Source organism: Flavobacterium anhuiense (genome assembly GCF_004151235.1).
Taxonomy (GTDB): Bacteria; Bacteroidota; Bacteroidia; order Flavobacteriales; family Flavobacteriaceae; genus Flavobacterium; species Flavobacterium anhuiense_A.
In genome coordinates this window covers 57,672-115,342 of the sequence record NZ_JUIV01000012.1, presented here as the reverse complement: position 1 = coordinate 115,342, position 57,671 = coordinate 57,672, and the positions used below count along the sequence as shown (strand labels likewise).

Below are 57,671 nucleotides of genomic sequence, written 5' to 3'. Positions count from 1 at the left end.
GTAGAATTCCATTTTCAACAAATCAGCAGGTACGTTATAACCAGTTGCGTTGTCACAGCTGTATTTTCTGTCTCCAAGTTTAGTTACAACATTCGGATTGCCATTTCTAAAGAAAGTACCAGTCAAATCAATTGTACTTGGTTTGTTACTCAAAACTACTATTGTACGAGTTAAGTAAGCAGGGAAACCATCACTATTTGTAGCAGAGTATTTAATTTTGTAAACAGTTGGTTTGCTAGTGTCTACTGTACCATCGATTTTCACTGGAAGAGCTTTTCCGTCAGCTTCAGCATCTACTCCTGCTTCTGTGTATGTATCTCCTTGAGTTAGAACAACAAGAGCATCTCCATGCATAGTCATGTTCGCATAAGCTGTTACTTTTGAAACATTGTCAGTATCTGCTTCACATGAAGTAAACAATAGTCCTGAGACTATCATTAGGGATATATATATTTTTTTCATTGTTTATTTTTTTTAGTTAACGTCCCACCAAACTGGAGCAGTTATTTTTGCTAAAGCTGGAGCATTTGGATTACGTGTTTTTACAGTATTTGGTAAAACAAGTCTTCTAGGGAAAACATCACTTGTAACATTCTCAACAGAGATTGCAAATTGTCCTGGGATGTAATCTTCATCTGTCTGAGGAACAGCTGATTCTTTTGGGAAACCAGTTCTATTTTGTTCGAAGAAAGATTCGTAACCATTTCCAGGGAAGCTAGCAATCCATTTTTGAGTGATAATTGCTTCAATTTGAGCAGTAGCTCCTGTTGCAGGGAATTCATATTTTCCTCCTGGAGCTAAGAAAGCAGCAGGGCTTCCAACTGGACCAGTAATTGGAGCAATAGAAGTAGTGTTGTCGTATTTCTTGAAGTTTGCAGCAACACCTAAATCGTATTTTTCTTTAGCTCCTGCACCTCCATAATATCTAACAAGAGCTTCTGCTTGCAAGAAGTAACTTTCTTCTGCACTCATGAAATATAAAGGAGTTTTTGCGTATAACGTTACTAATGAAAGTCCAGTAGCTCCATTTTCGAAATCTCCTTGGTTATTAGGTACTCCTGCTCCGTAATACTTATTCAAACGAGGGTCAGCATTTGCTTGTAAGTAAAGGTATAAAGTTTTACTAGCTCTAAGGTTTAATGTTGTATTTAACTGTCTTCTGTCAGTTTCATACAATGGATTACTTCTGTCAGCAGCATCTTCAAATTGAGTCATTGCAGCATCAACATCTAAGAATTCTGCACCAGAATCAATTAAACTTTTAATACCTGATTGCGCCAATGTAGGATTTACTTGTGTTAATCTAAGGTGTAATTTTAACAATAAAGAGTTACCAAATTTTGTCCAATTAGACATTGTACCATTAAAGATAAAATCATCTTTTCCTGGCGCAGCTCCAACAGAAGAACTTAGATCTTTAGATAAAGCTAATTTTAAATCAGCAATCATTAAATCGTAAGTTTCTTTACCTGTATTGAATTTAGGTTGCAAGAAATTTGGGTTATTTGCTTCAGTATAAGGAATTGCATCATACCAGTCTGTTAAAATTTGCGAAGCTTCAACTTCAAGAACAGTAGCAATTAAGTAATAGTTCCAGTTTCCTTCAGCTTCAGCTTGTTTTTTTACAACTCGAATGTCGTTTAAAGCATCATACATTGCAGTCCATGCAGTTTGGAAATCATTTGTTCCAAGGCTGTACTGGTCAATGTTTTTATACTGATTTGAAGTAGTGTTTTGTGTCCAGAATTGAGACCAAAACCCTCCAATTAGAGCATAGTATGATCCTTGGGCACCAGCAAGACCAGCAATACCTGCAGGCAAAATAGTGCTATTAGCTTGTCCAGGAGGCAAAGCATCCGGGTCTCTATTAATGTCAAATGTTTCATCACATGACACTAATAAGAAAAGTGCTGTTATTATTGTTGCTATTTTTTTCATTTTCTATGAATTATATTTTTAGAATGATAATTTTAAAACTCCACCTACTGATCTTTGTGATGGGTTAGCTCCAAATTCTCCAAACTCAGAGAGTACTCCAGTTCCGTAAGTTCCTATTTCAGGGTCAACATATGGGTTTTCTCCAGGAGTCCACATGAAAAGGTTTCTTCCGTAAATACCAACTGTGATTTTGTTTAATCCCATGTTTTTAGTAAGTGTAGAAGGGAAGTCATAATTTAAAGCGATTTCTCTTAATCTTACAAAAGTTTTGTCAATTACATGCGTTTTTTCAATACCAGGGTTATTTCCTGTGTTGTAGAAGTTTGTATAAGTGCTATATGTAAGAGGTGTTGTGTTCTCTGTATATGTTACAGCTCCAGTTGTTGCATCTACGTGCTCATTAACTGAGTTAGGAACTATAAATGCATTTCTGTCATTATATGTAGTTTCTATACCATTACCAACGAAGTGAGAAAGTCTCTTAGTGTAAGAGTAGAAATCTCCTCCTTGTTTCCAGTCTAATGAGAATGATAAATTAAAGTTTTTGTATTTGAAAGAGTTTTGTAATCCCATAACAAAATCACGTTGTGCGTTTCCAACTTTTTGGATATCATCACTTACTTCATACATTCCAGTAGATGCATTTACAATGTATTGACCTTCAGCATTTGTTTTAGGAACTTGTGAGTAGAAACTACCAATAGGATCACCTTTAGTTGCTCTCATAGTTACACCATAAGCAGGAAGTAAATCAATATAATTACCACCTGTGTTTAATGACGTTACTTCGTTTAAGTTTTTAGTAAATGTGTAAGTTACGTTCCATGTAAAGTCCTGATTTTTAATTGGACTACCTGAAACAGAAAGCTCAATACCTTTGTTTACAACATCTCCAGCGTTAATAGCTTTGATAGTGTAACCTGTTGATGGATCTAAAGGTAAGTCTACGATAAGGTCAGAAGTTGTTTTGTGATACAATGCAACATCATAGCTAATTCTGTTTTTGAAGAAAGATCCTTCAGCTCCAACTTCATATTCTACTGTACTTTCAGGTTTTAACTCTGGATTACCAAGTCTTCCTGATGCTTCGAAGAAACTTACTCCTCCAATTGGAGATGCAATTATACCAAAGTTTGCGTTAGCAGTACCAGAGATATATGAATCTGCTGTTGTGTATGGCCTTGTGTCATTTGCAATTTTTGAAGCTGCTGCTCTTAATTTAAGGAAAGTATTTCCGTTATCAATTGCAATTGCGCCTAATGATAAAGATGGGTAGAAATACGAGTTATTACCTATTGGTAATGTTGATGTAAAATCTTGTCTAGCTGTAGCCGTTGCAAAATATCTGTTTTTAAATGCAAACTCAGCAGATGCGTAAACAGCTCCTGTTTTTCTAAGAGAGTTTGATTGATCAATTACTGGTCTTAAAGCTGAGTTCGAAAGCTCATAAAATCCTGGAAGACCTAAATTTGTTACAGAATTTTTCAGTATATCAGATTCTCTTCTATTGTAGTTAAAACCTCCTAAAAGATTTAATGTCCAATCTTCACTTAAGTTTGTGTTGTAATTAAGGTTGAAGAAAGTATCAAACTCACTGAATTCTGATCTTGATTCTGTTACACCTCCTACTACTGGATTAGCACCAGCAATTGCTTGAGGAGTACCTGGCTCATAATTTACAATTGCACCGTAGCTCTTAAGTCTTTCTGTTCTAATGTTACCACCAATTTGCCATGAAGCAGTAATCTTGTCAGTTATTTTGTAACTTAAATTAACGTTTCCGAAAAGGTTATGTCCGTATACTTTTGTGCTATTCTCGTTAATTGAAAAATATGGATTAGCAGCATAAGGAGTAAAATAGTAATCTGGTGTATTAAAGATATTGTTTTTGTAATCTTTTAAATCTACAATACTAATGTCTCTAGGAATTTGTAATAAATCCTGTTGCAAAGTTGAACCTTGTCCAGCATCATCACCCTGACCTGTATTAACTACGCTTTGGTCTTTGTAAACATAATTAATAGAAGATCTTAATGTTAGTTTTTTACCTTTTAATCCACCATTAAATCCTAATGATTGTTTTTTGTATAAATCTGCATCAGTTGGTACAACACCATCACTGTTTACATTTGAAAAAACTAAAGAGAAATCAGAATTGTCTCCACCACCGCTTAGGGTTGCAGATTGTGTAGCTAGTGTACCTGTGTTGTAAAAATCTCTTACGTTATTTTTTAAACCAACATAAGGTTTGATTTGTTGAGTATTGTTGTAAACTGTACCCCATGGTCTAACCTCTCCATTGAAAGCAGGTCCCCATGAACCATTTTCGTTACTGTAAGAATTAGATCCTGAGAATCCTAGTCCATTCCAACCTTGACCAAATTGATTTTGTAAATGTGGAACTCTTGCTACTTCGCTGAATTCTGTTGAAGCTAATAAATCAACTTTAATTCCAGAGTTAGCTTTACCTTTTTTAGTAGTAATGATGATTACACCACCACCAGCTCTTGAACCATATAATGCTGATGCAGCCGCTCCTTTAAGAACAGTCATGCTTTCGATGTTATTTGGGTCAATGTCACTGATTCCGTTACCAGTATCATACGATCTTGTTGATGTAGCAGTTCCGTTATTACTAGTACCAGTTGCGGTATTGTTAATCGGTGTTCCATCAACAACATAAAGTGGACCATTGGCGTTTGTAATACTGTTTAAACCACGAATAACTACTTTAGTTGCAGCCCCTGGCTGAGAAGGTGCAGTAATGTCAACCCCTGCGATTTTACCAGAAAGAGTTTCAAATGGGTTAGTGTTAACTACTTGTGTTAGTGCATCCGCTTTTAAAGTTGTTGTTGCGTATCCAAGAGATTTTTTCTCTCTTTTGATACCAAAAGCAGTTACAACTACGCCTTCAAGTTCCTGCGCTCCTGCATCCGCCATTTTAACATTTACAGAAGAAGAACTCGCAGCCACTTCTTGGGTTTTCATCCCGATGTAGCTAAATACCAAAACTTGGCTTGAAGAAGCTTTGATAGAATATTTACCATCAAAGTCTGTTTGCGTTCCCGTTTTAGTTCCCTTAACTAATACACTAACACCTGGTAAAGGCATTCCTGCATTGTCAGAAACTGTTCCCGAAACAGCTCTTTCTTGCGCAAAAGAAAGTTGCGCAACTAGTACTAATAAAAGCACTAAGAATCCATTGAACTTTAGTTTCATTTTTAAATATTTTGAATTAGTCCGACAAAAATCTTAATAATTTGTTAATCTACCTAATTTAAAAAGCTTTTTTTTTAGTTAAATAATGATTTTAAGGTTAGATTTTGATGTTTTATAGATAAAATCTGGTTCAAAATTACAAATCCGCAATTTTTAGTGTTAAATTTGAGGATAATTAAAAATTTTATCAAATGACTAAATGTTAAATTTATAGATGAAGCCTGTTTAAATGTTTTTTTTATAACTTTTGTCTTAAAAAAACAGTCTGCTTTAACGCTGAAATTTGTTAAAAAAATCGTGAATCTTTAATAGTCAGTATAGAGGGATATATAAAGTGCTTTATGTTGTGATATTGTTTTGAAAATTAAGCAAAGTTTTTTGGCTCCTAAACAATAGGGAAAATGAGGTTTTCTTTTTAATGGTTTTTAATATTCTTTTGCTCTGAAATCTTGATCAAGGCAATTTAAATGTAAAGTTTAAGTTAATAGTTTTTTTAAGAAAAAGCGATTGCATTATCTGCAGCCGCTTTTTCGTTGCATTATAATTTAAAATTTATCCCAGAACAACTTAGTTTCTACAGCGTCACCGCCAATTGCGGCACTTGCTTCTGTGTAACTTGTTTTATTTAGTGACTGTTCGATGATTGGATATGTATAGCGCATTGGAAAGCCTGACACGGCATCTGGCGGTGCAACCAAAACGGGGAAGTCTAGCCTTCTGTAAAATGACCAGCCTTCGAATGAATTATTGTAAAAAGCGATCCAGCTTTGTGTTCCTATTTTTTGTTTCCATGTTCCTTGAGCAGTTGTGTATGCAACATCAGGATTTGCTAAATAAGTTGTAGCATCAGCTTCTGTACCTCCCCAGTCTAAAATGGAAGCGGTTATTGCTGCATTATAATGTGCTTCTGCATCTGAAGGAGTTCCGTATAAAGATCTTTCAGCAGCTTCCGCCAATAGAAATTCAGCTTCAGCATAGTCTAAGATTGTTCCTGGAAAGTCTGGAGCCTGAATCGTTGGCGTAATATGTGTTTTTTGTGCGAATGAATTGCTCGCGCCATTTTCTCCTCCAATATATTCGATTTCTGGTGTCGATGGATCATCCATATTGTCGTCAAAGTATTTTGAACGTCTTGGGTCACTCAAATTGTTCATCATATCTATTATAGTGCTAGTTGGAACAAAATCAGAACGGCCGCTCGCAACAAGATCTACATATAAAGGATTGGTATTTGGTGTGGCTGTAAGATACTTTAAATCTGCATTGTCAAGATTTGATGAGAATACAAATGGAGCTGCACTTGATACGGTCGCTTGTGCCAATGCACTTTCGGTAGGGATATCAGAAATGGTAATACCCATTCTTAATTTTAGTGTGTTTGCAAACTTAATCCATTTTGTTATATCTCCTCCGTATATTCTGTCATTGTCTCCAAAGCTTTTACCGCCAGTATCTAATTTGGCTATTGCATTGTTTAATCGCGTGATTAAATCTTTGTAAATTGTTAAGCCGTCATCGTACTTTGGTGTTTTGTAGTTAAGGTTTATAGCTTGAGAATATGGAACATTCCCGAATGTCTCAACTAATATAGCATAGGTGTAAACGTTTAAAACTTCTATGATTGCAAGTTTGTTTTGTTTATCTAAAGGGTTTTCTGTTAGGCCAAGCGGTGTGTTAGTAATGTTTTTGGCGCTTTGGTCTAAGTCCTTTAGTACGTCTTTATATAAGAATTGCCAGTGTTGTTCTGGGATTGTTCTTGTGACTAAGTCGTAATTACTTTCGTCTGTGTAAACCGTCTCTGTAAAATACTGATTAATTAATCTAATAATGTTGTTGTTGACATTTGTGTTTGTCATTTGATCAACCAAACTTTTTTGGGCACTTGTAAACAAAGCTTCTCCCGGTACATTTGATGGATCTTTTACGTTCACATTTAATTTTTCTATATCATCAGAGCAGGACGAAAATGTTACTGCGGTTAGTATGATTATAAATATTTTTTTCATGATTTCTTGATTTTAAAATTGGATTTTAATGTTGAAGCTAATGTCTCTTGTAGATGGTAAAGATCCTGTTGAGTAGCCTTGTAAGTTACCAGCTCCTAATCCTGATTCAGGATCTGCATCTGGTAAGTTTTTGTGTATAATCCAAAGATTTGTTCCAACAACGCTAAAAGTCATTCCGTTCATGAATGTGTTTTTTAATACCTTTTCTGGTAAAGAATATGTAATTGCTGTTTGTCTTAGTTTGATATAGCTCGCATCATATACAAATGCTTCATCTGGCAAACCTCTTCTGTACCCTTGAGCTCCAAAACGGCTTGCTTCAATTCTGGTAGTATTTACTGAGCCATCAGGGTTTACTCCTGGATTTATAAATCCTCCACTATCAGATCCAGAAGTCAAAGGGTTTCTGATAGGGTTTCCTAATTCATTTAAATAAGCTGTGTCATCTGGCAGACCTGTTGCTAAACCATAATAACGGTCTAGTGAGAATATCTGTCCGCCTTTTTGCATATCTATTAAGAATTCAAAAGAGAAGTTTTTATAAGTGAATTTGTTGTTTAAACCTCCTGTGTAATCTGGATTTGCATTCCCAATTGCATTATCTGATGTTGAAGTTTTTATATATTGACCATTACTTGGGTCAACAACTCGCTGTCCGTTTAAGTAAGTGTATTTTGTACCATATATTACACCATATGGCTGTCCGATGGCGGCATTTATTGTTACACCTCCTTGAAAAGATCCTAATTGTAGATTATCGATACCATCTAATAGGTCTAATACTTTGTTGCGATTTCTGGCAAAGTTTAAATTTACTTCCCACGAAAAACTATCTGTTTTTATCGGAGTACCATTTAAACTTATTTCAATTCCTTTGTTTTCAATTTCTCCAGCATTAATCAATTCGTATAAATATCCAGTAGAAGCAGTAAGCCTTAATGGGATTATCTGGTCAATCGAATTAGATTTGTAATATGAGAAATCAAAGCCTAATCTTTTTTTGAAGAAAGAAAGCTCTAAACCTGCCTCATAACTTTTTGTTCGTTCTGGTTTTAGATTAGGATTGTTCTTGGTGTCTTTTACTGATGCTGATGCTGCGCCAAAAGGAGTGTTAACAGCGTAAGTGTCTAAAATTCTGTCAAATCCTGGGCTGTTTCCAACTTCGGCATAATTAAGTCTTACTTTTCCGAAAGACAACCAGTCTGCTTCTATGAATTTAGAAAACACAAAACTTGATGAAACTGATGGGTAGTAATAAGAACTGTTTGCTTTTGGGAGTGTAGATGAGTGGTCTCTTCTTATTGTGCCTTCCAGGTATAAATAGTCTTCATAGCCAAAAGAAGCGCTTCCGTATATACCGTCAACACCAACTGCTTCATCTCGTTCAATAGGAGATAGCATTGGACTGAATGAATTTTGTAATGAATATAATTTTGGTATAGCAAGGCCTCCATTTGTTGCTGCAAATATAGAATTGTAATAACTTCTCCTGATGTTTACACCAACAACACCTTTTAGGTTTAATTTTTGGGTGATGTCTGTGTTGTAATTTAACATCAAATCATAGTTATATTCGCTAAAGCCTATATTTTTTCTAGAGTACCCTGCAGGTGCTGGATTTCTGTTGGTAGAACCATCACCTCCTCCAGTTCCAATACCAAAATCGACAGGTACACTTCCGATGGCTCTTCTTTCTTCTTGTAGTTCGTCATATGTGTCAACAGAAATACGGCCAAATGCATCTAACCAACTTGCAATTTTGTAGTTTAATGAAACGTTTCCAATGAATCTGCTTCTGCTATCTGATTCGTAATTTTCATAGCGTTGAAAATAAGGGTTATCCCAAAATATTGGAGTCGGATTAGTGTATGAGTTAGGGTTCCATGTTACATTTCGTCCAGTAAGTTGATAAGCTTGTTTTAGGCCTTGTATGTCAACGTTAGTTTGCCACCATTGTCTGAAATTTCCAGCGATGTTGTCATTGTATCCTGTGCTGTTTCTACCAATTGTACTCGTTTTTGTAAAATTTCCATATCCCGCTACGGTTAGTTTGTCGTTGATCAGGGTAGATGCGTTCAATGTGAAAGTGTTTCTCTTTAAACTACTGTTTGGCATTAAACCAGTTTGGTCAAGATTATTGGCTCCTAATCTTAGGTAGCCATTTTCTAAGCCTTTGTCTATTGAGAATGAATTGGTAAGAGCTACTGGTTTTTCAAAGAAAGTAATTGGACCATTTTTTGCAGCTACCCAAGGTGTAGCTTTCATGTAATTTGGTGATTCAGGGTAAAATGCATCCCATTGATAAACCATTAAGTTTGGGTCAAAAGCTTGTCCATATGAAGCGTCTTCAGTTAATGGAGTTACATTATCTAAAATTCCGTCTCCATTTATATCAATATGATCTAAATACGAATCTTCGTCTGGACCATAATAAGGTCCATACCCGCCTCCATACTGTTTTTGATATTTTATGAAAGTGCTTTTGTCGATAGAACCAATTGTTACACCCGAATTAACAGTAACGGAGAAGCCTTTTGCTTTTTTGTTTCCTTTTTTTGTTGTTATGACAACAACTCCATTAGCGGCTCTTGATCCATAAAGGGCACTTGCGGCAGAACCTTTAAGTACATTGATAGATTCGATGTCTTCGGGGTTAATATCTGATGCGGCACTTCCGTAATCATAACCTGCTCCTGATTGTTCCTGATCTCTTGTGTTTGAATTGTTATTGCTTACAGGAACTCCATCAATAACGAATAAAGCTTGATTGTTTCCTGTTAGAGAAGAATTTCCTCTAATTACAATATTTGTAGAGCCTCCAAAGTTTGTGGTTCTTTTTACTTGTACTCCAGATACTTTTCCTGATATTGCATTTACAAAGTTGTCGCTTTTAACTGCGGCAAGGTTTTCTCCTTTAACTTCTTGAGTTGCGTAACCAAGAGATTTTTTTTCTCTTGATAATCCTAAAGCTGTAACTACAACTCCCTCTAGTTGTTGTGCGTCACTTGATAGTTTAGCATTAATTTTTGTTGCGCTAGCTGGGAATTCTTGTGATTTCATTCCAATATAGCTAAAAACTAAAATTTGATTTGGCGATGCTTTGATGGAATATTTTCCATCAAAATCGGTTTGTGTTCCAGTTTTTGCTCCTTTTATTAATACGCTTACGCCTGGTAAAGGCATATTTGCATCATCGGTAACAATACCTGAAACAGTTCTTTCTTGCGCAAAGGTTAACTGCGCCATTAGTGCTAGTAAAAGCACTAAGAATCTGTTTGGTTTTGATTTCATATTGTCAAATATTTTGGATTAGTCATGTAATATTCGTAAATACTTGTTAAAAATCCTAATATTTTGTTAATGATTTTTTGTAAAAACTTAAAATTTAACATTATAACAGATTGTTATTATGCTGTTATAAAATTTTATTTCGGTTTGATTTGTGCTACCATTGGCTATAATGGTCTTTAATAAACCATTTTTAGTTAGTAGTCCTAAACCTATACCAGCACTAAATAAACTGTTGAATTTTTTGCTGTTTTTTATTGAGGTTTGGTCTTGATAGATTCCGTAATCAAGAATGGTGTGCATGTATAAATTTGAGCTAAGTAAATATCTGTATTCTGTAATGAGTAAACTAGTAAAATTTCCTTGCAGACTATTTTCTGAAAAGCCCCGAATCGAATTTAGTCCTCCAAATCTAAAAAGTTCATTTGCAATATAATTGTTGCTTTCTAAGTATAAGATTTGTGGATTGATGTATATAAAGTTTCTTTTATTTAATTCGAAATTATAAGATAGATTTAGATTGGCGTAAAACTGATTGCTTGTTCCTGCTGTTTCAGGATTGCTATTTGTTTCTCTTTTTCCAAAACCAAGAATTGAACTTAAAAATGCTTTTCCTGGCATTAGGATATTGTTAGAGTCTATTTTTTTGTATTCGTATATAGATGTAAAGTAAGAATTGTTAAAATCGCTGATAAGAGAATTATTGATATTTTGGATATCGCTCGATTCTGTAGATTGATATCCTAGGTAGATTTTAGAGTTGTAGTTTAGATAGTATCCCAGATTGATATCTGTTTTAGTGTTCTGAAATGTGCTGTCTTGCTTGAAAATATTTAATTGTGCTTTTATTCCGATAGGAGATTGAAATAAATAGGGGATTTCGAGTTTAGTATTAAAGGTTTTTTGTTGATTGCCGTCGCTCTTCCAGTAAAGTGAAAATTTTTCGGCAGCGCGAAGTATGTTCGTGAGCGAAATGTCCAGATAGCCATTTAGAATTAATTTTTTGTTCTCGTCGTTTGAGAATCCAATATATCCATCAAAATTACTTGCTTTTCTTCTTTCAATGTAAGTATAGACTTTTGTGGAGTCTTGGGTGAATAAAATTTCGGGGTATTTGGTTTGAGAAACAAATTCAAAACTGTTTATATCTTCATAAAGTCTTTTTACAGTTTCTTGGTTGAATATTCTGTTGGTGTATTTTTTATTTAATTGTTTTAATGCTCCTTTTGGGAAGTACTCTTTTAAAGAGAGATCTGTGTAATTTACAATAATGGAATTTAGTGTTCTTTTTTTTTCGGTATTAAGATTTAAGTCAGCATAAATTATGGAATTCTTTTTTTTAATATTTGCAAGATTGATTTTGGAAAATGCAAAACCTGCTTTTTCATTGTTTGAAATTTCTTGATTAAGGAAGTTTTCAAGCTCCGTAAAAGGGATAATTATGCTGTCTTTTGTGTTTTTCTTATATTCATTAAAAAAACTATTTGTACCTATATATATATGTACTTCTTTGATTTTGGTATTTAAGTCTATAAATGCTGTATAAGTGCTGTCGTTTATCTTTTTGGTTTCTAATATTTTAGAATCTATATAGCCTTGTTTTGAGAGTTTGTTTGTTACTGAAAAAAGTTCGTTGTTTAATGATTTTATGTTTACGTGTTTTTTTGCATATGGAAGAGAGTCGATTGTTTGGCTTTGTTTTTTGTTAATTCCATTTATATTCAAATAAAATGACTGTGCGAAACAATTTGTGCATAGGAGTAAAATAAGTATGTGTTGTAATTGTTTCAAATGCAATTGTTTTGTTAGTTAAATGTAAAGCAAATATCTAATGTTTCTTTGTTAAATCATAGATATAAATAATGTTGTTGAAAATTAATGATTTAACGTTTGTATAGTGAAAATTATTTTATACATTTGCAACCCCGTAAAAAGCGGGAATTTAATAAACATAATAATTTTTAGTATTAATTATGCCAACAATTCAACAATTAGTAAGAACAGGAAGAACTCAGATCACTAAGAAGAGTAAATCGGTTGCTTTAGATTCTTGTCCTCAAAGAAGAGGGGTTTGTACGCGTGTTTACACTACTACACCAAAAAAACCAAACTCTGCAATGCGTAAAGTTGCGCGTGTGCGTTTGACAAATGGTAATGAGGTGAATGCTTACATCCCAGGAGAAGGACATAATCTACAAGAGCACTCGATAGTATTAGTGCGAGGTGGAAGGGTAAAAGATTTACCAGGTGTTAGATATCACATCGTTCGTGGAGCGCTTGATACGTCAGGTGTTGCAGGAAGAACGCAAAGAAGATCTAAGTACGGTGCTAAACGCCCAAAAGAAGCAAAAAAGTAATTTAAAAACTTTTAAGAAAAAGACATGAGAAAAAGAGCGGCAAAGAAAAGACCACTTTTACCGGATCCAAGGTTTAATGACCAATTAGTAACACGTTTTGTGAATAACTTAATGTGGGATGGTAAGAAATCTACAGCTTTTAAAGTATTTTATGATGCTATTGATATCATTGAAACTAAAAAGCAAAATGATGAGAAAACTTCATTAGAGATCTGGAAAGATGCTTTAACTAACGTTATGCCTCACGTAGAAGTACGTAGCCGTAGAGTTGGTGGAGCTACATTCCAAATTCCAATGCAGATTCGTCCAGATAGAAAAATTTCTATGGCAATGAAGTGGTTGATACTTTATTCAAGAAGAAGAAATGAAAAATCTATGGCACAACGTTTAGCTGCTGAGTGTTTAGCTGCTGCTAAAGAAGAAGGTGCTGCGGTTAAGAAAAGAATGGATACTCACAAAATGGCAGAAGCTAATAAAGCATTCTCTCACTTTAGATTTTAATTCGTAAAGAAATGGCTAGAGATTTAAAATATACAAGAAATATCGGGATCGCTGCTCACATTGATGCTGGTAAAACTACAACAACTGAGCGTATTCTTTTTTATACTGGAAAATCACACAAAATTGGTGAGGTTCACGATGGTGCTGCAACAATGGACTGGATGGCGCAAGAGCAAGAAAGAGGTATTACAATTACTTCTGCTGCTACAACTTGTACTTGGAACTTTCCAACTGAGCAAGGTAAAGTTTTGCCAGAATCAAAAGCGTACCACTTTAATATTATTGATACTCCTGGACACGTTGACTTTACTGTAGAGGTTAACCGTTCTTTACGTGTATTAGACGGTTTAGTGTTCTTATTTAGTGCTGTTGATGGTGTTGAACCTCAATCAGAAACTAACTGGAGACTTGCTGATCAGTATAGAGTTCCTCGTATGGGATTCGTGAACAAAATGGACCGTCAAGGTGCGAACTTTTTAAATGTATGCGGACAGGTTAAGGACATGTTGAAATCGAATGCGGTTGCAATTACTTTGCCTATTGGAGATGAAGCTGATTTTAAAGGTATTGTTGACTTGGTTAAAAATCAAGCTATCGTATGGCATGATGAAACTCAAGGAGCTACTTTTGATATTGTTGACATTCCTGCTGATATGGTTGATGATGTAAAGCACTATCGTTCTATCCTTATCGAAGAGATTGCTACTTATGATGAAAATCTTTTAGATAAGTACATGGAGGATGAAAACTCTATTACAGAGGAGGAAATCAACAATGCATTAAGAGCGGCTACTATTGATATGGCGATCATTCCTATGCTTGCTGGTTCTTCTTTCAAAAACAAAGGGGTTCAATTCATGTTAGATGCAGTTTGTAAATATTTACCATCTCCTTTAGATAAAGAAGGTATTGAGGGAATTCATCCTGATGATGCTGATTTATTGGAAGAAGATCAAACTAAAATCTTGCGTAAGCCAGATGTAAAAGAGCCGTTTGCTGCTTTAGCATTTAAAATTGCTACTGATCCATTCGTAGGTCGTTTAGCTTTCTTCCGTGCGTATTCTGGACGTTTAGATGCAGGTTCTTATGTTTTAAATACTCGTTCTGGTAATAAAGAAAGGATTTCTCGTATTTACCAAATGCATGCTAACAAACAAAATCCAATCGAATTTATTGAGGCTGGAGATATTGGAGCTGCTGTAGGATTTAAAGATATTAAAACTGGAGATACTTTATCTGATGAAAAGCATCCAATTATCTTGGAATCTATGAAATTCCCAGATCCTGTAATTGGTATCGCTATCGAACCAAAAACTAAAGCTGACGTTGATAAAATGGGTATGGCTTTAGCTAAATTGGCAGAAGAAGATCCAACGTTTACGGTTAGAACTGACGAGGCTTCTGGTCAAACTATTATTTCAGGTATGGGTGAGCTTCACTTAGATATCTTAGTTGACCGTATGAAACGTGAGTTTAAAGTAGAGGTTAATCAAGGTGAGCCACAAGTAGAGTACAAAGAGGCGTTTACAAGATCTGCTCAACACAGAGAAACTTATAAAAAACAATCTGGAGGTCGTGGTAAATTCGGTGATATCGTATTTAGAATCGAGCCTGCTGATGAAGTTGATGGAAAAGTACCTGTTGGATTACAGTTTGTGAATGAAGTAAAAGGAGGTAACGTTCCTAAAGAGTATATTCCTGCAGTTGAAAAAGGTTTCCGTGAAGCTATGAAAACTGGACCTTTGGCTGGATATGCTGTTGATAGTTTAAAAGTGACTTTATTAGATGGATCTTTCCACCCTGTGGATTCTGATGCTCTTTCTTTTGAATTAGCTGCAAGAATGGGTTATAAAGAGTCTGGTAAAGCTGCTGGAGCTGTTATCTTAGAGCCTATCATGAAAATCGAAGTTATCACTCCAGAAGAAAACATGGGTGATATCGTAGGTGACTTGAACCGTCGTAGAGGTCAAGTTAATGATATGGGTGATAGAAACGGAGCGAAAACTATTAAGGCAGATGTGCCGTTAGCTGAGATGTTTGGTTATGTTACTACATTAAGAACATTATCATCTGGTAGAGCGACATCTACAATGGAGTTTTCTCATTATGCAGAAACACCTTCTAATATTTCAGAAGAGGTAATCAAAAAAGCAAAAGGTAACGCTTAATTTTAAGAAAATGAGTCAAAAAATCAGAATAAAACTAAAATCTTACGATCATATGTTAGTGGATAAATCTGCTGAAAAGATCGTGAAAACAGTAAAAACTACTGGGGCAGTTGTAACAGGTCCAATTCCGTTGCCAACTCACAAAAAACTTTTCACTGTATTGCGTTCTCCGCACGTTAACAAAAAAGCGAGAGAGCAATTTGAAGTAATGTCATACAAGAGATTGATTGATATTTATTCATCTTCATCTAAAACTATTGATGCTTTAATGAAACTTGAATTGCCAAGTGGAGTTGAAGTTGAGATTAAAGTATAATTTTTTTATATTTTTTTATATAAAAAGCGAGACATTTTTTGTCTCGCTTTTTTTTTGTTTTTAAAAGTTGTTTTTAATTTGAAAAAGAATAAAATTAAATATTTTTTTAATGTTCTAAATATTCTAAATCCCTTTGTTTTAGGGTAGTGCGAGTTTTTTTAGTTGTGATTTTATTGCTTGATTTTTAAATGGAAAATGTTATTGCTATAAAAAGAAGTGCTTGAATTTTGGTGTTGATGAAGTTTGTTTTCTTGTTGTTTTAGTGCTTGGATTTTGATAATGAGCGATTTAATTTTTGTAACTGTTTGGTTTATTCAATTTTAATATCTACTTTTGCACTCCCTGTTTGGAAATTTCTGTTATTTTCAAATTGAAGGGAATTTTAGTAATTAATAATTAATATTTATGTCTGGGTTAATTGGTAAGAAAATCGGCATGACTAGTATCTTCGACGAAAACGGGAAAAATATTCCTTGTACAGTAATCGAAGCTGGACCATGCGTTGTTACCCAAGTCAGAACCAACGAGGTTGACGGGTATGAAGCGTTACAACTTGGTTTCGATGACAAAAACGAGAAACATTCTACTAAAGCTGCTTTAGGGCACTTTAAAAAAGCTGGAACTGTTGCTAAGAAAAAAGTCGTTGAATTCCAAGATTTTGCAACTGAACAAAAATTAGGAGATCTTATTGATGTTACTATTTTTGAAGAAGGAGAATTTGTAGATGTACAAGGTGTGTCTAAAGGTAAAGGTTTCCAAGGTGTTGTTAAACGTCACGGTTTTGGTGGTGTTGGGCAGGCTACTCATGGTCAGCACAACCGTTTAAGAGCGCCAGGTTCTGTAGGAGCTTCTTCTTATCCATCTAGAGTATTCAAAGGAATGCGTATGGCTGGAAGAATGGGAGGAGAAAATGTAAAAGTTCAAAACCTTAGAGTTTTAAAAGTAGTTGCTGATAAGAATCTACTTGTTGTTAAAGGATGTGTTCCTGGACACAAAAACTCTTATGTAATCATTCAGAAGTAATGGAAGTAAAAGTATTAGATTTCAACGGAAAAGATACTGGAAGAAAAGTTCAACTTTCTGATTCAGTATTCGCAATTGAACCAAACAATCACGCTGTATATCTTGATGTTAAGCAATATCTTGCTAATCAAAGACAAGGTACTCATAAAGCTAAAGAAAGAGCTGAAGTTGCTGGAAGTACACGTAAGATTAAAAAACAAAAAGGAACTGGTACTGCTCGTGCAGGAAGTGTTAAGAGTCCATTGTTTAAAGGTGGTGGAACAGTTTTCGGACCAAGACCAAGAAGTTATTCATTCAAATTGAATAAAGGTTTAAAAAGATTGGCTAGAAAATCTGCTTTCTCAATCAAAGCAAAAGAGTCAAATATCGTAGTTGTAGAAGACTTTAATTTTGAAGCGCCAAACACTAAAAATTTCATTAACGTTTTGAAAGCTTTAGGGTTAGAGAATAAAAAATCTTTATTTGTGTTGGGTGAGTCAAATAAAAACGTATATTTGTCGTCACGTAATTTAAAGGCTTCAAATGTCGTAACTAGCTCAGAATTAAGCACTTACGCAATATTAAACGCTAACAATTTAGTGCTTTTGGAAGGTTCTTTAGAGTTAATTGAAGAAAATTTAAGTAAATAATAGGAATATGAGCATCATAATTAGACCTATAGTAACGGAAAAAGTAACCAAAGAAAGTGAAGTTCTAAACCGCTTCGGATTCGTTGTTAACAAAAAAGCAAACAAAGTTGAGATTAAGAAAGCTGTAGAGGCTGCTTATGGAGTGACTATCGTTTCTGTTAACACAATGAATGTGAGACCAGATAGATCTACTAAATACACTAAAAGTGGTTTAATCAGTGGAAAGACAAATGCATACAAAAAAGCAATTGTTCAAGTACAAGAAGGAGAAACAATTGATTTTTACAACAATATCTAAGATAGAAAAATGTCAGTAAGAAAATTAAAACCTATTACCCCGGGTCAGCGATTTAGAGTTGTGAATGGTTATGACGCTATTACAACTGATAAGCCGGAACGCTCTTTGATAGCACCGATAAAAAACTCAGGAGGTAGAAATAGTCAAGGAAAGATGACCATGCGTTATACGGGTGGTGGTCACAAGCAGAGATATCGTATCATCGATTTCAAAAGAACTAAAGATGGAATTCCAGCTACAGTGAAATCAATCGAATACGATCCAAATCGTACTGCATTTATTGCTTTATTAGCTTATGCTGATGGAGAGAAAACTTATATTATCGCTCAAAACGGATTGAAAGTGGGTCAGAAATTAGTTTCTGGACCAGAGTCTCAACCAGAGATCGGTAATACTTTGCCTTTAAGCAGAATTCCTCTTGGAACTGTTATATCTTGTATTGAGTTACGTCCAGGACAAGGAGCTGTTATCGCTCGTTCAGCTGGAACTTTTGCTCAGTTAATGGCAAGAGACGGGAAATACGCAACAATTAAAATGCCATCAGGTGAGACAAGATTAATCTTGTTGACTTGTTCAGCTACAATTGGAGCTGTTTCTAACTCTGACCACCAATTAGTTGTATCTGGTAAAGCGGGTAGAACAAGATGGTTAGGAAGAAGACCTAGAACTAGACCAGTAGCGATGAACCCTGTTGATCACCCTATGGGAGGTGGTGAAGGACGTTCTTCTGGAGGGCACCCACGTTCAAGAAACGGATTGCCAGCTAAAGGTTACAGAACTCGTTCTAAGAAAAACCCGAGTAACAAGTATATCGTAGAACGTAGAAAGAAATAATAAGATATGGCACGTTCATTAAAAAAAGGACCTTTCGTTCATTATAAATTAGACAAGAAAGTTCAAGAAAACGTAGAAAGTGGTAAAAATGCAGTTGTTAAGACTTGGTCTAGAGCTTCAATGATTACACCAGATTTCGTTGGACAAACTATCGCAGTTCATAACGGTCGTCAATTTGTACCAGTTTACGTAACAGAAAACATGGTAGGTCACAAATTAGGAGAGTTTTCACCAACTAGATCTTTTAGAGGTCATGCTGGAGCAAAAAATAAAGGTAAAAAATAAAAGAAGCAATGGGAGTTCGTAAAAGAGAAACAGCAGATGCGAGAAAAGAGGCTAATAAGTCTATCGCTTTCGCAAAATTGAATAACTGCCCTACTTCACCTAGAAAAATGCGCTTAGTAGCGGACTTGGTAAGAGGTCAGAAGGTAGAAAGAGCACTTAACATTTTAAGATTCAGTTCTAAAGAAGCTTCAAGAAAATTAGAAAAACTATTATTATCTGCAATCAATAACTGGGAGCAAAAAAATAGTGAAGGTAATTTAGAAGAAGCTGGATTATTTGTTAAAGAGATCAGAGTAGATGGTGGAATGATGTTAAAAAGACTTCGTCCAGCTCCACAAGGTCGTGCACACAGAATAAGAAAACGTTCTAATCACGTAACAATCGTGCTTGGAGCTATCAATAACACACAAAGCAATTCTTAAGCAGCATGGGACAAAAGACAAATCCAATTGGAAATAGACTTGGTATCATCAGAGGATGGGACTCAAACTGGTATGGTGGAAATGATTACGGCGATAAATTAGCTGAAGATCACAAAATCAGAAAGTATATCCACGCTCGTTTATCAAAAGCTAGTGTATCTAAAGTAATCATCGAGAGAACTTTGAAACTTGTAACCGTTACTATCACTACTGCTAGACCTGGTATTATTATCGGAAAAGGTGGGCAAGAGGTAGACAAGTTAAAAGAAGAACTTAAGAAAGTTACTGACAAAGAGGTTCAAATCAACATCTTTGAAATTAAAAGACCTGAGCTAGATGCTTATCTTGTGGCTACAAGCATCGCTCGTCAAATCGAAAGCCGTATTTCTTACAGACGTGCAATCAAAATGGCTATTGCTGCTTCTATGCGTATGAATGCTGAAGGTATAAAAGTTTTGATTTCTGGTCGTTTAAATGGTGCTGAGATGGCGCGTTCAGAAGGTTTTAAAGAAGGTAGAATTCCTCTATCAACTTTCAGAGCTGACATTGATTATGCTTTGGCTGAAGCTCATACTACTTACGGTAGAATGGGTATCAAAGTATGGATCATGAAAGGTGAAGTTTACGGTAAGAGAGAACTTTCTCCACTTGCTGGAATGGACAAAAAACAATCTGGTACAGGTGGTGGAAAAGGTGGAGATGCTCCTAGAGGCAAATCTAACTTTAACAAAGGTGGAAAACCAGACGCTCGTAAAAGAAAGTAAATTTTTAAACTAAAGAAAAATGTTACAGCCTAAAAGAACAAAATACCGTAAGGTACAAAAAGGTAGAATGAAGGGTAACTCTCAAAGAGGGCATGAACTTTCAAATGGAATGTTTGGTATTAAATCTGTACATGAAGATGGAATGTTCTTAACATCTCGTCAAATCGAAGCTGCACGTATCGCTGCAACTCGTTACATGAAGAGAGAAGGACAATTATGGATTAAAATTTTCCCAGACAAACCTATCACTAAGAAACCTCTTGAAGTACGTATGGGTAAAGGTAAAGGAGCAGTTGAGTATTGGGCTGCTGTTGTTAAACCAGGAAGAATTATGTTTGAAGTTGGAGGGGTTCCATTGTCAGTTGCAAAAGAGGCTTTACGTCTTGCAGCTCAAAAACTTCCAGTAAAAACTAAGTTCGTCGTTGCTAGAGATTTCGAAGCATAATTTATATTTATTATGAAACAATCAGAAATAAAAGATCTTTCTGCAGCGGAGTTGCAAGAAAAGCTTAGTCAAACTAAGAAAGTATATGCTGACCTAAAAATGGCTCACGCTATTTCTCCAATTGCTAACCCACTTCAAATCAGAAGCGTTAGAAGAACAGTTGCAAGACTAGCTACAGAGTTAACTAAAAGAGAGTTACAATAATTGTATTCTGCTGAAAGATGGAAGAAAAAAGAAATTTAAGAAAAGAAAGAATAGGTGTTGTTACTTCAAATAAGATGGATAAATCTATCGTTATTTCTGAAGTAAGAAAAGTAAAACACCCATTATACGGTAAGTTCGTGTTGAAAACTAAAAAATACGTTGCACACGACGAAAAAAACGACTGTAACATTGGTGATACTGTAAGAATTAGCGAAACGCGTCCTTTAAGTAAAACAAAATGTTGGAGATTAGTTGAAATCTTAGAAAGAGCTAAATAATTATGGTACAACAAGAATCAAGACTAAAAGTAGCAGATAACACGGGAGCTAAAGAAGTTTTAACTATTCGTGTTTTAGGAGGTACTAAAAGAAGATATGCCTCTGTTGGTGACAAAATTGTAGTTTCTATCAAAGATGCAACTCCAAACGGAAACGTGAAAAAAGGAGCTGTTTCAACTGCAGTTGTTGTGCGTACTAAAAAAGAAGTGAGAAGAGCTGATGGTTCTTATATCCGTTTCGATGACAATGCATGTGTTCTTTTGAATGCTGCAGGGGAAATGAGAGGAACTCGTGTTTTTGGTCCGGTAGCAAGAGAACTTCGTGAAAAACAATTCATGAAAATTGTATCATTAGCACCAGAAGTGCTTTAATTCGTTTTAAGATGATAAAGCTAAAAATAAAATCAGGAGATATCGTAAGAGTTATTGCTGGAGACCATAAAGGTGCTGAAGGTAAAGTTTTACGTGTTTACCGTGAAAAAAACAAAGCGATAGTTGAAGGTGTTAACTTGGTTTCAAAACACACTAAACCAAGTGCTAAAAACCCTCAAGGTGGTATCGTTAAGAAAGAAGCTTCTATTCAAATTTCTAACATTGCTTTAATTGATCCTAAAACTAAGGAGACAACTAGAGTAGGTATCAGAGTAGAAGGAGATAAGAAAGTAAGATTTTCAAAAAAATCTAATCAAGTACTATAGTAATGGCATATACACCTAGACTAAAAGAAGAATATAAGAGTAGAGTAATCTCTGCTCTTAAAGAAGAGTTCGGATATACAAACGTAATGCAAGTTCCTAAACTTGAAAAAATCGTTTTGAGCCGTGGAGTTGGTGCAGCTGTATCTGATAAAAAACTTATTGACTATGCAGTTGATGAGTTAACAAAGATCACTGGACAAAAAGCAGTATCTACAATTTCTAAGAAAGACGTTGCGTCTTTCAAATTAAGAAAAGGGATGCCTATTGGAGCAAAAGTAACTTTACGTGGAGAAAGAATGTATGAGTTTTTAGATAGACTGATTACTTCTGCTTTGCCACGTGTTAGAGATTTCAATGGTATTAAAGCTACTGGTTTTGACGGAAGAGGTAACTACAATCTTGGAGTTTTAGAGCAAATCATTTTCCCAGAAATTGATATTGACAAAGTAAACAAAATTTCAGGAATGGATATTACATTTGTTACTACTGCAAAAACAGACAAGGAAGCGAAGTCATTATTGGCTGAATTAGGATTACCTTTTAAAAAGAATTAAGACATGGCTAAAGAATCAATGAAAGCCCGCGAGGTGAAAAGAGAGAAAACGGTAGCTAAGTATGCTGAAAAGAGAAAAGCTTTATTAGAAGCTGGAGACTATGAAGGTTTACAAAGATTGCCAAAAAACGCTTCACCTGTTCGTTTGCATAACCGTTGTAAATTGACTGGAAGACCAAGAGGTTATATCCGTCAATTCGGTATTTCACGTGTAACTTTCCGTGAAATGGCTAACAATGGATTAATTCCAGGTGTGAAAAAAGCAAGCTGGTAATTTAAAAAAGTTTATAAATTGATTAAAGGTTCAGGAAGCGGGGTGCTTCCTGAAAACCATAATCGCAATCAAATACATATGTATACAGATCCTATTGCAGATTATTTGACTAGAGTTCGTAACGCTGTGGCTGCAAACCACAAAGTTGTTGAAATTCCAGCTTCTAATCTTAAAAAAGAGATAACTAAGATCTTATTTGATCAAGGTTACATCTTAAGTTACAAATTTGAGCAGAACACAGTTCAGGGTTCTATCAAAATTGCTTTAAAGTATGATAAAGATACTAAAGAGCCTGTAATTAAAGATATCCAAAGAATTAGTAAACCTGGTTTACGTAAATATGCAGGTGCTGCCAAATTACCAAGAATCCTTAATGGATTAGGAATTGCTATCGTTTCTACATCAAAAGGTTTGATGACTGGAAAACAAGCGAAGCAATTAAATGTAGGTGGTGAAGTAATTTGTTACGTATACTAATTTTTAAAGACTAAATAAGATGTCAAGAATAGGTAAAAGTCCAATTGTAATCCCTGCTGGTGTAACTGTTGAAGTTAACGAAGGTGTTGTTACAGTAAAAGGAAAGAAAGGTCAACTAACTCAGGAGTTCTCGGACGTAACTGTAAAAGTTGAAGGCGATCAGATTTCAGTTGAAAGATCGTCTGATTATAAAGACCAAAGAGCAAAACACGGATTATACAGAGCTTTAATCAACAACATGATTTTAGGTGTATCTGAAGGTTTTACAAAAGAACTTGAATTAGTTGGAGTTGGTTATAGAGCTTCAAACCAAGGTCAAAAATTAGATTTAGCTCTTGGATATTCTCACAATATTGTTTTAGAAATTGCTCCAGAAGTGTCTTTAGAAACAATATCTGAAAAAGGTAAGAACCCTATCGTAAAATTAACATCATTTGATAAACAACTTTTAGGTCAAGTTGCTGCGAAAATCAGAAGTTTCCGTAAGCCTGAGCCATACAAAGGAAAAGGTGTTAAATTTGTGGGTGAAGTATTAAGAAGAAAAGCAGGTAAATCAGCTTAAAATATAAGATTATGTCATTAACAAAATCTGAAAGAAGACAGAGAATTAAATTCAGAATTAGAAAATCGGTTAGTGGTACTGCTGCAAGACCTAGACTTTCTGTTTTTAGAAGTAATAAAGAAATTTACGCTCAAATCATTGATGATGTAAATGGAGTTACTATCTTAGCTGCATCTTCTAGAGAAAAAGAAATAGGAAAAGGTACTAACGTTGAAGTAGCTGCTGCTGTTGGAAAACTAGTTGCAGAGAAAGCGTTAAAAGCTGGGATTGATACCATCACTTTTGACAGAGGTGGATATTTATATCACGGTCGTATTAAATCATTAGCAGAAGGCGCAAGAGCCGCTGGACTTAAATTCTAATATATTATGTCTAAATACAAAAATGTAGAATTGGTAAAACCTAGTGGTCTTGAATTAAAAGATCGTCTAGTTAGTGTGAATCGTGTTACTAAAGTTACAAAAGGAGGTAGAGCTTTTGGTTTTTCTGCTATTGTAGTTGTAGGTGATGAAAATGGAGTAGTTGGTCACGGATTAGGAAAATCTAAAGACGTTTCTGAAGCAATTGCGAAAGCAGTAGAAGATGCTAAGAAAAACTTAGTGAGAATTCCTTTGAATGGTCAATCTGTTCCTCACGAACAAAAGGGTAAATTTGGTGGTGCACGTGTATTCTTAATTCCTGCATCTCATGGTACAGGAGTTATCGCTGGTGGAGCTGTTCGTTCAGTTCTTGAGTCAGTAGGTATTCACGATGTATTGTCTAAATCTCAAGGATCATCAAATCCACATAACGTAGTTAAAGCAACTTTTGATGCTTTATTACAAATGAGAAGTGCTCATACTGTTGCAAAACAGAGAGGTGTTTCTTTAGAGAAAGTTTTTAAAGGTTAATTCAGGAAATTATGGCTAAATTATTAGTAAAACAAGTAAGAAGCAAAATCAACTGTCCTCTTTCTCAAAAGAGAGGGTTGGAAGCTTTAGGTCTACGTAAAATTGGACAAGTTGTGGAGCATGAGTCAAATCCTGCTATCCTTGGGATGATAAACAAAGTTAAACACTTAGTTTCTGTTGAAGAAGCTAAATAACAAATACTGTTATGAATTTAAGTAACTTACAACCTGCTGAGGGATCTACACACAATCAAAATAAAAGATTAGGTAGAGGAGAAGGTTCTGGAAAAGGTGGTACTGCTGCACGTGGACACAAAGGAGCAAAATCTCGTTCTGGTTATTCTAAAAAGATTGGTTTTGAAGGAGGTCAAATGCCACTTCAAAGACGTGTACCTAAGTTTGGTTTCAAAAACATCAATCGTAAAGAATACGAAGGTGTTAATTTAGATACTCTTCAATTATTAGTTGATAACGGTGTAATTACTGATTCTGTATCAATGGCAGATTTCGTAGCAAATCGTCTAGCTTCTAAAAATGAAATCGTTAAGATTTTAGGTAGAGGAGAATTGAAAGCAAAATTAAAAGTAACTGCCCACAAATTTACTGCTACTGCAAAAGCTGCTATTGAGGCTGCTGGTGGAGAAGCTGTAACTATATAACTTATCTATTAAGATGAAGAAATTTATTGAATCAATAAGTAATGTTTGGAAAATCGAAGAACTAAAGAATAGAATCTTAATTACTTTAGGATTGCTTTTAGTATATCGTTTTGGAGCACACGTTACGCTTCCTGGAATTGACGCAACGCAATTGACTGGTTTAGCGGGACAAACTAAAAATGGTCTAGGATCTATTCTAGACATGTTCACCGGGGGTGCTTTCTCTAAGGCTTCAGTTTTTGCCTTAGGTATCATGCCTTATATTTCTGCGTCTATTGTTGTTCAGTTGATGGGAATTGCGATTCCATATTTACAAAAACTTCAAAATGATGGGGAAAGTGGTAGAAAAAAGATTAATCAAATCACTCGTTGGTTGACAATCGCTATCACATTGGTTCAAGGTCCAACTTATATCTATAATTTATACAGAACATTGCCTAGTAATGCATTTTTGCTAGGCTTTAATTCACCTGAATTTTTGTTCTCGTCTGTTATCATTTTAGTTACTGGTACAATTTTTGCTATGTGGCTTGGTGAGAAAATTACAGATAAAGGTATTGGAAATGGTATTTCATTGTTAATTATGGTTGGTATTTTAGCTCGTTTACCGCAAGCTTTTATCCAAGAGTTTACAACTCGTGTTACCAATAACAATGGAGGTCCAATGTTATTAGTTATTGAAATTATTGTGTGGCTGTTAGTTATCATTTCTTGTGTATTGCTTACAATGGCAGTACGTAAAATCCCAGTACAGTATGCTCGTCGTACTACAACTGGAGATTACGAACAAGATTTGGCAGGAGGTAATAGACAATGGATTCCTCTAAAGCTTAATGCTTCTGGAGTTATGCCAATCATTTTTGCTCAGGCAATTATGTTTATCCCTGCAGCTGTGGCTGGATTGTCTAAATCAGATACATCACAATCTATTGTTGGTGCATTTAGTAATATGTTTGGTTTCTGGTATAATTTTGTTTTTGCAACTTTAATTATTGTATTTACATTCTTTTATACTGCAATCACCGTTCCTACTAACAAAATGGCTGATGATTTAAAAAGAAGCGGTGGTTTTATTCCAGGCGTTCGTCCAGGAGCAGAAACTTCTGATTTCCTTGATAAAGTGATGTCTTTAATAACTTTCCCAGGATCTTTATTCCTTGCTTTGATTGCTGTGTTCCCAGCTATTGTTGTAAGTATTATGGATGTACAACAATCTTGGGCAATGTTTTTTGGAGGTACCTCATTAATAATTATGGTTGGTGTTGCAATAGATACTATTCAACAGATCAATTCATACTTGTTAAACAAACATTATGATGGTTTAATGAAGACTGGTAAAAATAGAAAAGCAGTAGCTTAATATTATTTATGGCAAAACAATCAGCAATAGAACAAGACGGATCAATTATAGAAGCATTGTCAAATGCTATGTTCCGTGTAGAGTTAGAAAATGGACATATTGTAATTGCTCATATTTCTGGTAAAATGCGAATGCATTACATCAAATTATTACCTGGTGATAAAGTGAAACTAGAAATGAGTCCTTACGATTTGTCAAAAGCAAGAATTACTTATCGATATTAAAGGATATTCACTATGAAAGTTAGAGCATCAGTAAAAAAGAGAAGTGCCGAGTGCATTATCGTGCGTAGAAAAGGGAGACTGTACGTAATAAACAAAAAGAATCCTAGATTTAAACAAAGACAAGGATAATTATGGCAAGAATAGCAGGGGTAGATATCCCAAAAAACAAAAGAGGTGTTATTGCACTTACCTATATCTTCGGATTAGGAAAAAGTAGAGCTATTGAGATTTTAGAAAAAGCTCAAGTTAGCCAAGATAAAAAAGTTCAAGATTGGAATGATGATGAAATTGGAGCAATTCGTGAAGCTGTTTCATTTTACAAAATTGAAGGAGAATTACGTTCTGAAATTTCTTTAAACATTAAACGTTTAATGGATATTGGATGTTACAGAGGAATTCGTCACAGATCTGGTCTTCCATTAAGAGGACAAAGAACTAAAAACAACTCAAGAACAAGAAAAGGTAAAAGAAAAACTGTTGCTAACAAGAAAAAAGCAACTAAATAATAAGTAATATGGCTAAAGCAACTGCAAAAAAACGTAAAGTTATCGTTGAATCAACGGGTGAGGCTCATATTTCTGCCACTTTTAATAACATTATTATTTCTTTGACTAATAAGAAAGGTGAAGTTATCTCTTGGTCTTCAGCTGGTAAAATGGGTTTCAGAGGTTCTAAAAAGAACACTCCTTATGCAGCTCAAATGGCAGCAGAAGATTGCACTAAAGTAGCACTTGAGGCAGGACTTAAAAAAGTGAAAGTTTATGTAAAAGGACCAGGTAACGGACGTGAGTCTGCTATCCGTTCTATTCATAACGGTGGAATTGAAGTTACTGAAATTATTGATGTTACTCCAATGCCACACAACGGATGTCGTCCTCCAAAAAGACGTAGAGTTTAATTTTTTATTTTTATAGTATAATCAAGGTAGAACATAAATTATCGAAGGATTAGACCTGAATTCATAATTTCTACCTTAAAATTTTTTTAAAATGGCAAGATATACTGGTCCTAAAACCAAAATCGCTCGTAAATTTGGCGAAGCAATCTTCGGAGATGATAAATCTTTCGAAAAAAGAAATTACCCACCTGGACAACACGGGATGGCTAAAAAGAGAGGAAAAAAATCTGAGTACGCTGTTCAGTTAATGGAAAAGCAAAAAGCTAAATATTCTTATGGGATTTTAGAAAAACAATTCAGAAATTTATTCGAAAAAGCATCAGCGACTAAAGGAGTAACTGGTGAAGTTTTATTACAATTATGCGAAGCAAGATTAGATAATGTTGTTTTTAGAATGGGAATTGCTCCATCTAGAAGAGGTGCGCGTCAAATCGTTTCTCACAGACACATTACTGTAAATGGAGAGGTTGTTAATATTCCTTCTTACCACCTTAAGCCTGGTGATAAAGTTGCAGTTCGTGAAAAATCTAAATCTTTAGAAGCTATCGAACGTTCTTTATCAAATTCAAGTCATGTTTATGAATGGATTACTTGGAACAATGATCTTAAAGAAGGAACTTTCGTTTCTGTGCCTGCGAGACTTCAAATTCCAGAAAACATTAAAGAACAATTAATCGTAGAGTTGTACAACAAATAATAATTGACTTAGTCGAAATTTATGGCAATATTTAATTTTCAAAAGCCCGATAAAGTTATCATGATCGATTCAACCGATTTTGAAGGTAAATTTGAATTTAGACCTTTAGAACCTGGTTACGGATTGACAGTTGGTAATGCACTTAGAAGAGTTTTGCTTTCAGCATTAGAAGGTTATGCAATTACATCTGTTCGTATCGAAGGTGTAGATCATGAGTTTTCTACTATTTCAGGTGTTGTTGAAGATGTTACCGAAATTATCCTTAATCTAAAACAAGTACGTTTCAAGCGTCAGATCGAAGATATCGATAATGAATCAGTTACTATTTCTGTTTCAGGTAAAGATCAATTAACAGCAGGTGATTTTCAGAAATTTATTTCAGGTTTCCAAGTTCTAAATCCAGACCTTGTTATCTGTAACTTGGATTCTAAAATCAAATTGAATTTCGATTTAACAATCGAAAAAGGTAGAGGATACGTGCCTGCTGAAGAGAACAAAAAACAGAATGCTGCAATTGGAACGATTTTTACAGATTCTATTTTTACTCCGGTAAAAAATGTAAAATATGCAATCGAAAATTTCCGTGTTGAGCAAAAGACGGATTACGAAAAATTAGTTTTTGAAATCAAAACTGATGGATCTATCAATCCTAAAGATGCTCTTACTGAAGCTGCTAAAGTTTTAATTCACCATTTCATGTTATTCTCTGACGAAAGAATTACACTTGAGGCTGACGAAATTGCACAAACAGAATCGTATGATGAAGAGTCATTGCATATGAGACAATTGCTTAAAACTAAGCTTGTTGATATGGATTTATCTGTGAGAGCATTAAATTGCTTGAAAGCGGCTGAAGTTGATACACTTGGTGATTTAGTATCGTTCAATAAAAATGACCTAATGAAATTCCGTAATTTTGGTAAAAAATCTTTAACTGAGCTTGATGAACTTGTTGCAGTGAAGAATTTAACTTTCGGAATGGATTTAGCTAAATACAAATTAGATAAAGAATAATTTACTTCATATTTTGCTCTCCATGGTGGATTGTAGCAAGATGAAGATAAAAAAAACACGTCATGAGACACGGAAAAAAATTCAACCACTTAAGCAGACAGACTGGACATAGAAAAGCTATGTTGGCTAATATGGCTTGTTCTCTTATCGAGCACAAACGTATTAACACTACTGTTGCTAAAGCTAAAGCGCTTAAACAATTTGTTGAGCCTTTAATTACAAAATCAAAAGAGGATACGACTCACAATCGTCGTATTGTTTTTGCTTACTTACGTAACAAATACGCTGTAACTGATTTGTTCAGAGATGTTGCTGCTAAAGTAGGTGACCGTCCAGGTGGATACACACGTATCATTAAAGTTGGAAATCGTTTGGGAGATAACGCTGATATGGCGATGATCGAACTTGTTGACTTCAATGAACTTTACAACGGAGGTAAAAAAGAAGTTAAAAAAGCGAAAAGCCGTCGTGGTGGTAAAGCTAAAAAAGCTGAAACTGCTGCTCCTGAAGCCCCTGCTGCTGAATCAGAAACGACTACTGAAGCTTCTGAATAATTATGAAAGTAATCATTCTATAAAAATCAAGGATAAACTAATTTTTAGTTTATCCTTTTTTTTTGATTTTTTTGGAACTGCAGAAATGTAACTTATTTAAAAAGATAGGTTTTATTTTTATGAGTGAAAGTTTTAAAAAATCTTGGAAGGGCTATTTTAAAGAAGTAAATTTGCAAAATTCTAATTACACTTAAAACCTTGATTAGGTTTTATAACTTGATTAAAAAAACAATACAAATTAAATAATGAAATACACAACACGACAAAGCGCCATTTTATTACTTAGTGACGGAACAATCTTTCACGGAAAATCTATCGGAATTAGCGGTAAAACTTTTGGTGAAGTTTGTTTTAATACTGGAATGACTGGGTATCAGGAAATTTTTACTGATCCTTCTTATTTTGGGCAAATAATGGTTGCTACAAATACACATATCGGAAACTATGGTGTTAATGATTCTGAAGTGGAATCTGATAGTATTAAAATTGCCGGTTTAGTTTGTAAAAACTTCAGTTTTAATTATTCTAGAGAAAATGCTTCTGGAAGTTTAGAAGATTATTTTGCTAAACAAAATTTAATCTGTATTTCTGATGTTGATACTCGTGCACTTGTAAGTTACATTCGTGATAACGGTGCTATGAATGCTGTTATTTGTACAGATGGAACTTCTATAGAGGACTTGAAGAAAGAATTGGCTAATGTGCCAAATATGGAAGGTTTAGAGTTGGCATCAAAAGTTTCTACTAAAGAACCATATTTCTTTGGTGACGAAAATGCTACTTACAAAATCTCGGCTTTAGACCTAGGTATCAAAAAGAATATCTTGAGAAATCTTGCAAAAAGAGATTGTTACATTAAGGTGTATCCTTTTGATTCAACTTATAAAGATATGTCGGAGTTTAATCCAGATGGATATTTCTTGTCAAATGGACCTGGGGATCCAGATCCTTTATTTGGAGCAATTCAGGTGGCAAAAGAAATTTTAGCAGATAATAAACCTTTGTTCGGAATCTGTTTGGGACACCAAGTAATTGGTCTGGCAAATGGAGTTGAAACGTATAAAATGTTTAACGGACACCGAGGAATTAATCACCCAGTTAAAAACATCATTACAGGTAAAGGTGAAATAACTTCTCAAAATCACGGGTTCGCTGTTAGAAAAGAGCAATTAGAAAATCATCCAGAATTAGAAATTACCCACGTACATTTAAACGATGGAACTGTTGCTGGAATGCGAATGAAAAATAAAAATTGCTTTTCTGTGCAATATCACCCAGAGGCTAGCCCTGGCCCACATGATTCGTCATATTTGTTTGACCAATTTGTAGAGAATATTAAAAGTAGCAAAGCCTAAAACGATGTAGTTAATAAATAAACGGGTTTAATGACTAAAGCTCGTTTATAGTATTAAATATTTTTATAATTTCGAAAAAAAAATATAATTTATTAATAAAAAACAAAAATAATGAGTATTATAATTAAAGTTCACGCAAGACAAATTCTTGATTCTAGAGGTAATCCTACTATTGAAGTTGATGTAGTAACTGAAAATGGAGTTTTAGGTAGAGCTGCTGTTCCATCTGGAGCATCAACTGGAGAGCACGAAGCTGTTGAATTACGTGATGGAGGTAAAGCTTATCTAGGTAAAGGTGTTTTGAATGCAGTGAATAATGTAAATACTATTATTGCTGAAGAATTAGTTGGAACTTCTGTTTTCGAACAAAACACAATTGACCAATTAATGATTGATTTAGATGGTACTCCAAACAAATCTAAATTAGGAGCTAATGCTATTTTAGGAGTTTCTTTAGCTGCTGCAAAAGCTGCTGCTAACGAACTTGGTTTACCATTATACAGATACGTAGGCGGTGTTTCTGCTAACACACTTCCTGTTCCAATGATGAATATCATTAATGGAGGTTCTCACTCTGATGCGCCGATCGCATTCCAAGAGTTTATGATTTTTCCAGTAAAAGCTACTTCTTTTACACATGCAATGCAAATGGGAACTGAAATTTTCCACAACTTGAAAAAGGTATTACACGATAGAGGTTTAAGTACTGCAGTAGGTGATGAAGGAGGTTTTGCTCCAAACTTAGCTGGTGGTACTGAAGATGCTTTAGACACTATCAAACTTGCAGTTGAAAAAGCAGGATATTCTTTCGGTGACGAAATTATGATTGCTCTTGACTGTGCTGCTTCTGAGTTTTATGTAAATGGTAAATACGATTATACTAAATTTGAAGGAGAAACTGGAAAAATTAGAACTTCTGCAGAACAAGCTGAATACTTAGCTGAACTTGCTGCTAAATATCCAATTATCTCTATCGAAGATGGTATGTACGAAGATGACTGGGATGGATGGAAAGCTTTAACTGAAAAAATTGGAGATAAAGTTCAATTAGTTGGAGATGATTTATTTGTTACTAATGTTGCTCGTTTGTCAACTGGTATTGAAAAAGGAATTGCTAACTCAATCTTAGTAAAAGTAAACCAAATTGGTACTTTAACTGAAACAATTGCTGCAGTAAACATGGCTAAAAATGCTGGGTATACATCTGTAATGTCTCACCGTTCTGGAGAAACTGAAGATAATACAATCGCAGACTTAGCTGTTGCTTTGAACTGTGGGCAAATTAAAACAGGTTCTGCTTCTCGTTCAGATCGTATGGCTAAGTACAACCAATTATTAAGAATTGAAGAAGAACTAGGAAGTACAGCTTATTTTCCTGGTTTAAATGCTTTTAAAATCAAATAATTCTACAAATTATATATTGGAAAAAACCATCCGCCTCGGCGGATGGTTTTTTTTTGGACTTTTAACAAATTCATAGCAGTATTCTTTTTTTAATTAGTCTTAAATTCATTAGATTTGATAAATTATTATTTAAAGAATTATTTCCAGTATATTATGTCAAAAATAGCTACATTAGAAATAGATGGTAAAAAGGTTGAGCTTCCAGTAATCACAGGGAGTGAAAACGAATCAGCTATCGATATCAACAAATTACGTGATTTAACAGGTTATATTACACTTGATCCAGGTTATAAGAATTCAGGATCTTGTACAAGTGAAATCACCTTCCTAGATGGAGAAGAAGGAATTTTACGTTACAGAGGATATTCGATCGAAGATCTTGCTGAAAAAGCTAGTTTCTTAGAGGTCTCATATCTTTTGATTTTTGGTGAATTGCCTACTGCTGCACAATTAGAAGACTTTGAAAATGGTATTAAAAAGCATTCTTTGGTAAACGAAGAAATGAAAAATATCATTGACGGTTTCCCTAAAACAGCTCACCCAATGGGAGTGTTATCTGCTTTAACAAGCGCTTTAACAGCTTTTAATCCTAAAGCGGTTAACGTTGATAACGAAAAAGAAATGTACGAAGCTATTTGTAAAACAATGGCAAAATTTTTAGTGATTGCTACATGGACTTACAGAAAATCTATGGGTTATCCTTTAAATTACTATGATAATACAAAAGGTTATGTAGAAAGCTTTATGCAATTAATGTTTAAATTGCCTACAGGACCTTATGCAGCAAATCCAGTAATCGTAAATGCGTTAGATAAATTATTCATTCTTCACGCAGATCACGAACAAAACTGTTCTACATCTACAGTTAGAATGGTAGGTTCTTCTCATGCTGGTTTATTTGCTTCAGTTTCGGCAGGAGTTTCTGCACTTTGGGGACCACTTCACGGTGGAGCAAACCAAGCGGTACTTGAAATGCTTGAAGAAATTAACAAAGACGGTGGAGATACAGATAAGTTTTTAGCGAAAGCGAAAGATAAAAATGATCCATTCCGTTTAATGGGATTCGGACATAGAGTTTACAAAAACTTTGACCCAAGAGCTAAAATCATCAAAAAAGCAGCAACAGAAGTATTAGAAACTTTAGGTGTTGAAGATCCAATTTTAGATATTGCAAGAAAATTAGAAAAAGCTGCTCTTGAAGATGAGTACTTCAAATCAAGAAATTTATATCCAAATGTTGACTTCTATTCTGGAATTATCTACAGAGCTTTAGGAATTCCAACTGATATGTTTACTGTAATGTTTGCTATTGGAAGATTGCCAGGTTGGATTGCGCAATGGAAAGAAATGCGTGAAAATAAAGAGCCAATTGGAAGACCAAGACAAATTTATACAGGACATCCTTTAAGAGAATTTAAGTCTAATAAATAAAAAACGAAAGCTTCACTTTACTGTGAAGCTTTTTTTATATTTGCTCAAAATATAATAAAGTTATGTTGCAATTAAATGTAAAGAACGAAACGTCTCGGCTTCATGCTGTAGTTCTGGGTTCTGCTGTTCATAATGGTCCAACTCCAACTATAGAAGAGGCTTATGACCCTAAATCATTGGAACATATTAAAGCAGGAACTTATCCTGTGGAAAAAGATATGGTTGCTGAAATGGAAGCTTTTAATGCTGTTTTTCAGAAATATGATGTAACTGTTTATCGTCCAGAAATGATTGAAAATTACAATCAGATTTTTGCTCGTGATATTGGATTTGTAATTGACGATGTTTTTGTAAAATCTAACATTCTGCCGGATAGAGAACGCGAATTGGATGCGATTCAATATGTAATTGATCAAATTGATCCCTTAAAAGTGGTTCGCCCTCCAGAAGAAGTTCATATAGAAGGAGGAGATGTTATGCTTTGGAATGATCATATTTTTATAGGAACTTATAAAGGAAGCGATTATAAAGATTACATTACCGCAAGAACTAATATGCATGGAGTAAATTACATCAAATCTCTGTTTCCTAATAAAATTGTAAAGGAGTTTGATTTAGTAAAATCTAAGCTGGAAGCAAGAGACAATGCTCTGCATTTAGACTGCTGTTTTCAGCCTGTTGGAAAAGATAAAGGAATTATCTATAAAAGAGGTTTTCGTGAAGAAGCAGATTATCTTTATCTAGTAAAACTTTTCGGAAAAGAAAACTTATTCCATATCGAAAGAAATGAAATGTATAATATGTTTTCGAATGTATTTTCAATTGATGAAAATGTAGTGGTTTCTGAAAAGAATTTTACAAGATTGAACAACTGGCTTCGTGAAAATGGTTTTACGGTTGAAGAGATTCCGTATGCTGAAATTTCAAAACAAGAAGGTTTATTGAGATGTTCAACTTTGCCATTAATTAGAGACTAAAAACTAGTTTCAAAAAAAATATAAAAAATGAAACAAACTACTAATGCTATCGTGATGATTCGCCCAGTTGCATTCAGAATGAATGAACAGACGGCAGTCAATAATTATTATCAAAAGGTATTAGACGGACTTTTGCCAAGTACTGTTAATGCTAAAGCGCAACAAGAATTTGATGCTTTTGTAGAAAAGCTAAGAGCGGTTGGCGTTGATGTAACAGTTGTTGATGATAATTTAGAGACTGATACTCCAGATAGTATTTTTCCAAATAACTGGGTTTCGTTTCATGAAAATGGAGATGTAGCATTGTATCCAATGTTTGCAGAAAACCGTCGTCAAGAACGTCGTGAAGATATTTTGGATACTTTGGAAGAAAAAGGATTTGAAATTACCAATATAATGGACTATACTTCTGCAGAAGAAGATGGCATTTTCTTAGAAGGAACAGGAAGTTTATTATTAGATAGAGCAAACGGAAAAGCATATTGCGCTTTATCACCAAGAGCTGACGAAGAATTGTTTATAGAGTTCTGTGAAGATTTTGATTATGCTCCAGTTATTTTCGAAGCTTTTCAAACAGTTGATGGAGAACGAAAACTAATTTATCATACTAATGTTATGATGTGTTTAGGCGAAACTTTTGCAGTAATTTGTGCAGATTCGATTGATGACAAGAAAGAACGCAAAATGGTTCTGGATAATCTGAAAGAAGATAAGAAAGAGATCATTTTAATTACAGAAGATCAGGTAAATAATTTTGCTGGAAATATGCTTGAAGTTCGCGGAAAAGATGATAAGAGATATATTGTGATGAGTGCTTCTGCACACCAGAGTTTGACTCCAAAACAAATTGTGCAGCTGGAAAATCATGCAGAAATTTTAAGTTCAAGTTTGGATACGATTGAAGCTTGCGGAGGAGGAAGTGCTAGATGTATGATGGCCGAAGTTTTCTTGCCAAGAAGTTAAAAGAAAATATTTAGTAAAAAGAAAGGGATAAAGTCATTAAGATTTATCCCTTTCTTTTTTTAGAATATGATTTGAGCTAGAAATTTCCTTTTATAATATTAACGATGGCACTTACAATGTATTGAATGCCGATAGAAATAACTATAAAACCAACAATTCTTGAAATAGCAACAATTCCTGATGCTCCTAAAATTCTAGCTAAATAATGCGCGCTTTTTAAAATAGCAAAAATGGCTACAGCAATAGCTAAAATAGCTAGCGAAGAAATTATGATTTCATTTATTTCGTGGTGTTCTTGATAAAACGCTATTAAAAGGGACATAGATCCTGGTCCGGCAAGCATTGGTATTGCTAATGGTGTAAGAGCGATATCATTTCTTTGTTGCGCCTCATTTTCAATTTTTTTGTTGATTCCTCGTTTTTTGTTGAATTTACCTGAGAGTAAAGAAAATCCAGAATTAACAATTACGATTCCGCCAGCGATTCTTAAGGCATCAATGCTAATGCCGAAGAAAGTTAGAACATATTGGCCAATAAAATATGAAACCAATAATATGATAAAAACGTTAATAGCAGTCCAAAGAGAAATTCTAGATCTTTCTTTTTGCGAATCATGTTGTGTTAATCCGACGAAAATGGGTACTGTTCCTATTGGATTTAATACCGAAAACAATGCGGCAAATAGATAAATGAATAATTCCATATGATATTGGTTAGTGAAGTAAATGTAGTTATTTTTTGATGCTTTTGCATGAAAATATGTTATGATTATGTTTTTATTGGTTATCGATTCTGAATCAAAGATGTAGGACTTAATCATTCTTTTTTGATTACTTTTGCAGTCTAAATAAAAACTATGAAAAGTAAAAAAACATTAGTTATAGGAGCATCTACAAATCCTGAACGTTACTCTTTTAGAGCTGTTAATATGTTGGTTGGTAAAGGGCATTCAGTATTAGCAATTGGACAAAAAGCGGGAGAGGTTGCAGGAGTGAAAATTCAGACTAAGGCAATGCCAGTTAAAAATATCGATACCATTACTTTGTATCTAAATCCTGTTCGTCAAAGAGATTATTATAATTATATTATAGAATCGCATCCTAAACGTGTAATTTTTAATCCAGGAACAGAAAACCCAGAATTCTATCAATTGTTAGAGTCTAATAGTATTGATGTAGAAGTTGCTTGCACCTTAGTTTTGTTAGCTACAAATCAATATTAAATTTTCGAAATATCTTAGAAATAGGTTTTTGAAAAATGCATTTATTTTGGATAGAAAAGAAAGGGGTTTCGTAATAATTTTTAAATATCGTTAAGGCTTGAATTTAATGGCTGTAGTGTAGGCTTAACCATTAAAAGTATTACATTTGTCGTCATGGAATTTTCATCAAAATTAATTGAAAAAGCAGTAAACGAAATGTCGCAATTGCCAGGTATTGGCAAACGTACAGCACTTCGATTGGTTCTTCATTTGTTAAAACAACCTAAGGAACAAACGGCCTTTTTATCGCAAGCATTATTAAATATGCGAGAGGATATTAAATTTTGTGAAAGTTGCTATAATATTTCTGATACTAAAATTTGTGAAATTTGCGCTAATCCAATTAGAAATCACGAGACAATATGTATTGTCGAAGATATTAGAGATGTGATGGCGATAGAAAATACTGGACAGTTTAAAGGAATATATCATGTCCTTGGCGGGAAAATTTCTCCAATTGAAGGAGTTGGCCCCAATCAGTTGAATATTTCTAGTTTAGTGACAAAAGTGAAATCTGGAAATGTAGCGGAGATTATTTTTGCATTAAGCTCAACTATGGAAGGAGATACAACAAATTTTTACATCTATAAACAAATAGCAGATTCTGATATTATAATTTCAACAATCGCAAGAGGAATTTCGGTTGGAGATGAATTGGAATATGCGGACGAAATAACATTAGGACGAAGTATTTTACACAGAGTCCCTTTTGAAAAAACATTTAAAAATAATTAACAAAGCCCCAAACAAAAGTTAGGTTTTCCTGAATATTAAATGGAAAAGCTATACTTGCCATAAAATTGAACGAATGACAAAAAAAAGCTTTTTTCTATTCTTATTAATTTCAGTATTACTTACATCATGTATTCCTATTAAAGATCTGGTTTATCTTCAAGATAAAGATGGTTCAAACGAACAAACAGCGATTGCAGCAGTCGAATCAAAACCATATAGATTACAGGTAAATGATATTTTAAAAATCAATATAAAGGCAATTGATCCGAAATTGGTTTCCATTTTTAATACAACAGAGGACGAAGGAGGGCAAGCAGGAAGAAGTGAATCGGCTTTATATTTTGATGGTTTTACAGTTGATGATCACGGAAATATTAGAATGCCAATTTTAGGAGAGATAAATGTAATAGGTTATACTCTTGAAGAAGTTCGTGTAAAAATTGAAAAAAAATTATTGGAGGAATATTTTAAAAGTGAAGCTAATATTTTTGTTACAGTTAAGTTGGCTGGTTTCAGATATACTATTAATGGGGAAGTTGGAAGTACAGGAACCAAAACATTATTTAAGGATAATGTAACCATTTTGGAAGCTGTTGCAAATGCGGGGGACATCACAACAGTTGGTAATAGAAAAGAGGTGACCGTAATTCGTCAAAGTCCTACTGGTGTACAAATGCACGATATTGATCTTACAGATGTTAATGTAATGAAGTCGCCTTATTATTATTTACAACCAAATGATTATATCTATGTAAAACCATTGAGACAAAAAACTTGGGGAACAGGTCAGACGGGAATACAATCTATAGGGACAATAATTACATTGTTATCTCTGGCTACAACAGTTTACCTAATAATAAAATAAAAAATAGATTTTTAAAATGTTAGACATTAAGGATTTTGCCATTTTTGAAAATCATTCTCATTTTGATTTTAAAGGATTTCTATTAAAAATTGCAAGTTACTGGAAATGGTTTCTAGTAAGTTTAATTATTGCTTTCACAATTGCTTATCAGATAAACATTCGTAAAGAGAAAATTTACGAGATGCAGACAATGATTTCTATCAAGGAAGAAAACAACCCCTTTTTTACATCAAATACAAGTTTAGTTTTTAATTGGGGAGGTATCTCTGATCAAGTAAATGGAATTTCTACAATTCTTCAGTCAAGATCTCATAATGAATTGGTTGTAGATAAACTTCAGTTTTATATTGATTATTTAGAACAAGGAAAATATAATTTAATTGATTCTTATGGGTCGGTTCCATTTTATATCGATATCGATAAGACAAAAGGACAGATTGTAAATTCATTAATTAATATAAAGTTTTTAAATGAAAATGAATATCAAATCCAGATTCCATTTGAAAGCAACTCCGTTTCATTGATTACTTATAACAACAATTCTTATAGCAATACTTCTGTACAACCTGTAACCTTCATAAAAAAATATAAAGTTGGGGAAAGCGTAAATCTCCCGTTTTTGAATTGGAAGTTACAAATCAATGATAATCCAGGTTTTTACAAGGGTAAAGAATATTTTGTCAGATTTAATGATTTTGACGGGACGGTATCTCGATATAAAGGAATAAATGTAGACTCTGGTAAAAGCGGTGGGTCACTATTGACTTTGTCAATGCAGGGAACAAATAAAACCAGAATGGTTGATTATTTGAATTCTACTGTAAAAATGCTTATTAAAATTCAGCTCGACGGCAAAAATCAATTCGCAACAAATACTATTAGGTTTATTGATAGTACTCTTGTGGCAATGGAATCTCAGCTTAAACAGACTGGTAATGAATTAAAATCTTTTCAAAAAGATAAAAATATTTACGAAATAGAAGGCGGTGGTTCTAAAGTTTCAGAAAAAATAATGGATTTTGATGTTGAAAGGGACCAACTAACAAGAAAAATTGCTTACTATAATTCGTTAAAATCATATTTAAATAGTAGTACCGATTATTCTAGATTGCCTGCCCCTTCTGTTGCAGGAATTGAAGATCCAAATATAGTAGCAAATGTTTCTAAACTTATTGCACTTTCTACTCAAAGATCAGAAATGGCTTATGCTGTAAAAAGTGAAAAAATATTTAAGGATTTTGATAATCAAATGGCAGCAGTAAAAAACGTTCTTCAAGAAAATATAGTTACTGCAAAAGCTTCTTTATTATATGATTTATCATTGGTGAACGCAAAAATTGGTCAAGCTGAAAGTACAGTAAAAAGACTTCCAGCTGAACAGCAAGAGTTATTGAAAATCAAAAGGAAATATGATTTAAATGATAACATCTATACAGAATTTCTTCAAAAAAGAAATGAAGCAGAAATTGTCAGAGCGTCTAACTTGTCAGATATTCACTTTATTGATCCTGCCAAAGATATTGGCGGAGGTTTGATCGGTCCTAAGACCTCTGTGAATTATGTAATGGCTTTGTTTTTAGGAGTTTTGATTCCCTTATTGTTTGTTTTGGTAATTTTCTTTATTAATAATTCAATTCAGAATACTGAGGATATTAGCAAATTGACTCAAATTCCATTGCTTGGTGTAATTGGGGTTAATAAGGATTCTGGAAGTTTGGCAGTTTTTGATAAGCCAAAGTCAGCACTTTCGGAGGCATTTAGAGGGATTCGATCATCACTTCAGTTTTTATACAAAAAACAGCTAGTTAGCGGATCAAAAACATTAATGATTACTTCTTCTATTAGTGGTGAAGGAAAAACATTCTGTTCTATTAACATTGCTACAGTTTTTGCCTTAAGCGAAAAGAAAACTGTAATTGTTGGTTTAGATTTGAGAAAGCCCAAATTAGCAGATGAATTCCAAATAAAATCATCTTTAGGAGTTGTTAATTATTTAATAAAGCAAAATAGCTTGCAAGAAATAACCAATTCGACGCAGATTCCAAATTTAGATGTAATACTTTCGGGGCCAATTCCTCCGAACCCTTCAGAGTTGATTTTAAGTGATGGAATGAAAGAGATGATTGATGAATTGAAGCAGAAATATGATTATATTGTTTTGGATACCCCGCCAGTAGGTTTAGTGGCTGATTCGTTAGAATTGGTTCAGTTTGCAGATGTCACATTATATATTGTAAGACAAAACTATACTAAGAAAGACATGATAACGTTGTTAAATACGAGACTTAAACGTGGAGAGTTGAGCAATGTGAGTATTGTATTAAACGGTTATGAAAATAAAGCTAAATATGGTACTGGTTACGGTTATGGTTACGGCTATGGAGCTTATTCGAATGGTTACCACGAAGAAGAAGTCAAAGTTGGATTTTGGAAAACATTCATGAATCGAATTAGAAAAAGCTAAAAGTTGGATAAATGGAAAATAAAACAAAAAATACAATTTTAATCACGGGAGGAGCTGGATTTATAGGTTCAAATCTAACTGAGTATTTTTTAGGCTTAGGCTATAAAGTTGTCTGTTTGGATAATTTTTCTACAGGTCATCGTCATAATTTAAAAGATTTTTTAGACAATTCAGATTTTAAATTAATCGAAGGTGATATCCGAAATTTAGCAGATTGCAATCTGGCTGTTGAAGGAGCTGATTTTGTTTTGCACCAAGCAGCTTTGGGTTCTGTTCCTCGATCAATAAAAGATCCAATTACAACCAATGATGTAAATGTTTCTGGGTTTTTAAATATGCTGACTGCTGCACGCGATGCAAAAGTAAAAAGATTTGTATATGCAGCAAGCTCTTCAACTTATGGAGATTCTCAAGGATTGCCAAAAGTAGAAGATGTTATAGGGAAACCGTTGTCTCCTTATGCCATTACTAAATATGTAAACGAGCTGTACGCGGAAATTTTCAGTAGAACGTATGGTTTAGAAACAATTGGCCTTCGTTATTTTAATGTTTTTGGAAGAAAACAAGACCCTAACGGAGCGTATGCCGCTGTAATACCAAAATTTGTAAAACAGTTTATGAATCATGAAAGTCCTGTAATTAATGGAGATGGGAATTACTCTCGTGATTTTACTTATATCGATAATGTTATTCAAATGAATGAATTGGCAATGACTTCTCAAAATCCAGAAGCCATTAATTCAGTTTACAATACTGCATTTGGTGATAGAAATACATTAAATGATTTGGTTAAATATTTAAAAGAATATTTATCCGAGTTTGATCCAAAAATAAAGGATGTTCAGGTTATTTATGGAGAAAATAGAGCAGGTGATATTCCTCATTCGCTGGCAAGTATTGAGAAAGCAAAAAATATGTTAGGATATAATCCAAAATATTCTTTGCAAGAAGGATTGAAAGAAGCAGTTGGGTGGTATTGGAATAATTTAAAATAAATAGATCAAGATAAAATAGATCAAATGAAAATTACAAAAATTTGTTGCATTGGTGCAGGATATGTTGGTGGGCCAACCATGGCCGTTATAGCGCAAAAATGCCCGCACATTCAAGTTACAGTTGTTGATTTAAACGAACAAAGAATAGCAGGTTGGAACGATCCAAATCCTAAAAATATTCCAATATATGAGCCAGGTCTTTCTGAAATTGTAGCAGAAGCTAGAGGTAGAAATCTATTTTTTTCTACAGATGTTGATAAGGCAATAGACGAAGCTCAAATGGTATTTATTTCAGTAAACACTCCTACCAAAACTTATGGTAAAGGTAAAGGAATGGCAGCTGACTTAAAATATATTGAATTATGTGCTAGACAAATTGCAAGGGTAGCAAAACAAAATAAAATTGTAGTCGAGAAATCAACTTTACCAGTTAGAACGGCCGAAGCAATTAAGAGTATATTGGATAACACTGGAAATGGTGTTCAATTTCAAATTCTCTCTAATCCAGAGTTTTTGGCAGAGGGAACTGCGGTAACCGACCTGTTAAATCCAGATCGTATTTTGATTGGTGGAGACACAACTGAAGGCGGTGAGGAAGCAATTAATGCATTGGTTGATGTTTATTCAAATTGGATAAATAAAGATAGAATTTTGACAACAAATGTTTGGTCATCAGAATTGTCTAAACTTACAGCAAATGCATTTTTAGCACAACGTATATCTTCAATAAATGCAATGTCAGAACTTTGTGAAAAAACAGGCGCAGATGTGAATGAAGTTGCGAGAGCTATTGGCATGGACAGCAGAATAGGACCAAAATTTTTAAAAGCTTCTGTAGGATTTGGAGGTTCTTGCTTTCAAAAAGATATTTTGAATCTGGTTTATATAGCAAAGTCATACGGATTAAATGAAGTTGCAGATTATTGGGAACAAGTGATTATTATGAATGATCATCAAAAAAGAAGGTTCTCAAATAAAATTGTTCAAACATTATATAATACTGTAGCCGATAAAAAAATTGCATTTTTGGGTTGGGCTTTCAAAAAAGATACAAACGATACTAGAGAATCTGCCGCAATTTATGTTGCTGATGACTTAATAAATGAACAAGCTAAAATCTCAGTCTTTGATCCGAAAGTTTCTAAGGATAAAATGTTAAACGACTTAGATTATTTGGAAACAAGAACAAGTAAGGAAAATATTGATGCTTTGAATGTGTTTGAAAATGCTTATGAAGCTTGTAAAGGAGCACATGCTGTTGCGATCTTAACGGAGTGGGATGAGTTTACAGCTTATGATTGGAAAAAGATTTACGACTCAATGCATAAACCAGCTTTTGTTTTTGATGGAAGAAATATTTTGAATGCTAAACAGTTAGAATCAATAGGTTTCGTTTATAATGGTATTGGGGCATAAATTGGTTTTGTAGTTTGAAGAGATATGAAGTGATACGAATTTGCTTCATTCATAAAGAAGAAAAAATGAATTGGTACGTAGTTTATACAAAACCTAAATGGGAAAAGAAAGTTGCTGATAAGCTTAATCAGCTGGGAATCGAATGCTATTGTCCTTTAATTACTCAGGTTAAACAATGGTCAGATCGAAAAAAGAAAATTGAGATGCCACTTTTTAATTCTTATGTTTTTGTACAATTACCCGATTCAGAGCGAAATTTAGTATTTCAAGTTGCTGGTGTTGTTAGATATTTGTTTTGGCTTGGAAAGCCTGCAATTGTTAAGGATCAAGAAATTGAAATTATTAAAAAAAGTCTAAAAGCAACAAATATTAGCGATATATCGGTTTCGACGTTTCAAGTTGGTGATAAGATCAAATTAGAGTCGGGAGCATTCAGTAATCAAAACGCAATTGTACAAGAGGTATCTAATAGTTATTATGTCCTAGTCTTAGAAGCATTAGGATGTGTATTGAAGATAAAATATAAATGATTCTAAAAATCAGAAGATAACAGAAGAAAAAGCCTTTTGGGATTTTTTTCTTCTGTTTTTTTATTATGTATTTATTTACAGTCTGATTAATAGGTTATTGTAATTATTTGTTTTTGCATTGTAAGTTGTTTTGCTAGTATTACGTGAAACCGTATTGAATTACTAGACTTATTATGCTATATTTGCCGAAAATGATTAATTTAGGTATCTGAGTCAGAATTTTGTGACTGAGAACGGCGAAGCCATGAGTTTAAGTGACCAGAATAAATTAAAAAAATATGAAGTTGGAAAATAATGTAAGAATTGCAGTTATAGGCTTAGGTTATGTAGGATTGCCTTTAGCGCGATTATTTGCTACCAAATATTCAGTTATTGGCTTTGATATAAACGAATCAAGAGTTAGTTCCTTAAAATCTGGAACCGATAGCACTTTAGAAGTCGAAGACGATGTTCTACAGAAAGTTTTAGTAAAAAGCTTAAATGAAGAAAAAGGTTTGTACTGTACTACATCAATAAATGATATTGATGAATGTAATTATTATATAGTTACTGTTCCTACTCCTGTGGACAAAAATAATAGACCAGATTTAACTCCTTTGTATAAATCGAGTGAAACGGTCGGAAAAGTTTTAAAAAAAGGAGATGTTGTTATTTATGAATCAACTGTTTATCCAGGAGTAACAGAAGAGCAATGTGTGCCCGTTTTAGAAAAAGTTTCGGGTTTAAAATTTAACGAAGACTTTTTCGCAGGATATTCTCCTGAAAGAATCAATCCTGGGGATAAAGAACATACAGTTGAAAAAATTTTAAAAGTTACTTCAGGTTCAACTCCAGAAATAGGTTTAAAAGTTGATGCACTTTATAAATCCGTAATTACAGCAGGAACACATCTTGCGCCTACAATAAAAGTTGCAGAAGCTGCAAAAGTTATTGAAAATTCTCAGCGAGATATTAATATAGCTTTTGTTAATGAATTGGCCAAAATATTTAATTTAATGAATATTGATACCCAAGAAGTATTAAAGGCAGCATCTACAAAATGGAATTTTTTACCTTTCAAGCCAGGTCTAGTCGGGGGGCATTGTATAGGAGTTGATCCTTACTATTTAGCACAAAGAGCACAAGAATTTGGATATCATCCTGAAATAATTTTAGCAGGAAGACGTTTAAACGATAGCATGGGAGAATATGTAGCTTCACAGATTGTGAAACTAATGATAAAAAAAGGAATTTCAGTTAATGGTGCAAATCTGTTAATGTTTGGAATTACTTTCAAAGAAAATTGCCCAGATGTCCGCAATACAAAAATTGTTGATGTAATAAAAGCTTTAAAGGATTACGGAATAACAGTTACTGTTTTTGATCCACTTGCTAATATTGAGGAAGTAGAGAGAGAGTATAAACTAGAAACAGTAAATATTTTGCCTAAAGAAAAATTTGATGCATTGGTATTAGGAGTAGCCCACTCAGAATTTCTTGAAATTGATTTTTCAAATTTGCAAAAAGACAAAAGTTTAATTTATGATGTAAAAGGAGTTTTAGGATCTTTAGCTGATAATAGGCTTTAAGTTTTAAAATTTCTTTTTTTATTTAAAATATATGAGTTCAAATAAATCTATTACACATGTAATTCTTACGGGAGGAGTTGGAAGTAGACTATGGCCTCTTTCGCGTAAAAGTCGACCAAAACAATACCTTGAAATATTTGATGGGAAATCTTTATTTGAAATGACTGTCGAACGGAATAGTCATTTAGCAAATAAGGTGATGGTGGTTGGAAATGTTGATAATTTTCAATTAAGTGGTGAAGTAATGGATAAAACAAATACTTCATATATAAATATTGTTGAAGCTACCCCTAGAAATACCGCTGCGGCAATTGCATTTGCAGCATTTGCTTCAGAACCAAATGATATTTTAATTATAACTCCTTCGGATCATATTATTGATTTAATGGAGAATTATAATAACGCAATAAATGAAGCTATCTCTAAAGCTGATGAGGGATTTATTGTGACTTTTGGCGTAATTCCAACTAAGCCAGAAACAGGTTATGGTTATATAGAGGCAAAGGGAGATAATGTAGCTTCATTTCGTGAAAAGCCAAACGAAACCACTGCAAAGGAGTTTATTGCAAAAGGTAATTTTCTTTGGAATAGTGGTATGTTTTGTTTTAAGGCAAGTGTCCTTTTGGAAGAATTAAAACAATTTCAACCAGATGTTTACAGAAAATCAAAACAGGTATGGGAAGCAAGTAAAGAAGGTTTCTTAGATTTAGATTTATCTATGGAAATTCCATCAATAAGCATCGATTATGCCGTAATGGAAAGAAGTAAAAAAATTAAAGTTGTACCAGCTTCTTTTTCTTGGTCAGATTTAGGCTCTTTTGAATCTGTTTATGATTATTTAATATCTAAAGGGCATCCGACTGATGCTAAAGGGAATATGGTTATTGGATGTGATAAACATACGACCTTCCTTGGTTTAGAAAATACAATTTTTGTCTATACAGATACTGCTAATCTGATTTTGCAGAAAGAGAGTTCACAAGACGTAAAAGATATTTATACTGAATTAGAAAAACAGAATTCAGAATTATTAAAGTAAAGTAATCAAAAAGATAAAATGAAAAAAATTCTTATAACTGGAGGTGCTGGTTTTATTGGATCACATGTAGTGAGAAGATTTGTTAATAAATATCCAGAATATCACATTTTCAATTTGGACGCATTAACTTATGCAGGAAATCTTGAAAATATTAAAGATATTGAAGATAAGTCTAATTATACCTTCGTAAAAGGAGATATAGTTGATGAAGTTTTCATTAGTGAACTTTTTTCAATACATAGTTTTGATGGTGTTTTGCATTTAGCAGCTGAATCTCATGTTGACCGTTCGATCGAAGATCCTTTAGCATTTGTTAAAACAAATGTAATTGGCACCATGAATTTGTTAAATGCGACAAAAAACCAGTGGAAGAATAATTTTGATGGAAAAAGATTTTATCACATTAGTACAGATGAAGTGTATGGAAGTTTAGGGGTAGAAGGATTATTTACCGAAACAACTGCGTATGACCCTAATTCACCTTATTCTGCATCAAAAGCAAGTTCAGATCATTTTGTTAGAGCTTATGGTGAAACTTATGGTTTGCCTTATGTTTTGACAAATTGTTCTAATAATTATGGATCTTATCATTTTCCTGAAAAATTAATTCCTTTATTTATAAATAATATAATTAACAATAAGCCATTGCCAGTATATGGAGACGGAAACTATACTCGTGATTGGTTATTTGTTGAAGATCATGCTATTGCAATAGATCTGGTTTTTCATGAAGGAAAGAATCATGAAACTTACAATATTGGTGGGTTTAATGAATGGAAAAACATTGATTTAGTGAAATTATTATGCCAAATTATGGATCAAAAGTTAGGAAGATCAGAGGGAACTTCTCAACAATTGATCACATTTGTGAAAGATAGACCAGGGCATGATTTAAGATATGCAATAGATGCCTCTAAAATTAATAAAGAGTTAGGTTGGAAACCAACTGTAACTTTTGAAGAAGGCTTAGAAAGAACAATTAACTGGTATCTAAATAATGAAGAATGGTTGCAGAATGTTACATCTGGAGCTTATAAAGATTACTATAAAAAACAATACTCTTAAACGAATTATTCTTACTTAAACTTAATTTTTTAAGATTAAACAAATCAACATGAAAAAAATAATATACGTTCTTATTCTGTTTTTTACTTTTATATTTTCCTATCATGTTAAGGCACAAGATATTCTAAAAGGAAAAGACTTAAGTACTGTCAAGGTAGATTATTTATCTGATGATGACATAGCTAAAATTAGTGCACAACTAAAAAGTAATAATACTACAATTGAACAAGTTGAGCCAATGGCATTATCAAAAGGAATGAGTCAGACGGAATATGATAAATTAAAGACAAGACTTAATGAATATTCAACAAGATTAAATAAAGGCATTGAAGATAAATCCCAAAAACAAGAAGACAAAAGTGGTTTTGGTAGAAAACAAGACAAAATTAAAAATGACAAAGTTAAAGACTCTACTAATGTCTTGATTTTTGGTTCTGAATTGTTTGACAATCCAACTTTAAATTTTGAACCAGATTTAAAGATGGCAACTCCAGTGAATTATGTTTTAGGCCCAGGTGATGAGTTGCAAGTAAGTGTTTATGGTGTTCAAGAGTATAATGCATCAATACCAGTCTCGGTTGAGGGCAAAGTAGCTATTCAATATGTGGGACAAATTTCAGTATCTGGAATGTCTATTGAAGCTGCAACTCAAAAAATAAAAGCTGCTATCGCAAAAGTTTATAGTACTGTTCGTTCGGGACAATCACAGGTAAGCGTTAGTTTAAGCCAAATAAGAACAATAAAAATAACGATTGTAGGTGGTAAACAGCCCGGGAACTATTCAATTTCTTCTTTAGCAACTGTATATAACGCTCTACATTTAGCTGGAGGTCCAGGAAAAAATGGAAGTTATAGAAATATTGAATTAATTAGAAATAATAAAGTCTATAAGAATATTGATATATATAGATTCTTAGTAAAGGGAGATCAATCTGACAATGTTGCTTTAAAAGAAAATGATGTTATAAGAATTCCAGCGTATAGTCAACGTGTTACTGTAGAAGGAGAAGTTAAACGTCCAGGTATTTTTGAAATGAAAAAAGGAGAAACCTTTTCAGACTTATTAAATTTTGCTTCAGGTTTTAATGAATTTGCTTATACAGCTTCAGTAAATGTATTACAGAAAACAGGTAAAGAATTTAAAGTTCATGACATAAATGAAAGTGAATACAATTCTTACCTTCCTCAATCAGGAGATGTTTTTAGAATTACAAAAATATTAAATCGTTTTGAAAATAGAATTAAAATAGAAGGAGCCGTTTTTAGACCTGATTATTACTCATTTACTGAAGGTATGCGCGTATCTGATCTTATAACTAGAGCTGAAGGACTAAAAGAAGATGCATACAGTAAAAGAGCACGAATAATACGTCTAAAAACTGATTTGACAACAGAAATTATGAATGTCGATTTAAATGCTGCATTGTCAGGTGATTTAAATGCTGATATTGAATTAAAAAGAGAAGATATAGTTACGGTTTATTCTATCCTTGATTTTAGAGAAGAATATAAAGTCACTATTGATGGAGAAGTAAAGAATCCTGGGGTATATGATTATTTAGAGAATTTGACTCTTAACGATTTAATTGTTCAAGTTGGAGGTTTGACAGGATCAGCATCTAAAAGAGTTGAAATTGCTAGAATGATAAAATCTGATATTATAGATGATTCCGATCCAAAACGTATCGAATTAGTTCAATTCGAAATTGCTGCAGATAGTAATGAACAAGCCAAGAATTTTATTTTAAAACCTTTTGATGTAGTTAATATTCGAAGAATTGCAGTTTATGAAAAACCACAGATGGTAGTTATAAAAGGTGCTGTTGCCTATCCAGGGAAATATGTTTTAGCAAATAAAAAAGAAACGGTTTATAATGTTGTAATGAGAGCTGGTGGATTGACATCTGTAGCTAATTTGGAAGGGATGAAAATTCTTAGACCCATTAAGGAAGATCAGATTGAAAAGTTAAAAAGTGTAGATTTGAATTTGAAAACGGATACGCTAAATAATAAGTTAATAAATAAGCTAGAAAACGATTTAAAGTTTTCGACGATTCCAATTAATTGGGAAAAAATAGTAAAGGACAAAAACCATTATTCTAATGTGACTTTGTTTCCTGGTGATGAGATAGAGGTTGCGGTTTACAATGAAGGGGTAAAAGTAACAGGAAATGTCTTATTGACATCTGAAATTCCATATAGATCAGGAAAAGGATTTAAATATTATATTAATTCAGTTGGGGGAGTTGATAGTAAAGGTTGGAAGAAAAAAGCATATATAATTTATCCTAATGGAAAAGCTGATGTAACTAAATCGTTTCTATTTTTTAGATCGTACCCAACTGTGGAGCCTGACTCACAAATAGTTGTGCCTGAGAAACCTGAGACAAAAAAAATGAGTACTGGAGAGTGGGTTAGTATAGGAAGTGTATTGACTAGTTTGGCATTGTTGATTGTAACTGCTTTTAAATAATTTTATAATGAATAATACTATAGACAACGACGAAATTTCACTAAAAGAATTATTGTCTAAAGCATCAGAATGGTATGCATATTTGCTTTCTAAATGGAGGATAATTTTAATCGCTGGAATTATTGGAGCTTCTTTAGGTGTAGTGTACTCTATAATTAAAAAACCTATATATAAAGCGACATTGTCTTTTGCTTTAGAAGATGAAAAGGGAGGGGGAGGATTAGGTGGAGCATTAGGGCTTGCAAGTACATTAGGACTTGATTTAGGCGGTAATGCTGGAGGAATATTTACAGGTGCTAATTTAACTGAGCTTTTTAAATCAAGAGCAATGGTTGAAAAAACATTGTTAAGTCCCGTTATAGTAAATGGTAAAACAATTTCTTTGGCTGAAATGTATATTCAGAACAATGAATGGCGAGAAAGCTGGAATGAAAAACCTAACTTGAAAAATATTAAATTTTTACCTGATGAGAAACGACAAGAATTTACTAGGATCCAAGATAGTATTTTAGGAGAAATCTATAAAAAGCTTTCAAATTCAGGTTTAAACGTCGCTACTAAAGATAAAAAAGCGTCAATTATTACTATGGAAGTCTCTTCAACAGATGAATTGTTTTCTAAATATTTCTGTGAGGCTCTGGCTAAACAAGTAGGTAAATTTTATATTGATACAAAAAGCAAAAAGGCGAGGTTAAACATGGATATTTTGGAGTATCAAACGGATTCAATCCGAAATGAACTTAATGGTGCAATAACAGGGGTTGCTGTAGCTAATGATAATACTTTTAATTTAAATCCCGCCTTAAATGTACGAAGAGCTCCTTCAGTTAGGAGACAAGTAGATGTACAAGCAAACACAGCTATTTTAACTGAATTAGTAAAACAAACTGAACTGGCTAAAGTTACTTTAAGAAGAGAAACTCCTTTAATTCAAGTTATAGACAGACCAATTTTGCCATTAGAAAAAGAAAAATTTGGTAAGTTAAAGGGGCTTATTCTTGGAGGATTCCTTACTAGTTTTTTAACAATTTTATTTTTGATTTTTAAAAGATTTGTAAAAACATTTTAGTATGGTTTTGTAATTATTCTCTGAATGGAAAAGCATAAAGATATTAAGCTTGGTATTGTAATTCAAGCAAGAACAGGCTCAAGTAGGCTTCCTAATAAAGTTCTAATGAGATTTTATGAAAATAAATCTATATTAGATATTTTAATCGAAAAATTAAAATTAAGGTTTTCTATATATCCAATTATTCTCGCTAGTTCAACAAATTTTAATGATGATATTTTGAGTGAATTTGCAGTAAAGCATGATATTGATTTTTATCAAGGCAGTGAAGAAAATGTATTGAGCCGATTTGTTGAGGTAGGGTTAGAAAAAAATCTTACACACTTAGTGCGTATCTGTTCAGATAATCCCTTTCTGAACATGGACTCCATAGCTTATTTAATTAAAGAACTTGAGGAACAACCGAAACTGGATTATATAAGTTATTGTAACTATTTAAAAATTCCTGTTATAAAAACGCATATTGGTTTGTTTGCTGAAATTGTATCATTAAGAGCTTTAATAAAAGTTTCAGAGCTTCAAAATGAATCAGTTTTTCAAGAGCACGTTACAAATTTCATTTATTCAAATTCAGAAATTTTTAATGTTAAATTAGTAAATAGCCCCTCAGAGGTTTACTTAAGGGAAGACATAAGATTGACATTGGATGATAAAGAAGATTTTGATAATTTAGCATCTCTTTATTTGGAAACTAATGAAAATCATAATAGAATTAGTTTCTTAATTGATTTTATAGATTCTAATGAAAAATATAAATATAAAATGATTAATAACATAAAAAAATATTCAAAATGACATATATTATTGGTGAAATCGGTCAGAATCATAATGGTTCAGTTGATATTGCAAAATTAATTATTGATGTAGTATCAAGGCCTGTTGTTGATAAACTTTTTGGCAAAAAGTTAAATGGAATGGATGCAGTTAAGCTAACTAAACGTGATTTGAAACAGGAACTATCTGCTTCTCAAATGGCTAAACCTTATGATACACCCCATTCTTTTGGTAAGACCTATGGGGAACATAGGGAATTTTTAGAATTGGATGACCAAGAGCATTTGGAAATTTATAATTATGCTAAAAGTTATGGACTAGATTTCGTGGAAACACTTTGCGCTGTTGGTTGTTTAAGTTTGTTAAAATTATTTACACCTGATAAGTTAAAAGTTGCTTCGCGAGATTTAACAAATTTGCCACTATTGAATGCAATGGCAGAAACAAAAATCCCAATAATCTTATCTACAGGAATGGGGGGTGTAAAAGAGATAGATAATGCTTTGGAAGTAATAACAAAACATCATAGCAATATTGGTATTCTGCATTGTGTATCAGAATACCCTACAAGATATGAAAATGTAAACTTGAATACAATCAAATATCTTCAGAATAATTATTCTGATTTTGTAATTGGTTACTCAGATCACACAATTGGTATTGCGACACCAATTGCAGCAGTCGCAATGGGATCCAAAATAATTGAAAAGCATATTACACTAGATAGATTAATGAAAGGAACTGATCAGGCAGGATCTTTAGCAGTTGAAGGAATCGAAAGAATGGTAAGAGATATTAGAAATCTAGAACTTTCTATGGGAGTTGAAGATATATTTATTGCGGATTCAGTACAATCAGCGAGAGTTAAATTAGAAAGATCTATTGCAACTCTGAAGGATTTGAAAAAAGGGCATATTATTTCTGAATCTGATTTGCACTTATTGAGTCCAGGAGATGGCCTAAAATGGGATGAAAGAAAGCAACTTATTGGTCAGGTATTAAGTGAAGACGTGGATGCTAATGAGATAATTTACCCTCATTTTATAAATTAATATTATGATTCTAACTCTCCCGAAACTTATCCTTACTGATATTGATGGTGTGTGGACTGATGGTGGAATGTATTATGATAATACAGGAAACGAATTTAAAAAGTATAACACATCAGATAGTGCTGGAATTCTTTTTTGTAGGTTACTAGAAATACCCGTAGGAATTATTACGGGAGAGAAAAATAATATTGTTAAAAATAGAGCAAATAAATTAGGTATAGATATTTTATTTATGGGTGTCAAGAATAAACTTCAAATAGTTGAGGATTTATGTCAACAATATAACATATCTATTTTAGAAGTTGCTTATATAGGAGACGATATTAATGATATTCTAGTTCTAAAAAATGTGGGTATAAGCGCTTGTCCTGCTAATGCCCCGAGTTATGTTAAAAAGCATTGTAATCTTATATTAGATAAAGAGAGTGGAAATGGTGTATTTAGAGAGTTTGTAGAGAGAATACTAGGAGAAGAATATTTAGAAAAGGCATTAAATTTTTACTTACATTCTTTAGAAGGATTTAAACAGTAGATATACTTAATGTAATATGCAGTTTAAAAAAAGAAAGCTATGATTTTTCCGCAAGAATTTAAAATAGTTATATATCGAAATGGCATTAAAAGCTTATAGAAATAATGAGAAATTAAGATATTAATTTTAGTTATAATGACTTTAAAGTTATCCTTCTTTAACTATAAAAATGTGAGGGATATATAATAATTAATGGCTTATTTGTTTATAAGATTACAATGATGTTATAAATCCGGAAAATGGAAATGTATTAAAGTGGAATTATATTGTTAAATAAAAATTATATGAAAATAAAAATACTTAATTTTTTACTTTGTGCAGTGTTTTGTTTTTCCTGTACAGCTCAGGATGAGAATGATTCAGTTAAAATAGTAACCCAAAGAATAACCTTTAATGGGGTAGAGTTGTATAATGCATTTACGGACTTGGTTTTTTTTGAAAACCAATTTTTTTTAGTATATAGAGAGTCAGATAAGCATGCTTATGGGCGTGATGGAATTATTAAGATTTTTAATAGTTTAGATGGCAAAGAATGGAAATTTATAAAAGAGTTTAGTGTTGATGGAACCGATTTGCGCGATCCTAAATTTTCTGTAAATGGTAATAGGTTATCAGTTTATCTTCATGGTTCAGTTTGGCTGAATGGTGGAGTTGTCGAATTTAAAGATTTTGTTTCTGAATGGAATAAGGTGGGATGGAACAATCTACAGCCAGTATTACTCGATAATAAAAAAAAGGAAACAGCAAGAATTAAGGGGAATGAAGCTTGGCCTTGGCGTGTGACATGGTATAAAGATGTTGCTTATTCTTTTGGTTACAATACAAAGGGAATATTTGACCTATATAGTAGTCAAGATGGAATGAATTTTATAAATAAGGGAGGATATTTTGAAAAAATTGGAGCAATACCATCAGAGGCAACCATTCGTGTTGACAAAAACGGAGATTTTTATAGCTTGGTAAGAAGAAACGAAGGACCTTCTGTTTTATTAAAGTCAACAAATAAAGGTGAAAAATGGGAAACAATAGGTGAGATCCCAATTGTTAGTATTGGAGGGCCTAATTTCGTGTTTTTTAAAAATGGTTTAATTTTATCTGGAAGAGATAATGGAAAAGCAATCCTTGGTTATTTTAATTTCAGTGATAATTTATACACTAAATTAGCGACTTTACCAAGTAGCGGTGATTGTGGCTATCCTGGAATGGTTATTAAAGATGGTTATCTATGGATAAGCTATTATTCTGCGCATGAAAATAAGATAAGTACTGCCATTTATCTTTCTAAAATTGATCTAACACATATTAAAGTGCCCTAGTTTTAATAATAAACATTGTATAAATGTCTTTACTATAATATATGTTCCATAATATATAAGCTAACGCAATTTTTGTTATAGTTCATTTTCTGTAACTTTTCAGTCATATTAATTTTAATTTTTTATTTAAATGTTTTAAAAAAAAAAGCAAATCCTTCAAATATTTAATGTCTCAGAAACTCGTAAAAAACACTATATATTATTCAATAGGAGAAATTGTTCCAAGAATTGTTTCATTTCTTTTATTACCCATTTTAACAAAATACCTAACAGCAAATGAATATGGTATTGTAAGCTATACCAATTCAGTAATGACATTTGTATTTGTGATTGCAGCTTTATCTTTAAATACCTTTGTTTTACGTCATTATTACAGTGTAAAAGATGAAAATTCCAAAAAAGAATTAATTGGCAGTATTTTTCTGTTTATTTTTGGATTCAATTGCTTTTTGGTAGTTCTTCAAATGGTCTTTTTTCCAATATTAATAGATGTTTTTAGTATTAATATTCCATTTAAACCCTATTTCCAATTAGCAATTTTAAACAATTTTTTTGATGTAATTTCCATTATCCCTTTAGTATTATATCGAGTTAAAGAAAATGCAAAAGGATTTTTAATGTTAAGTTTGTCAAGGACTTTACTTCAATTTTTGATGGTTTATGTTTTTGTGGTTATTTGTAATCAAGGTTTGTTGGGAAGCTATTATGCAAGATTAGTTATTAATGTTCCTTATATGTTTGTTTATTTTTATATGATTTATAAAAATAGTATTTTCAAGATAAATTTTAAATTAATAAAGGAAGCGTTACATTTTACTTTGCCCATTTTGCCAGGAAGTCTGGCTTTTTTATTTGTTTCTTTAAGTGATCGGGTAATTTTAGAAAGATATATTTCACTAGATCAATTAGGTGTTTTTTCTGTTGCAATAACTTTAGCGACTGTTTTAAATATTGTAATTCAAGCCCTGTATAAAACATTTGAGCCTATTTTATTCAAGGAATATTTTAATGAAAATTTTCAGGAAACGAATTTAAGATTATACAAATTCTATTTACTTGCTCTTTTTGCAGGAGCTTTTGGTACTTCTATTTTTAGTAAAGAATTCTTTGCAATCGCAACATCAGGTGCTTTTAAAGAGGGATATAAGTTAGTGCCATTCTTTATCGTTTCTGTAGTTATTGCGGGTATTAATACTTATTTAAATATCTTAATGATAGCAAATAAAAAACAAAAAATGGTTTCTTTCATTTCTATTATTTCAGCTGTCATTTCAGTTGTTCTAAATCTTATTTTAATTCCGCATTATGGTTGCTATGGTGCTATAATTGCCTCTGCGGCTTCTTTTTTATTTTCAAATATTATCTTTCAATGCCATACGATTATTACTAAAAAGTATATCATTACTCAAGGCATATTAATTTTACAAATTGTATTGGTACCACTACTTTATGATGAATTATTTAATTTTAGCATATTAGCAAATTTAATATTCAAGATTATTATTTTTATATCTTTTGTATTTCTATGTTTTAAATTTTTTAATATTGATTTGAACTTCTTCAAAGTGATATTTGCTAAAGACAGAGTTAATTTTAAGTAGTTAAAGAGGAGATTGGTTCGATCGTTGAAGAGACTTTTTTGAGAATGTAGTTATTAAATAATTCAAAAAAAATTAATGAAAAATAATTTGACTTTAATAGTTGAAAATGTTCTAAAATCTATATCCATAGATAAAAAATATAAAGAGTATGCCTTAGAAGAATCTTTGATAACCTTTAAGTATTTAAAAGAGGTAGGTTTACGTAATACGATTTGGTGGAAAAGTCTTGTTAAATTATTTGTAGGGTTATTAAAAAAAATAATATTTTCTAAAAAGATACTTTTAGAGAATAATTTCAAGAAAGATAAGTACAAAATATTAGTTGCAATTAATTTTTCAATTGCTGATACAAGGCATTCTAAAATTTTACTAGATTTTATCAATGAGTATCCTAACAAGTTAGATTTGCTTATTGTTACAAATCATAAATGTGTTGAAGAATACTGTGTAAAAAATAATTTTTCTTACATATTTTTTAAAACCTCTGATTATAATTTTAATTTTGGTGATTTATGTAGTGGTTACACTATTAATGAGAGTTTTATTTTTACAGAATATAGAGAATATATTGATTTTTTAACTGCTCTCTATAGCAAAGTAACGCCGAAAGTGGTAATTACGACACAGGATTTTTTATTGCCTGATTTTTATTTCGCCAAGGTTGCAAATTTTAACAATATCCAAACAATTACTCATCAACACGGTGAAATACCAAATTCGGAAAAATCTCTTTATAGTGTGCTCTTTTCAGATTATTTTATGTGTTGGGGAGAAATCTCAAAAGAAAGATTGAAGTTTAGTTTAGCTGAAGATAGGATCAAAATAGTGGGAACAACTAAATTTAATAAAATTAGAGAGAAAGGCAATTCTACTGAAGGAGCTATTTTAATCACTCCGACTGTTTTTCCATTAAATAAATTCAAATCTATTTTAAAAAGTATTTTAATTGAAAT

At 33.1% G+C, this 57,671-nt stretch carries 62 protein-coding genes (2 of these 62 cut by a window edge); 55 read left to right on the top strand and 7 right to left on the bottom strand.

What is annotated here, in order from left to right:
• The 6 genes from NU08_RS15055 to NU08_RS15030 all read right to left on the bottom strand — a co-directional run.
• Positions 1–462 carry the 5' portion of an immunoglobulin-like domain-containing protein gene (locus NU08_RS15055; RefSeq protein ID WP_129747966.1) on the bottom strand. It extends 165 nt beyond the left edge of the window, so 462 of the gene's 627 nt are visible here — the first part of the coding sequence; it begins with the start codon at positions 460–462; its stop codon lies off the left edge, out of view.
• Positions 463–474: 12 nt separating this feature from the next.
• Complete coding sequence (locus tag NU08_RS15050) at positions 475–1,938, bottom strand: SusD/RagB family nutrient-binding outer membrane lipoprotein (protein WP_129747965.1); 1,464 nt, start codon at positions 1,936–1,938, stop codon at positions 475–477.
• Between the two features lie 18 nt (positions 1,939–1,956).
• The gene (locus NU08_RS15045; protein ID WP_129747964.1) at positions 1,957–5,157 is read right to left on the bottom strand and encodes a SusC/RagA family TonB-linked outer membrane protein; all 3,201 of its coding nucleotides are present in this window, start codon (positions 5,155–5,157) and stop codon (positions 1,957–1,959) included.
• 545 nt (positions 5,158–5,702) lie between these two features.
• Positions 5,703–7,163, bottom strand: a complete 1,461-nt coding sequence (locus tag NU08_RS15040) for a SusD/RagB family nutrient-binding outer membrane lipoprotein (protein ID WP_129747963.1) — start codon at positions 7,161–7,163, stop codon at positions 5,703–5,705.
• A gap of 12 nt (positions 7,164–7,175) precedes the next feature.
• On the bottom strand, positions 7,176–10,454 hold the full coding sequence (locus tag NU08_RS15035; RefSeq protein WP_129747962.1) for a SusC/RagA family TonB-linked outer membrane protein: 3,279 nt from the start codon (positions 10,452–10,454) through the stop codon (positions 7,176–7,178).
• A gap of 87 nt (positions 10,455–10,541) precedes the next feature.
• Positions 10,542–12,176, bottom strand: coding sequence for a hypothetical protein (locus tag NU08_RS15030; protein WP_129747961.1), 1,635 nt, complete (start codon positions 12,174–12,176; stop codon positions 10,542–10,544).
• 248 nt (positions 12,177–12,424) lie between these two features.
• Here NU08_RS15030 and rpsL point away from each other — a divergent pair, with 248 nt between their 5' ends.
• The 37 genes from rpsL to ctlX all read left to right on the top strand — a co-directional run bounded on the left by rpsL (position 12,425) and on the right by ctlX (position 35,963).
• Positions 12,425–12,808 (top strand): 30S ribosomal protein S12, encoded by a 384-nt coding sequence (gene rpsL, locus NU08_RS15025; protein ID WP_007136570.1) that lies wholly within the window; start codon positions 12,425–12,427, stop codon positions 12,806–12,808.
• Positions 12,809–12,832: 24 nt separating this feature from the next.
• Positions 12,833–13,309, top strand: a complete 477-nt coding sequence (rpsG, locus tag NU08_RS15020) for a 30S ribosomal protein S7 (RefSeq protein ID WP_008464282.1) — start codon at positions 12,833–12,835, stop codon at positions 13,307–13,309.
• 11 nt (positions 13,310–13,320) lie between these two features.
• Positions 13,321–15,477, top strand: a complete 2,157-nt coding sequence (gene fusA, locus NU08_RS15015; RefSeq protein WP_008464283.1) for an elongation factor G — start codon at positions 13,321–13,323, stop codon at positions 15,475–15,477.
• A gap of 10 nt (positions 15,478–15,487) precedes the next feature.
• Entirely contained in the window at positions 15,488–15,793 is a 306-nt protein-coding gene (rpsJ, locus tag NU08_RS15010; RefSeq protein ID WP_007803605.1) for a 30S ribosomal protein S10, read from the top strand.
• A 405-nt stretch (positions 15,794–16,198) separates the two neighbouring features.
• Positions 16,199–16,816, top strand: a complete 618-nt coding sequence (rplC, locus tag NU08_RS15005) for a 50S ribosomal protein L3 (RefSeq protein WP_111379743.1) — start codon at positions 16,199–16,201, stop codon at positions 16,814–16,816.
• Entirely contained in the window at positions 16,816–17,445 is a 630-nt protein-coding gene (rplD, locus tag NU08_RS15000; protein ID WP_129747960.1) for a 50S ribosomal protein L4, read from the top strand. The genes rplC and rplD overlap by 1 nt, the downstream gene beginning before the upstream one ends.
• 7 nt (positions 17,446–17,452) lie before the next feature.
• Positions 17,453–17,743, top strand: coding sequence for a 50S ribosomal protein L23 (gene rplW / locus NU08_RS14995; RefSeq protein ID WP_008464286.1), 291 nt, complete (start codon positions 17,453–17,455; stop codon positions 17,741–17,743).
• 9 nt (positions 17,744–17,752) lie between these two features.
• The gene (gene rplB, locus NU08_RS14990) at positions 17,753–18,577 is read left to right on the top strand and encodes a 50S ribosomal protein L2 (RefSeq protein ID WP_008464287.1); all 825 of its coding nucleotides are present in this window, start codon (positions 17,753–17,755) and stop codon (positions 18,575–18,577) included.
• Positions 18,578–18,583: 6 nt separating this feature from the next.
• Positions 18,584–18,862, top strand: coding sequence for a 30S ribosomal protein S19 (gene rpsS / locus NU08_RS14985; RefSeq protein WP_008464288.1), 279 nt, complete (start codon positions 18,584–18,586; stop codon positions 18,860–18,862).
• An 8-nt stretch (positions 18,863–18,870) separates the two neighbouring features.
• Entirely contained in the window at positions 18,871–19,284 is a 414-nt protein-coding gene (gene rplV / locus NU08_RS14980) for a 50S ribosomal protein L22 (RefSeq protein ID WP_007803631.1), read from the top strand.
• 5 nt (positions 19,285–19,289) lie between these two features.
• On the top strand, positions 19,290–20,048 hold the full coding sequence (gene rpsC, locus NU08_RS14975) for a 30S ribosomal protein S3 (protein WP_008464292.1): 759 nt from the start codon (positions 19,290–19,292) through the stop codon (positions 20,046–20,048).
• Between the two features lie 19 nt (positions 20,049–20,067).
• Positions 20,068–20,493 (top strand): 50S ribosomal protein L16, encoded by a 426-nt coding sequence (rplP, locus tag NU08_RS14970; protein WP_008464295.1) that lies wholly within the window; start codon positions 20,068–20,070, stop codon positions 20,491–20,493.
• Positions 20,494–20,505: 12 nt separating this feature from the next.
• Positions 20,506–20,697, top strand: coding sequence for a 50S ribosomal protein L29 (gene rpmC / locus NU08_RS14965; RefSeq protein ID WP_008464297.1), 192 nt, complete (start codon positions 20,506–20,508; stop codon positions 20,695–20,697).
• Between the two features lie 17 nt (positions 20,698–20,714).
• Complete coding sequence (rpsQ, locus tag NU08_RS14960; RefSeq protein WP_008464298.1) at positions 20,715–20,975, top strand: 30S ribosomal protein S17; 261 nt, start codon at positions 20,715–20,717, stop codon at positions 20,973–20,975.
• Positions 20,976–20,977: 2 nt separating this feature from the next.
• On the top strand, positions 20,978–21,346 hold the full coding sequence (rplN, locus tag NU08_RS14955; protein ID WP_007803649.1) for a 50S ribosomal protein L14: 369 nt from the start codon (positions 20,978–20,980) through the stop codon (positions 21,344–21,346).
• 11 nt (positions 21,347–21,357) lie between these two features.
• The gene (gene rplX / locus NU08_RS14950; protein ID WP_008464300.1) at positions 21,358–21,672 is read left to right on the top strand and encodes a 50S ribosomal protein L24; all 315 of its coding nucleotides are present in this window, start codon (positions 21,358–21,360) and stop codon (positions 21,670–21,672) included.
• A gap of 2 nt (positions 21,673–21,674) precedes the next feature.
• Positions 21,675–22,226 (top strand): 50S ribosomal protein L5, encoded by a 552-nt coding sequence (gene rplE, locus NU08_RS14945; RefSeq protein WP_008464302.1) that lies wholly within the window; start codon positions 21,675–21,677, stop codon positions 22,224–22,226.
• Between the two features lie 3 nt (positions 22,227–22,229).
• Positions 22,230–22,499 carry a 30S ribosomal protein S14 gene (gene rpsN / locus NU08_RS14940; protein WP_008464305.1) on the top strand — a complete coding sequence of 90 codons (270 nt, stop codon included), beginning with the start codon at positions 22,230–22,232 and terminating at the stop codon, positions 22,497–22,499.
• A gap of 78 nt (positions 22,500–22,577) precedes the next feature.
• Complete coding sequence (gene rpsH / locus NU08_RS14935) at positions 22,578–22,976, top strand: 30S ribosomal protein S8 (RefSeq protein WP_008464306.1); 399 nt, start codon at positions 22,578–22,580, stop codon at positions 22,974–22,976.
• A 19-nt stretch (positions 22,977–22,995) separates the two neighbouring features.
• Complete coding sequence (gene rplF, locus NU08_RS14930) at positions 22,996–23,538, top strand: 50S ribosomal protein L6 (protein ID WP_129747959.1); 543 nt, start codon at positions 22,996–22,998, stop codon at positions 23,536–23,538.
• A gap of 11 nt (positions 23,539–23,549) precedes the next feature.
• The gene (gene rplR, locus NU08_RS14925) at positions 23,550–23,900 is read left to right on the top strand and encodes a 50S ribosomal protein L18 (RefSeq protein WP_008464310.1); all 351 of its coding nucleotides are present in this window, start codon (positions 23,550–23,552) and stop codon (positions 23,898–23,900) included.
• A gap of 3 nt (positions 23,901–23,903) precedes the next feature.
• Positions 23,904–24,428, top strand: a complete 525-nt coding sequence (gene rpsE / locus NU08_RS14920) for a 30S ribosomal protein S5 (RefSeq protein WP_085949269.1) — start codon at positions 23,904–23,906, stop codon at positions 24,426–24,428.
• 11 nt (positions 24,429–24,439) lie between these two features.
• The gene (gene rpmD / locus NU08_RS14915) at positions 24,440–24,622 is read left to right on the top strand and encodes a 50S ribosomal protein L30 (protein ID WP_008464315.1); all 183 of its coding nucleotides are present in this window, start codon (positions 24,440–24,442) and stop codon (positions 24,620–24,622) included.
• A gap of 11 nt (positions 24,623–24,633) precedes the next feature.
• Complete coding sequence (gene rplO, locus NU08_RS14910; protein WP_008464317.1) at positions 24,634–25,086, top strand: 50S ribosomal protein L15; 453 nt, start codon at positions 24,634–24,636, stop codon at positions 25,084–25,086.
• 13 nt (positions 25,087–25,099) lie between these two features.
• A complete protein-coding gene (secY, locus tag NU08_RS14905) occupies positions 25,100–26,446 on the top strand; it encodes a preprotein translocase subunit SecY (RefSeq protein WP_008464318.1) in 1,347 nt (448 codons plus the stop codon).
• 8 nt (positions 26,447–26,454) lie between these two features.
• A complete protein-coding gene (gene infA, locus NU08_RS14900) occupies positions 26,455–26,670 on the top strand; it encodes a translation initiation factor IF-1 (RefSeq protein WP_007136545.1) in 216 nt (71 codons plus the stop codon).
• Positions 26,671–26,682: 12 nt separating this feature from the next.
• Complete coding sequence (gene ykgO / locus NU08_RS14895; RefSeq protein WP_002987490.1) at positions 26,683–26,799, top strand: type B 50S ribosomal protein L36; 117 nt, start codon at positions 26,683–26,685, stop codon at positions 26,797–26,799.
• 2 nt (positions 26,800–26,801) lie between these two features.
• Positions 26,802–27,176 (top strand): 30S ribosomal protein S13, encoded by a 375-nt coding sequence (gene rpsM / locus NU08_RS14890; protein WP_008464322.1) that lies wholly within the window; start codon positions 26,802–26,804, stop codon positions 27,174–27,176.
• A gap of 8 nt (positions 27,177–27,184) precedes the next feature.
• Positions 27,185–27,568 carry a 30S ribosomal protein S11 gene (rpsK, locus tag NU08_RS14885; protein WP_008464324.1) on the top strand — a complete coding sequence of 128 codons (384 nt, stop codon included), beginning with the start codon at positions 27,185–27,187 and terminating at the stop codon, positions 27,566–27,568.
• A 91-nt stretch (positions 27,569–27,659) separates the two neighbouring features.
• Positions 27,660–28,265: a 30S ribosomal protein S4 gene (rpsD, locus tag NU08_RS14880; protein WP_008464326.1), complete on the top strand. Its 606-nt coding sequence runs from the start codon at positions 27,660–27,662 to the stop codon at positions 28,263–28,265.
• A gap of 21 nt (positions 28,266–28,286) precedes the next feature.
• The gene (locus NU08_RS14875) at positions 28,287–29,279 is read left to right on the top strand and encodes a DNA-directed RNA polymerase subunit alpha (protein WP_008464329.1); all 993 of its coding nucleotides are present in this window, start codon (positions 28,287–28,289) and stop codon (positions 29,277–29,279) included.
• A gap of 62 nt (positions 29,280–29,341) precedes the next feature.
• A complete protein-coding gene (gene rplQ / locus NU08_RS14870; RefSeq protein ID WP_008464331.1) occupies positions 29,342–29,833 on the top strand; it encodes a 50S ribosomal protein L17 in 492 nt (163 codons plus the stop codon).
• Positions 29,834–30,078: 245 nt separating this feature from the next.
• Complete coding sequence (gene carA / locus NU08_RS14865; protein ID WP_111364448.1) at positions 30,079–31,188, top strand: glutamine-hydrolyzing carbamoyl-phosphate synthase small subunit; 1,110 nt, start codon at positions 30,079–30,081, stop codon at positions 31,186–31,188.
• 111 nt (positions 31,189–31,299) lie between these two features.
• Positions 31,300–32,592: a phosphopyruvate hydratase gene (gene eno / locus NU08_RS14860; RefSeq protein WP_008464336.1), complete on the top strand. Its 1,293-nt coding sequence runs from the start codon at positions 31,300–31,302 to the stop codon at positions 32,590–32,592.
• Positions 32,593–32,745: 153 nt separating this feature from the next.
• Positions 32,746–34,023 (top strand): citrate synthase, encoded by a 1,278-nt coding sequence (locus NU08_RS14855; protein ID WP_008464338.1) that lies wholly within the window; start codon positions 32,746–32,748, stop codon positions 34,021–34,023.
• A gap of 62 nt (positions 34,024–34,085) precedes the next feature.
• Complete coding sequence (locus NU08_RS14850) at positions 34,086–35,000, top strand: dimethylarginine dimethylaminohydrolase family protein (protein WP_129747958.1); 915 nt, start codon at positions 34,086–34,088, stop codon at positions 34,998–35,000.
• 27 nt (positions 35,001–35,027) lie between these two features.
• Positions 35,028–35,963 carry a citrulline utilization hydrolase CtlX gene (ctlX, locus tag NU08_RS14845; protein WP_129747957.1) on the top strand — a complete coding sequence of 312 codons (936 nt, stop codon included), beginning with the start codon at positions 35,028–35,030 and terminating at the stop codon, positions 35,961–35,963.
• 76 nt (positions 35,964–36,039) lie between these two features.
• Here ctlX and NU08_RS14840 read toward each other — a convergent pair whose 3' ends face one another.
• Positions 36,040–36,666 (bottom strand): MarC family NAAT transporter, encoded by a 627-nt coding sequence (locus tag NU08_RS14840; RefSeq protein ID WP_129748007.1) that lies wholly within the window; start codon positions 36,664–36,666, stop codon positions 36,040–36,042.
• 153 nt (positions 36,667–36,819) lie between these two features.
• Here NU08_RS14840 and NU08_RS14835 point away from each other — a divergent pair, with 153 nt between their 5' ends.
• The 18 genes from NU08_RS14835 to NU08_RS14750 all read left to right on the top strand — a co-directional run.
• On the top strand, positions 36,820–37,185 hold the full coding sequence (locus tag NU08_RS14835; RefSeq protein WP_008464347.1) for a CoA-binding protein: 366 nt from the start codon (positions 36,820–36,822) through the stop codon (positions 37,183–37,185).
• A 153-nt stretch (positions 37,186–37,338) separates the two neighbouring features.
• Positions 37,339–37,959, top strand: a complete 621-nt coding sequence (recR, locus tag NU08_RS14830) for a recombination mediator RecR (protein WP_129747956.1) — start codon at positions 37,339–37,341, stop codon at positions 37,957–37,959.
• A gap of 73 nt (positions 37,960–38,032) precedes the next feature.
• The gene (locus NU08_RS14825) at positions 38,033–38,824 is read left to right on the top strand and encodes a polysaccharide biosynthesis/export family protein (RefSeq protein WP_129747955.1); all 792 of its coding nucleotides are present in this window, start codon (positions 38,033–38,035) and stop codon (positions 38,822–38,824) included.
• A gap of 16 nt (positions 38,825–38,840) precedes the next feature.
• Positions 38,841–41,288, top strand: coding sequence for a polysaccharide biosynthesis tyrosine autokinase (locus NU08_RS14820; RefSeq protein WP_129747954.1), 2,448 nt, complete (start codon positions 38,841–38,843; stop codon positions 41,286–41,288).
• Between the two features lie 11 nt (positions 41,289–41,299).
• Entirely contained in the window at positions 41,300–42,283 is a 984-nt protein-coding gene (locus NU08_RS14815; protein WP_129747953.1) for an SDR family oxidoreductase, read from the top strand.
• 24 nt (positions 42,284–42,307) lie between these two features.
• On the top strand, positions 42,308–43,699 hold the full coding sequence (locus NU08_RS14810) for a UDP-glucose 6-dehydrogenase (RefSeq protein ID WP_129747952.1): 1,392 nt from the start codon (positions 42,308–42,310) through the stop codon (positions 43,697–43,699).
• A 65-nt stretch (positions 43,700–43,764) separates the two neighbouring features.
• Positions 43,765–44,229, top strand: a complete 465-nt coding sequence (locus tag NU08_RS14805; RefSeq protein ID WP_129747951.1) for a UpxY family transcription antiterminator — start codon at positions 43,765–43,767, stop codon at positions 44,227–44,229.
• 278 nt (positions 44,230–44,507) lie between these two features.
• Positions 44,508–45,797 carry a nucleotide sugar dehydrogenase gene (locus NU08_RS14800; protein ID WP_129747950.1) on the top strand — a complete coding sequence of 430 codons (1,290 nt, stop codon included), beginning with the start codon at positions 44,508–44,510 and terminating at the stop codon, positions 45,795–45,797.
• 31 nt (positions 45,798–45,828) lie between these two features.
• On the top strand, positions 45,829–46,836 hold the full coding sequence (locus NU08_RS14795) for a mannose-1-phosphate guanylyltransferase (protein WP_129747949.1): 1,008 nt from the start codon (positions 45,829–45,831) through the stop codon (positions 46,834–46,836).
• Between the two features lie 18 nt (positions 46,837–46,854).
• Positions 46,855–47,901, top strand: coding sequence for a dTDP-glucose 4,6-dehydratase (gene rfbB, locus NU08_RS14790; RefSeq protein WP_129747948.1), 1,047 nt, complete (start codon positions 46,855–46,857; stop codon positions 47,899–47,901).
• 49 nt (positions 47,902–47,950) lie between these two features.
• Positions 47,951–50,374, top strand: a complete 2,424-nt coding sequence (locus tag NU08_RS14785; protein WP_129747947.1) for an SLBB domain-containing protein — start codon at positions 47,951–47,953, stop codon at positions 50,372–50,374.
• Positions 50,375–50,381: 7 nt separating this feature from the next.
• Positions 50,382–51,443 (top strand): Wzz/FepE/Etk N-terminal domain-containing protein, encoded by a 1,062-nt coding sequence (locus NU08_RS14780; RefSeq protein ID WP_129747946.1) that lies wholly within the window; start codon positions 50,382–50,384, stop codon positions 51,441–51,443.
• Positions 51,444–51,467: 24 nt separating this feature from the next.
• The gene (locus NU08_RS14775) at positions 51,468–52,238 is read left to right on the top strand and encodes a cytidylyltransferase domain-containing protein (protein WP_129747945.1); all 771 of its coding nucleotides are present in this window, start codon (positions 51,468–51,470) and stop codon (positions 52,236–52,238) included.
• Positions 52,235–53,269 carry an N-acetylneuraminate synthase family protein gene (locus tag NU08_RS14770; RefSeq protein ID WP_129747944.1) on the top strand — a complete coding sequence of 345 codons (1,035 nt, stop codon included), beginning with the start codon at positions 52,235–52,237 and terminating at the stop codon, positions 53,267–53,269. The genes NU08_RS14775 and NU08_RS14770 overlap by 4 nt, the downstream gene beginning before the upstream one ends.
• A gap of 4 nt (positions 53,270–53,273) precedes the next feature.
• Positions 53,274–53,801: a KdsC family phosphatase gene (locus tag NU08_RS14765; RefSeq protein WP_129747943.1), complete on the top strand. Its 528-nt coding sequence runs from the start codon at positions 53,274–53,276 to the stop codon at positions 53,799–53,801.
• 284 nt (positions 53,802–54,085) lie between these two features.
• The gene (locus NU08_RS14760; RefSeq protein ID WP_129747942.1) at positions 54,086–55,117 is read left to right on the top strand and encodes a hypothetical protein; all 1,032 of its coding nucleotides are present in this window, start codon (positions 54,086–54,088) and stop codon (positions 55,115–55,117) included.
• Between the two features lie 167 nt (positions 55,118–55,284).
• Positions 55,285–56,718, top strand: coding sequence for a lipopolysaccharide biosynthesis protein (locus NU08_RS14755; protein ID WP_129747941.1), 1,434 nt, complete (start codon positions 55,285–55,287; stop codon positions 56,716–56,718).
• 75 nt (positions 56,719–56,793) lie between these two features.
• Positions 56,794–57,671, top strand: the 5' portion of a protein-coding gene (locus tag NU08_RS14750) for a hypothetical protein (protein ID WP_129747940.1). 439 nt of this gene lie beyond the right edge of the window; 878 of the gene's 1,317 nt are visible here — the first part of the coding sequence; it begins with the start codon at positions 56,794–56,796; its stop codon lies off the right edge, out of view.

Coding starts and splice junctions, on each gene's coding strand:
- rpsM (WP_008464322.1), top strand. CDS start 26,802: ATGGCAAGAATAGCAGGGGTAGATATCCCAAAAAACAAAAGAGGTGTT.
- NU08_RS14805 (WP_129747951.1), top strand. CDS start 43,765: ATGAATTGGTACGTAGTTTATACAAAACCTAAATGGGAAAAGAAAGTT.
- rpsK (WP_008464324.1), top strand. CDS start 27,185: ATGGCTAAAGCAACTGCAAAAAAACGTAAAGTTATCGTTGAATCAACG.
- recR (WP_129747956.1), top strand. CDS start 37,339: ATGGAATTTTCATCAAAATTAATTGAAAAAGCAGTAAACGAAATGTCG.
- rplC (WP_111379743.1), top strand. CDS start 16,199: ATGTCTGGGTTAATTGGTAAGAAAATCGGCATGACTAGTATCTTCGAC.
- NU08_RS15045 (WP_129747964.1), bottom strand. CDS start 5,157: ATGAAACTAAAGTTCAATGGATTCTTAGTGCTTTTATTAGTACTAGTT.
- rpsH (WP_008464306.1), top strand. CDS start 22,578: ATGTATACAGATCCTATTGCAGATTATTTGACTAGAGTTCGTAACGCT.
- NU08_RS14840 (WP_129748007.1), bottom strand. CDS start 36,666: ATGGAATTATTCATTTATCTATTTGCCGCATTGTTTTCGGTATTAAAT.
- NU08_RS15040 (WP_129747963.1), bottom strand. CDS start 7,163: ATGAAAAAAATATTTATAATCATACTAACCGCAGTAACATTTTCGTCC.
- rpmD (WP_008464315.1), top strand. CDS start 24,440: ATGGCTAAATTATTAGTAAAACAAGTAAGAAGCAAAATCAACTGTCCT.
- rplX (WP_008464300.1), top strand. CDS start 21,358: ATGATAAAGCTAAAAATAAAATCAGGAGATATCGTAAGAGTTATTGCT.
- NU08_RS14765 (WP_129747943.1), top strand. CDS start 53,274: ATGATTCTAACTCTCCCGAAACTTATCCTTACTGATATTGATGGTGTG.
- rpsS (WP_008464288.1), top strand. CDS start 18,584: ATGGCACGTTCATTAAAAAAAGGACCTTTCGTTCATTATAAATTAGAC.
- rplF (WP_129747959.1), top strand. CDS start 22,996: ATGTCAAGAATAGGTAAAAGTCCAATTGTAATCCCTGCTGGTGTAACT.
- secY (WP_008464318.1), top strand. CDS start 25,100: ATGAAGAAATTTATTGAATCAATAAGTAATGTTTGGAAAATCGAAGAA.
- NU08_RS14800 (WP_129747950.1), top strand. CDS start 44,508: ATGAAGTTGGAAAATAATGTAAGAATTGCAGTTATAGGCTTAGGTTAT.
- NU08_RS14785 (WP_129747947.1), top strand. CDS start 47,951: ATGAAAAAAATAATATACGTTCTTATTCTGTTTTTTACTTTTATATTT.
- NU08_RS14770 (WP_129747944.1), top strand. CDS start 52,235: ATGACATATATTATTGGTGAAATCGGTCAGAATCATAATGGTTCAGTT.
- NU08_RS14780 (WP_129747946.1), top strand. CDS start 50,382: ATGAATAATACTATAGACAACGACGAAATTTCACTAAAAGAATTATTG.
- ykgO (WP_002987490.1), top strand. CDS start 26,683: ATGAAAGTTAGAGCATCAGTAAAAAAGAGAAGTGCCGAGTGCATTATC.
- rplN (WP_007803649.1), top strand. CDS start 20,978: ATGGTACAACAAGAATCAAGACTAAAAGTAGCAGATAACACGGGAGCT.
- NU08_RS15035 (WP_129747962.1), bottom strand. CDS start 10,454: ATGAAATCAAAACCAAACAGATTCTTAGTGCTTTTACTAGCACTAATG.
- NU08_RS14835 (WP_008464347.1), top strand. CDS start 36,820: ATGAAAAGTAAAAAAACATTAGTTATAGGAGCATCTACAAATCCTGAA.
- NU08_RS14810 (WP_129747952.1), top strand. CDS start 42,308: ATGAAAATTACAAAAATTTGTTGCATTGGTGCAGGATATGTTGGTGGG.
- NU08_RS14755 (WP_129747941.1), top strand. CDS start 55,285: ATGTCTCAGAAACTCGTAAAAAACACTATATATTATTCAATAGGAGAA.
- rpsC (WP_008464292.1), top strand. CDS start 19,290: ATGGGACAAAAGACAAATCCAATTGGAAATAGACTTGGTATCATCAGA.
- rpsN (WP_008464305.1), top strand. CDS start 22,230: ATGGCTAAAGAATCAATGAAAGCCCGCGAGGTGAAAAGAGAGAAAACG.
- rplB (WP_008464287.1), top strand. CDS start 17,753: ATGTCAGTAAGAAAATTAAAACCTATTACCCCGGGTCAGCGATTTAGA.
- rplV (WP_007803631.1), top strand. CDS start 18,871: ATGGGAGTTCGTAAAAGAGAAACAGCAGATGCGAGAAAAGAGGCTAAT.
- eno (WP_008464336.1), top strand. CDS start 31,300: ATGAGTATTATAATTAAAGTTCACGCAAGACAAATTCTTGATTCTAGA.
- rplO (WP_008464317.1), top strand. CDS start 24,634: ATGAATTTAAGTAACTTACAACCTGCTGAGGGATCTACACACAATCAA.
- NU08_RS14875 (WP_008464329.1), top strand. CDS start 28,287: ATGGCAATATTTAATTTTCAAAAGCCCGATAAAGTTATCATGATCGAT.
- rfbB (WP_129747948.1), top strand. CDS start 46,855: ATGAAAAAAATTCTTATAACTGGAGGTGCTGGTTTTATTGGATCACAT.
- rpsG (WP_008464282.1), top strand. CDS start 12,833: ATGAGAAAAAGAGCGGCAAAGAAAAGACCACTTTTACCGGATCCAAGG.
- NU08_RS14850 (WP_129747958.1), top strand. CDS start 34,086: ATGTTGCAATTAAATGTAAAGAACGAAACGTCTCGGCTTCATGCTGTA.
- NU08_RS14775 (WP_129747945.1), top strand. CDS start 51,468: ATGGAAAAGCATAAAGATATTAAGCTTGGTATTGTAATTCAAGCAAGA.
- fusA (WP_008464283.1), top strand. CDS start 13,321: ATGGCTAGAGATTTAAAATATACAAGAAATATCGGGATCGCTGCTCAC.
- NU08_RS14795 (WP_129747949.1), top strand. CDS start 45,829: ATGAGTTCAAATAAATCTATTACACATGTAATTCTTACGGGAGGAGTT.
- rplR (WP_008464310.1), top strand. CDS start 23,550: ATGTCATTAACAAAATCTGAAAGAAGACAGAGAATTAAATTCAGAATT.
- NU08_RS14825 (WP_129747955.1), top strand. CDS start 38,033: ATGACAAAAAAAAGCTTTTTTCTATTCTTATTAATTTCAGTATTACTT.
- ctlX (WP_129747957.1), top strand. CDS start 35,028: ATGAAACAAACTACTAATGCTATCGTGATGATTCGCCCAGTTGCATTC.
- NU08_RS14855 (WP_008464338.1), top strand. CDS start 32,746: ATGTCAAAAATAGCTACATTAGAAATAGATGGTAAAAAGGTTGAGCTT.
- NU08_RS14815 (WP_129747953.1), top strand. CDS start 41,300: ATGGAAAATAAAACAAAAAATACAATTTTAATCACGGGAGGAGCTGGA.
- rplE (WP_008464302.1), top strand. CDS start 21,675: ATGGCATATACACCTAGACTAAAAGAAGAATATAAGAGTAGAGTAATC.
- rplQ (WP_008464331.1), top strand. CDS start 29,342: ATGAGACACGGAAAAAAATTCAACCACTTAAGCAGACAGACTGGACAT.
- rpmC (WP_008464297.1), top strand. CDS start 20,506: ATGAAACAATCAGAAATAAAAGATCTTTCTGCAGCGGAGTTGCAAGAA.
- NU08_RS14760 (WP_129747942.1), top strand. CDS start 54,086: ATGAAAATAAAAATACTTAATTTTTTACTTTGTGCAGTGTTTTGTTTT.
- rpsD (WP_008464326.1), top strand. CDS start 27,660: ATGGCAAGATATACTGGTCCTAAAACCAAAATCGCTCGTAAATTTGGC.
- rplP (WP_008464295.1), top strand. CDS start 20,068: ATGTTACAGCCTAAAAGAACAAAATACCGTAAGGTACAAAAAGGTAGA.
- rpsJ (WP_007803605.1), top strand. CDS start 15,488: ATGAGTCAAAAAATCAGAATAAAACTAAAATCTTACGATCATATGTTA.
- NU08_RS14820 (WP_129747954.1), top strand. CDS start 38,841: ATGTTAGACATTAAGGATTTTGCCATTTTTGAAAATCATTCTCATTTT.
- infA (WP_007136545.1), top strand. CDS start 26,455: ATGGCAAAACAATCAGCAATAGAACAAGACGGATCAATTATAGAAGCA.
- rplW (WP_008464286.1), top strand. CDS start 17,453: ATGAGCATCATAATTAGACCTATAGTAACGGAAAAAGTAACCAAAGAA.
- rpsL (WP_007136570.1), top strand. CDS start 12,425: ATGCCAACAATTCAACAATTAGTAAGAACAGGAAGAACTCAGATCACT.
- carA (WP_111364448.1), top strand. CDS start 30,079: ATGAAATACACAACACGACAAAGCGCCATTTTATTACTTAGTGACGGA.
- rplD (WP_129747960.1), top strand. CDS start 16,816: ATGGAAGTAAAAGTATTAGATTTCAACGGAAAAGATACTGGAAGAAAA.
- NU08_RS15050 (WP_129747965.1), bottom strand. CDS start 1,938: ATGAAAAAAATAGCAACAATAATAACAGCACTTTTCTTATTAGTGTCA.
- rpsQ (WP_008464298.1), top strand. CDS start 20,715: ATGGAAGAAAAAAGAAATTTAAGAAAAGAAAGAATAGGTGTTGTTACT.